Here is a 47,842-nt window from a genome sequence, read left to right as displayed (position 1 = left end):
GATCCCACGGACCCGACCGATCCCACGGACCCGACCGATCCCACGGACCCGACAGATCCGACCGAGCCCACGCATCCGACGCCCACCGTCGATGAGCGCGATCCGGCGACGCTGACCACCAATACCGAAGCCTCGGCGACGGTGTCGGGCACCGGCGAAACCGGCTCGACCGTGGTGGTGACGCTGGGCGGCGAGACCATGACGGCCACCGTCGGCGCCAGCGGCACCTGGTCGGTGACCTTCACCGGCTCGACCTTCCCGGCGGATGGCGATTATTCCTCGAGCGTGGTCGTGACCGCGCCCGGCGGCGCCGTCTACAATCTCGACGGTCCCGATTACCTGATCGACATGACCCGTCCGCCGGTGGCGATCACCGAAGGCGCGCGCTCGACCGGCGATATCGAAAACGCCGGCGAACATGCCGATGGCGTCACCATCCGCGGCACCAGCGAGCCCGGCGCGACGATCCGCGTCGTCGTCGACGGCCATGAGCAGACCACCACCGTCGGCGGCGACGGCAACTGGAACGTGACCTTCCCGACCTCCGACCTGCCGGAGGGCACCTATACCAAGGGCATGCTGGTCACCGCGACCGACATCCACGGCAATGTCACCACGCTGACCGACACGCTGGCCGTCGACACCGAGACCAGCGTCCGCTTCGATGCCAATCTGGCGGGCGGGGACGATCTGGTGAACCAGGCCGAACGCGCCGCGGGGGATCTGGTGCTGACCGGCACGGCCGAGGCCGGCGCCTCGGTGCTGGTGCAGTTCGGCACCGGCTCGCGCAGCGTGACCGCCGATGCGAATGGCCGCTGGAGCGCCGCCTTCAGCGCGGGCGAATATGCTGCGGGCAGCTATACCGGCACGGCCACGGTCACCGCGACCGACCTTGCGGGCAATACCGCGACGCAGACGCATCTGATCGATGTCGACACCGAGGTCTCGCCGCTGTCGCACTGGACCGACACCCCCGGCACCGACGGCATGGTGAATGGCGCCGAGGCCGCGGGCGGGCTGCGGATCGAGGGCACCGTCGAGGCCGGATCGGTCGTCACCGTGCAGCTGGCCTCGGGCCGGATCGTCGTCGCCTCGGTGAATTCGGACGGCACCTGGTCGGCGCAGATCCCGGCCTCGGACCTGCCGACGACCGAGACGAACAACCTGCAGCTGACGGTGAACGCCACCGATCCCTATGGCAACACCGCGACCCAGACCAGTCTGATCGACGTCGATCCGCTGGTGCGCAACTTCCATGCCTTCAGCACGGTGACGAGCGACAACGTGGTGAACCGGGCCGAGGCGCAGACGGGCTTTGCGATCTCGGGCACGGTCGAACCCGGGGCCACGGTCGCGGTGACGCTGGAAAACGGCGCCATCCGCACCGTCACCGCCCAGGGCGACGGGACCTGGACCGCGGTCTTCACCGCGGCCGATCTGCCGGGCGGCTCGGGCGCGATGCGCTACACCGCCGTGGCCACCGATGCGGCGCAGAACACCGCGACGACCTCGGGCAGCTTCAGCTATGATCTGGTGGCCCCGGATGCGCCGGTGATCGGCGACGTGACCAACAACGGCAACGGCACCCGCGGCCTTTACGCCGATGTCAGCGAGGCCGATCATTACGTGATCGAGACCGTCGCGGCGGATGGCACCGTCACCCTGATGCGCGACAGCGCGCCGATGAGCACGCCCAGCGAGGACGAATACTATTCGTTCAACCGGGTGCCGGATGGTCAGTTCCTCGTCGTCACCGACAGCGACACCGCCGGAAACGAGATGTCGACCCTGCTGGTCGTCAGCCCGAACGGCAGCCTGACGATGGATCTGGACAACAGCGGGCTGAGCCGGTTCGACTTCGGGTCGATCGACCTGCATCACGCCTCGGTCGATCTGACGATCACCGCCGCGCAGCTGCAGTCGCTGACCGGCGGCGACAACGACCTGATCGTGCGCGGCGATGCCAATGACCGCGTCACCGCGCTGGGCGCCACCGACACCGGCGCGACGGCCTCGCTCGACGGGCACAGCTACAGCATCTACACGCTGGGAGACGAGGGACACCGCATCCTGATCGACGACTCGATCACCAACGTCACGATCTGACGGTGCCCCGATGACCCGGAACGGCAGCTTCGCGCCGCTTTTCCGGGCCCTCCCCGTGGCCCGGATGTCGGCGGCGGCACTGATTGCGATGCTGGCGAGCGGCTGCATGGAGGGGACCCCCTTCCCCACCGGCCGCTCGGCCTTCTCTCCTGCGACGGCCACGCTGGTCGCAAGCAAGCCCGGCACCACCGCCGAGACCTCGGCGATCATCGCCGAGCTGGCGGGCCGGGTTTCGGTGCTGCCCGGGTCGGGCCCCTATGCGCAGGTGGCCGGGGCGGTGCTGCGCGACGCCAAGGGCTCTGCCAAGGCGGAGCTGCGGGTGGCGCGGCTGACGGCGCAGGCGACCTCGAAGAACTGGCTGCCGCGGATCGGGCCCAGCCTCAGCCTGATGCGGCTGGGCGATCTGGCGGCCGAGCTGCTGATCAACCAGACCTTGTGGGACAATGGCGCGAAACGGGCCGAACGCGAGGCGGCGGCGGCCGATGTCGAAGTGGCGGCGGTATCGCTTTCGGCCGAGATGAACGACACCGTGGCCGAGGGGCTGAAGGCCTATGTCAACGCGCTGAAGGCCCGCGAACAGGCGGCGGTGGCCGATCTCTCGGTTGCGAAACTGGGCGATTTCAACGAGATCATGCAGATCCGCGTCGAAGGCGGGCTGTCGGATGGCACCGAGGCCCGGGTGCTGGCGCAAAAGCTCTCCGAGATGCGGGCGACGGCGCAGGCCGATCGCGACACCGCCACGGCGGCGATGGCGCAGTTGCGCGCGATGACCTCGGCGCCGCTCGACGGGCTTGCAGGGATGAACGATCTGGCCCTGCCCGAGCCCCTGCCCGGGGCGCTTTCGGTGACGAAATCGCGCGCCGAGGCGGAACGGGCCGAGGCCGAGGCGCGGATCAGCCGCGCCGGGCATCTGCCGAAGCTGGGCGCCGAGGCCCGCACCGGCAGCGGCGACAGCGACATCGGCCTGAAGCTGGGCATCGACCAGATGCTGGGCTTCGGCACGAAAGCGCAGCTGGAAGCGGTCGAGGCCACGCGCGAGGCCGCCGCGGCCCGGGTGGCGCGAACCGAACAGACCGAGGTGCAGGAGGTGGCGTCGCTGCGCGCCAAGATTGCCGCACTTGAGGCGCGGGAGGCCCGCGACGGCACGGTGGTGGCGGAAACCGCCGCCGGGCTGGAGATGTTCACCGAGCAATACAAGATGGGGCGGCGGTCGCTGATGGATCTGGTAAGCATGTATGAAAGCCATGCGCAGATGGCCCATGCGCAGGCCGGGCTGAAGTATGACATCGCGCTGATAGAGCTGGAAATCGCGCGTAAACACGGAATATTGGTGGACGGCAGCAATATCTGAAACGGTGCGGAAGCTTGGCAGACCGGGTGATAGCCTTCGATCTGAATGCGGCCCGTGTCAGCGGGGCGTCCGATGGCGCTTTGCCGAAAGCCGTCCCCGCCCAGCCAAGCCCGCCCAAGGCCCCCGGACGGGCGCGGGCGCGGGCGGAACTGGCCTCGGCCTATGCTGCGCTGCTGGGCGCGCAGGTGCCCGCCGCCGATATTCTGGAACAGATGCTTCTGGCCGTGGGCGAGGCCACCGCCGCCGTCACCGGCGCCGAGGCGGATGAGGTCCAGCCCGAACATATCGCCGCGGTGCTGCGGGTGGCGGGGATGACCGCCGCGGTCGAGCAGATCGCCCGGCTCTCGCCCGGACAATGGCCGGCGCTGGCGCAGATGACCTCGGGGCAGCTGGTGCTGGTGATCAAGCAGGAAGCCGATCTGCTTTTTGTTTACGACAAGAGCTGTCCCGATCAACGCGCCGAAGTCGCGCTGGCCGAATTCGCGCCGTTCTTTTCGGGCAAGATCATCCGCGCCCGCACCTCGCTGCGTCAGCTTGAAAGCCGCCATGCCCCCGAGACCGCGCCCGAGCACTGGTTCTGGGGCGCGTTCAAGGCGCAGCGCCGCGCCTTTGTCGAAGTGGCGCTGGGCTCGCTTTTCGCCAATATCCTGGCCGTCGCGGTCTCGATGTTCTCGATGCAGGTCTATGACCGCGTCATTCCGCACAAATCCGAGGCGACGCTCTGGGTGCTGGCGCTGGGCGCGCTGCTGGCGCTGGTTCTTGAAATGGCGCTGAAGCTCGCCCGCTCGGGGCTGATGGATCTGGCCGGTCGCAAGATCGAGCTGACGGTGCAGGGCCTGCTGATGGACCGGCTTCTGGGGATGAAGGCGGCGCCCGGGCGGCGTTCGCCCAGCCAGCTGTTTTCCGCGATGCGGGAATTTTCCTCGGTGCGGGAGTTCTTCACCGCCTCGACGATCGGCACGATCGCCGACATTCCCTTCATCTTCATCTTCCTCGCCCTTGTCGCCTCGATCGGCGGCAATCTGGTCTGGGTGCTGCTGGCGGGGGCCATCCTGATGGTGGTGCCCGGCTTCCTCATGCAGGGCAGGATGATGAAGATCACGCAATCGACGCAGGGTGCCTCCGCCCGGGCGGCGAAGCTTCTGCACGAGGCGATCTATGAACATGAAACGGTGGCCACCCAGCGCGGCGCCGACCGGTTCAAGCGGGTCTGGGAGGAACTGACGACGCTTTCGGCGGTGAAATCCTCGGAAAGCCGCAAGCTCGCCTCGGCGCTGACCTATTGGGCGCAGATGGTGCAGCAGGCGACCTATGTGACCGCGGTGATGGTCGGCGCCTACATGGTCTTCGAGGGCGAATTCACCGTGGGCGCGATCATCGCCATCGGGCTTCTGACCTCGCGCACGCTGGCGCCGCTGACGCAGCTGGCGGGGACGATGGCGCGCTGGGCCAATGTGAAGGCGGCGCTGCAGGGTCTTGAGGAAATCGCAAGCGCCGATCAGGTGCAGGCCGCCAGCCGCAGCTATCTGCGCGCCGAGCGGATCGAGGGCGAATACGAGCTGCGCGGGCTGGAATTCAAATACGACCCCGAGGGATCGGCGACGGTGGACATTGCCGCGCTGCGCATTCCGCCGGGGCAGAGGGTCGCCATTCTGGGCGCGAACGGCTCTGGCAAATCGACGCTTTTGAAGCTGCTGGCCGGGGTCTACGAACCGACGGCGGGGCGGATCCTGCTGGATGGCGTCGATCTGGGCCAGCTGCATCCGCGCGATCTGCGCCGGGCGGTGGGGTATCTGAGCCAGGACGTGCGGCTGTTTTCCGGCACCTTGCGCGACAACCTGAACCTGACGCAGCTGGAACGCGACGAGGAGCGGCTTTACCGCGCGCTCGATTTTGCCGGGCTCGGGCCGTTCCTGCGCGGTCATCCGAAAGGCCTTGATCTGCCGATCCGCGACGGCGGCGAGGGGCTTTCGGTCGGGCAGCGCCAGTCGATCGGCTGGGCGCGGCTCTGGCTGCAGGATCCGACGGTGGTGATCCTTGATGAACCCACCGCGGCGCTGGACACCACGCTGGAAACGACGCTGGTGAGCCGGCTGGAGACCTGGCTGGACGGGCGCACGGCGATCATCGCGACGCATCGGGTGCCGATCCTGGCGCTGACCGCGCGCACGCTGATCTTGCAGAACGGCCGGATGGCGGTCGATGGCCCGCGCGATGCGGTGCTGGCGCATCTGACCAAGGCGAAGGCCGGGGGGCCGAAATGAGCACCGTCGATCCTGCGGCGGTGACCACGGCGGCGCGGCGGATGAGCTGGACGATCTGGCTGATCGGCCTGTCGATCCTGGCCTTTCTGGTCTGGTCCGCCTATGCCCGCATTGACCAGATCGTGCGCGGCCCCGGAGAGATCGTCTCGTCCTCGAAGCCGCAGATCATCCAGAACCTGGAAGGCGGGATTCTGGCGGAGCTGAATGTCTCCGAGGGCGACGAGGTGTCCCCAGGCACGGTGCTGGGGCGGCTGCACGAGACCTCGTATCGGACCCAGGTCGATGATCTGCAGGCGCAGATCGCGGCGCTGGAAATCCGGCAGCTGCGGCTTGAGGCCGAGATGAACGGGCTGGATGAATTCGTGCCGAGCGAGGAGCAGGACCGGCTTGTCCCCGAGATCGTGAAGTCGGAAAGCGCGTTGCTGCTGGCGCGGCTGAGCGATTATGCCTCGCGCAGGAAGGGGGCGGCGGCGATCCTGAAACAGGCCAAGGCCGAGCGCGACATGCTGGAAAAGATGTTCGAACGCGACGTCGCGCCGCTGATCGAGGTGACCAAGGCGCGCAAGGCCTTTTCCGATGCCGAGGCGCAGCTGAACGACATCACCACCAAGGCGGAGCTGGACCGCGCCTCGGACTATTCCGAGACGCTGGAAAAGCTGGGCACCTTGCGCCAGCAGCTGAAACTGTCGCAAGATCAGCTGACGCGGACCACGCTGACCTCGCCGATGCACGGGATCGTCAACAAGCTTTCCGTGACGACGATCGGCGGCGTCGTGCGGCCGGGCGAGGAGATCCTGGAGATCATCCCGCTGGATGAAGAACTGTTCATCGACGCCCGGATCGCGCCGAAGGACATTGCCAACGTGAAGCTGGGGCAGGCGGCGACGATCAAGCTCTCGGCTTATGATTACACGATTTACGGCAGCCTGCAGGGCGCGGTGCATTTCGTCTCGGCCGACACGTTCAAGGACGAACAGAAGCCCGATGCCGAACCCTATTACAAGGTGACCTTGCGGGTCGATCTGGCGCGGCTGACCGAACGCCAGCGCCGTCTTGAAATCCGGCCCGGGATGCAGGCGACGGTGGAACTGCACACCGGCGAAAAGACCGTGCTGCAGTATCTGCTCAAGCCGCTTTACAAATCGCGCGAGGCGCTGCGCGAGCCTTAACCGACGTTTTCCTTGGCGCCGTAGAATTCAAAGAGCACCGCCGACACATCGTCGGCCAGGTTGTCCGAGGTCATGCGCTGCAATTCCCAGTAAAGCGCATCCAGAAAAGCCGGGCCGCGCAGCAGGTTCAGCCGTTTGAGCAGCATGGCGAGCCCCTCCTCGCCGATCTGCGGACGGCGCGGCGGTTCCGCCTCGGTGATGCCGTCGGAACCCAGGAACAGCCGGTCCCCGGGCGCAAGCCGGGTGGTGACGGTTTCGTAGCTCGCCCCCTCGATCAGCCCGACGGGCAGGCCGCCATCGCCCAGAAATTCGACCGAGCCATCGGCGCGCAGCACCGCCGGATGCGGATGCCCCGCCTGCACCAGCGCGACCTTGCCGGAAATCAGGTCCACATCGGCATAGATCAGGGTGAAATAGCTGTCGGTCTGCATTTCCTCGAGCACGAGGGTGTTCAGATAGGCGGCCAGATCGGCCGGGTCGCGGCCGTCGTAAAAGCCGAATTCGGTCTGGATCAGGGCGATGTTCTGTTCGGGCGAGGTGCCCGACAGATAGCCCGCCAGCCGCGCCGTCATCAGCGCCGAGGTGATGCCATGCCCCGAGACGTCGATGCCGTAAAGCCCGACGCGGCGGATGTTGATCGGGAAAAAGCCGACCAGATCGCCGCCGACATGGCCCGAGGGCCGCAGCGTCAGCGACACCTGCGCATTGCCGAAGCTGCGGTGGCGTTCCTTGACCAGAGATTGCTGCAGCTTGCAGGCCTCGACCAGATCGCGGTTGATCGAATCGTAAAGCGACTGCAACTCGCCCAGCGCCGAGGAGAGCTGCCGGTTCTTCTCCTTCATCGCATGTTCCATGGTCAGGATGCGTTCGCCCGCCATCAGCCGGGCCCGCAGCTCGTCGCCATTCACCGGCTTGGCCAGAAAATCATCGGCGCCGCTTTGCAGCCCCTCGGCCACGTCATGCTTGTCCGTCTTCGAGGTCAGAAGGATGAAATAACCATAGCCCTCGCGCGGCATGGCGCGGAACTGCTGGCAGAATTCGATCCCCGACATGCCGGGCATCATCCAGTCGGACAGCACGAAATCGGGCTCGATCCGGTCGCAGATGTCCAGCGCCTCTTCCGCCGAGCCCGCCTCCAGCACCTCATAGCCCGACCGCGAGAGCAGTGCGGACAGGATGCGACGCTGCATCTTGCTGTCGTCCACGACCAGAACCCGGCGCGGCACGGGGGCGGGCTCGGAAGCTGAGGTCGGATCTGGACGGTCTGAAATCGGATCTGTCACGGGCTCACCGGCACTATGCATGGCGCACCTTGCGCGATCGGCCTTAAGAACAGGTGAATCGCCGTAATCCTGATCGGGGGTTAAAGCTTCCGCAAGGAATGGCCCGTAGCCTTTCGCTGTGGTGAGAAAAGGGCTCTGTGGAGGGTACTATGATCGATTGGGAACGGGTCGCCGAGTTGCGATCCGAAATCGGCGCCGAAGGGTTTGCCGAAGTGCTCGAGCTGTTTCTCGACGAGGTCGAGAGCGTGGTGATGAATCTGGGCCGCAAGCCGGACAAGCTGGGCGACGAGCTGCATTTCCTCAAGGGCTCGGCCTGGAATCTGGGCTTTCGCGACTTCGGGGCGATCTGCCAGGACGGCGAACGCCGCTGCGCCGCGGGCAATGCCGCGACGGTGGACATTGCCGCCGTGCTCGACTGTTACGGCCGCTCGAAGGACATCTTCATGGGCCGGGTCGACGAATTCCTGTCCGCCGCCTGAGGCTCAGATCAGGAATTCGGCGATCGCGGAATCATCGGTGATGTCGCGGTAATCAAAACCCGCGGCATCCAGCTTTTGCGTCAGCGCATCGAAGGCGCCCGCCTGCTTCGTCTCGATGCCGATCAGCACCGAGCCGAAGTTGCGGGCGGATTTCTTCAGATATTCGAACCGCGCGATGTCGTCTTCCGGCCCCAGCATCGACAGGAATTCGCGCAACGCCCCCGGCCGTTGCGGCATCCGCAAGATGAAGTATTTCTTCAGCCCGGAATAGCGCTGCGCCCGTTCCTTGACCTCGGGCAACCGCTCGAAATCGAAATTCCCCCCCGAAGTCACGCAGACGACAGTCTTGCCGCGGATTTCCCCCGCCAGTTCCGGCAGCACGTTCAGCGACAGCGCCCCGGCCGGTTCCAGCACGATCCCCTCGTGGTTCAGCATCTCGAGCATGGTCAGGCAGATGCGATCTTCCGGCGCCAGCAGGATCTCCTCGGGGGCCACCCAGTCGAGCGCCGCAAGCGGCAAGGCCCCGATCCGCGCCACCGCCGCGCCATCGACGAAGCTGTTGACATGCTTGAGCGTCACCGGTTCCCCCGCCGCCACCGCCGCGGTCAGGCTGGCGCCGCCCTGCGGCTCGACGAAACGATAGCCGGTCTGCGGTGCCGTCGCGCGCAGATAGCCCGTGACGCCTGCCGCCAGACCGCCGCCGCCCACCGGCAGGATGACCAGATCGGGCGCGCGGCCCAGCTGATCGAGGATCTCGACCCCCACCGAGGCCTGACCCTCGATCACGTTCTCGTCGTCGAAGGGCGAGAGGAAATGCGCCCCCGCCTCGGCACAGAATTTCTGCGAGGCCGCCAGCGTCTGGTCGAAATAATCGCCGGTCAGTACGATCTCGACCGCATCGCCGCCAAAGGTGCGGGTCTTGTCGATCTTTTGCTGCGGCGTCGTCACCGGCATGAAGATCGTTCCGCGCACGCCGAAATGACGGCAGGCAAAGGCCACGCCCTGCGCGTGATTGCCCGCGCTGGCACAGACGAACTGCCGCGCCTCGGGGGTGATCTCCAGCAGCTTGCGCATCGCGGTGAAGGCGCCGCGCAGCTTGTAGCTGCGCACTGGCGTCAGGTCTTCGCGCTTGAGCCAGATCTCGGCCTCGTAACGTTTGGACAGGAAATCATTGCGCTGCAGCGGCGTCGGCTCGAAGAGCGTGCGCAGGGCGCGGGTGGCGGCAAGGGCGGCAAGGGCAAATTGGGTCATGGTTCGATTAGACCCGTCCTTCGGGCTTTGGCAAGCGCCGAGCGACAGGATCGCGCCGCGACCGACCAAGGTTGGCGCCGAAACGGACCGTTTCCAGATTGGCGATTTGCGCAAAATTGTGTCCAAGAGTCATGATTTCGCCGCGATTGCGACACGGCCGGGACGACGCGAGGGCGGAGCCTGCCCCTGCTCATCTTGGGGGGTGTGCGATGCGGATTGCTTTCACCAGACGGGTCGAGTCGGGGCTCTCCCTGCTCGACACCAATATCGAACGGCTCGAAATCGTCACGACGGCTTCGGGCAGCTTCCTTTACAGCGTGACCGGCAGCAATGGCGGCATCCTGGCCTGGCAGATCGGGGCGCAGGCCGTGCCAACGGTCGCCGACAGTTTCTACTTCCCCGGCAGCCTGACCGGGATGGCGGTTCTGGATCTGTCCTGGGCGACCTTCAACGGCTACACCCGGATTCTTTTCGGCGTGACCCAGGGCGGCGATCTGCTCAGTTCCAACAGCGCCGCCCCCGGCGATCTGGGGCGGCAGACGACGGTCCGGCTGGACGATGCCCGCAGCCCCTGGCTGCAAAACGGCCTTCTGACGGCGGAAATCGCCAGTGGCGCCGACATGATCTATGTCGCCGACGCGATCAGCGGCGCGTTGAACGGCTATGCGATCGACGCCAGCGGCATCCCGCGCTGGGTCTCGGGCACCGCCAGCCCCTCGGGCGGCGCGGTCGGCGGGCAGGTGCTGCTCGAGATGGTGGCGGTGGCCGGGCAGGAGTTCCTGCTGCGCGCCGACGCCGGTTTCGACGGCGTCGCCAGCTATCGCGTCGGCGCCAATGGCGCGCTGGTGCAGGTCGGCACATTGGGCGCGTCGAACGGGCTGGGCTTGAACGACCCCACCGTGATGACCACCGTCACCGCTTTCGGCAAGACCTTCGTGGTTTTGGGCGCGGGCGGCAGCGGCACGATTTCGGTGATGGAACTGACCGCGACCGGCAGCCTGCGCCCGACCGATCACCTGATGGACACGCTCGACAGCCGCTTTGGCATGATCACCGCGCTGGAGGCCGTCGTCGTGCGGGGCCGGGTCTTCGTGGTGGCGGGCGGCGGCGATGACGGGCTGACCCTGTTCACGCTTCTGCCCGACGGGCGGCTGGTGCAGCTGCAAACCCTGGAGCAGGGCACCGGGCTTGGCCTGCAGGACATCACCGCGCTGACGATGACGGTGGTCGGCACCGAGCTGCGGATCTTCGTCGCCTCGGGCGCCCAACCCGGGCTGAGCCTGTTGCGCATCGATCTGGCGGCGCTGGGCGTGACGGTGACGGGCGCGACAAGCGGCAACCTGCGCCGCGACGGCTCGGCGCTTGATGATCTGCTGGTGGCCAACACCACCGGCCGCGACACGCTGATGGGGTTGGCGGGCGAAGACGTGCTGGTCTCGGGCCCGGGCAGCACGACCATGTTCGGCGGCGCGGGCAACGACACTTTCGTGATCCGCAGTTCCGACAATCGGCAATATGTGATGGATTACAGCCCCGGCGACCGCATCGACCTGAGCGGCCTGCCGATGCTGCGCTCGACCGCGCAGCTGATCGCGACGCCCACCGACCGCGGCCTGCTGCTGTCCTTTGGCGGCACCGAGATCGAGATCGTCTCGGCGACCGGGCGGCCGCTGGCGCTGCGCGACATCTGGTCCGGGCTGAGCTTCGGCCTGCCTGACCGGCTGCTGATGCTGGGCGAGGTGCAGGGCGAGCGGATCGTGGCGGGCACCGGCGGCGGTGCGCTGTCGGGCACGATCGGCCGCGACACGCTGATCGGCAGCAGCCGGGCCGACACGATCAATGGCCTTGAGTCAAGCGACATGATCCAGGGCGGTGGCGGCAATGACGTGATCTTCGGCGATCGCGGCAATGACACGATCAGCGGCGATGACGGCGACGATTCCCTGATCGGCGGCGAGGGCGCGAACAGGATGAACGGCGGCAACGGCAATGACACGCTGATCGGCGACGAGGATGTCGACGTGCTCAACGGTGCCTCCGGCGCCGATTCCCTCGTCGGCAATGGCGGCGACGACAGGCTGCTGGGGGATGTCGGCCGGGACACGCTGCTGGGCGGGGCGGGCAATGACAACCTGAACGGCGGCAACGACGACGATCGGCTCTCGGGCGGCGAGGGCAACGACGTCCTGAGCGGCGGCGCGGGCAATGACACGCTTTTCGGCGATGCGGGGAATGACACGCTGCGGGGCGACGCGGGCAACGACCGGATCGACGGCGGCGCCGGGGTCAATCTGCTCAGCGGCGGCGCAGGCGCCGACACGCTTTTGGGCGGATCGGGCAATGACAGCCTTTACGGCGGGATGGAAACCGGCACGCCCGAAGATCTGGCCGACAGCCTGTCGGGCGGCGGCGGCAATGACGTGCTTTGGGGCGGCGCGGGGAACGACACCCTGCGCGGCGGCAGCCACAATGACACCTTGCGCGGCGGCAGCGGCGCAGACCTGCTCGACGGCGGCGACGGCGACGACTGGCTTTTCGGCGAGAGCGGCAACGACCTGCTGACCGGCGGGCTGGGCAGGGACACTTTCCTGCATGACGGCGCGGCCGGTGCGGGCACCGACTGGATCTCCGATTACGGCGCCGAAGACCGGCTTGTTTTCACCCGCGCCGGGGCGCGGATCGGCGATTTCGGGCTGCGATGGGGCGATCTGGGCGGTGATGCCGCGGTGCGGGACGTGCAGCTCATCCATCGCCCGACCGGCGCCGCGGTCTGGACGGTGGTGGATGCCGAAAGCCTGCAGCGGCTGACGCTTCAGATCGGCGGCGAGACGCATTACCTGCTGGTCTGACGACGGGGCTTGCGACAGGCCGGGTGACTTTGGCGCAGGCAATTGTTAAGGAGACGCGGAACCCATCTTGCAACGAGGACCGCGATGCTCGTCGAAGACACGCCGCTTGTCGGCGTCAAACTGATCACCCCCCGCCGCTTCGGCGACCACCGGGGCTTCTTCTCCGAAAGCTACTCGGCCAAGGCGCTGGCCGAGCACGGGATCGACACCGTCTTCGTGCAGGACAACCATTCGCTGTCGATGACCCCGGGCACGATCCGCGGCCTGCATTTCCAGACCCCCCCGCATGCGCAGGACAAGCTGGTGCGCTGCGGCAAGGGCTGTCTTTTCGATGTCGCGGTCGACATCCGCAAGGGCTCGCCCACCTACGGGCAGTGGTTCGGCGCCGAGCTGAGCTTTGAAAACGGCCGTCAGCTGCTGGTGCCCAAGGGCTTCGCGCATGGCTTCGTCACCCGCGCGCCGGAAACCGAGATCATCTACAAATGCTCGGACTATTATCACCCGGAAACCGAGGGCGCGCTGATCTGGAACGACCCCGATATCGGCATCGACTGGGGCATGGGCGATCTGGAACCGGTGCTCTCGGCCAAGGATGCGGTCGCGGGGCGGATCGCCGGTTTCGACAGCGCCTTCACCTGGCAGGGCTGAGACCACACCGTCAGGATTGCAAAGGTCGGTTGTCCTTTGCAATCTGCGCAAGTAAGCCTGTTCAAACCAGAAGAAATGGAATTTGCCATGAAGATTCTCGTGACCGGGGGGGCAGGGTTCATCGGCTCCGCGGTGGTGCGTCTGGCGATCGCGCGCGGTCATGCCGTGGTCAATGTCGATGCCCTGACCTATGCCGCCTGTCTTGACAACGTGGCCTCGGTCGCCAGCGCGCCGCTTTATGCGTTTGAGCAGGCCGACATCCGCGACGGCGCCGCGATCGCCGCCATTCTGGACCGCCACCAGCCCGATGCGGTGATGCATCTGGCGGCGGAAAGCCATGTCGACCGCTCGATCGACGGGCCGGGCGTCTTCATCGAGACGAATGTGATGGGCACCTATCAGATGCTGCAGGCTGCCCGGCAGTATTGGGAAAACCGCGGCCGTCCCGAGAGTTTCCGCTTCCATCACATCTCCACCGACGAGGTCTTCGGGTCCTTGCCGCATGACCCGTCCGTGAAATTCACCGAAGACACGCCCTATGATCCGCGCAGCCCCTATTCGGCCTCGAAGGCGGGCTCGGATCATCTGGTCCGCGCCTGGCACGAGACCTATGGCCTGCCGGTGCTGCTTACCAATTGCTCGAACAATTACGGGCCGTTCCATTTCCCGGAAAAGCTGATCCCGGTGATCATCCTGAACGCGCTGGCGGGCAAGGCGCTGCCGATCTATGGCGACGGCTCGAACATCCGCGACTGGCTTTATGTCGAGGATCACGCCGACGCGCTTTTGACCGTGGTCGAAAAGGGCGCGGTCGGGCGGAGCTACAACATCGGCGGCGAGAACGAGCGCACAAACCTCGAACTGGTCCGCACGCTCTGCGAGATCCTCGACCGCAAGCGCCCGAAGGCCGCGGGCAGCTATGCCGATCAGATCACCTTCGTCACCGACCGCCCCGGCCATGACGCCCGTTACGCGATCGACCCGACGCGGATCCGCACCGAACTGGGCTGGCGGCCTTCGGTCACGGTCGAAGAGGGGCTGGAACGCACCGTCGACTGGTATCTGGCCAATGAGAGCTGGTGGCGGGCGCTGCAGGACCGCGATGGCGTCGGCCAGCGACTGGGGGTCAAGGGGTGAACCACGCGGGAACGGGCACGCTCTGGCTGCATGTCGGCACCCACAAGACCGGGACGACCTCGATCCAGCGGGCGTTGCAGCTTTCCGCCGCCCGGCTGCGGGCAGCGGGGGTCGCGGTTCATCCCGAAGCGATTGCCTGGGCCCTTGCCAACACCTTCCTGCGCCCCGAGATCCGCTCGACGCCGCGGGGGAACTATGGCGAGCCGCTGCCCGATCTGGCCCGGCTCGCCGCAGTTCCCGCGAAGATCGCCGCCGCGCGCGGGACCGCCCCGGAGATGGTCATCAGCAGCGAAGAATTCTGTCTGCTGCATACGCCGCTTGAAGCCTTTGCGCTGAAATCCGCGCTGGCCCCGGCCTTTGCGCGGATCAACTGCGCAAGACCGGTTCCTGGGAGGCCCAGAAGGCGCTGCCCGACGATCAAAGCGCCGATGGCGCCTGGTATTACGACACCGCGGCGATCCTGGCCTTCTGGCAGGGGATCGGCACGCCGGTGGTGCTGGATTACGACCGGATCTGCGCCGAAGAGGGCGACATCCTGCCCGCCTTCGCGCGGGCGATCGGTCAGCCGGGTCTGTTCGACGGGCTCGACATGCGTCTCAACACTCGGGTCAGGGGCTTGAAATGAAGGTTCTCGTGTTTGGTCGGACAGGTCAGGTCGCGACAGAGCTGCAACGCCAGCTGCCGCAGGCCGTGTTTCTGGGACGCGAGCAGGCCGATCTTGCCGATCCGGCGGCCTGCGCGGCCGCGATCCGCGACAGCGACGCCGCGGCGGTGATCAATGCCGCCGCCTGGACCGCGGTGGACAAGGCCGAGGCCGAGGAAGCCGCGGCGACGGTGGTGAATGGCGAGGCCCCCGCGGCGATGGCCCGGGCGGCGGCGCAAAAGCGCATCCCCTTCCTGCATGTCTCGACCGATTACGTCTTTTCCGGCGCGGGCAGCGCGCCCTGGGTCGAGACCGATCCGGTGGCGCCGCAAAATGCCTATGGCCGCAGCAAGCTGGCCGGGGAACAGGGCGTCCGCGCGGCGGGGGGCGCTGCGGCGATCCTGCGCACCTCCTGGGTGTTTTCCGCACATGGGGCGAATTTCGTGAAAACCATGCTGCGGCTGAGCGAAAGCCGCGATGCGCTGAACGTGGTCGAGGACCAGATCGGCGGTCCGACCCCCGCGGCCGACATCGCGGCGGCGCTGGTCGTCATGGCGCGGAAGATGGTCGCCGGACAGCCCGGCGGCACCTATCATTTCGGCGGCAGCCCCTGGGTCAGCTGGGCCGATTTCGCCCGCGAGATCTTTGCGCTTTCGGGCCGCAAGGTGGTAGTGACGGGGATTCCGACCGCGGCCTATCCGACGCCTGCGCTGCGCCCGCTCAACAGCCGGATGGACTGCGCGGCGCTGACGCGCGATTTCGGCATCGCCCCGCCCGACTGGCAGGCGGGTCTTTCCAAGGTTTTGAAAGAACTGGAGATTTGAGATGACGACACGCAAGGGCATCATTCTGGCCGGGGGCTCGGGCACGCGGCTTTACCCGATCACCATCGGCGTCTCGAAGCAGCTTCTGCCGATCTATGACAAGCCGATGGTCTATTATCCGCTCTCGGTGCTGATGCTGGCGGGGATCCGCGAGATCGCGATCATCACCACGCCGATCGATCAGGAGCAGTTCAAGCGCACGCTGGGCGACGGGTCGCAATGGGGTCTCCGCCTGACCTATATCGCGCAGCCCTCGCCCGACGGTCTGGCCCAAGCCTATATCCTGGCCGAGGAGTTCCTCGATGGCGCCCCCTCGGCGATGGTGCTGGGCGACAACATCTTTTTCGGCCACGGGCTGTCGGCGCTGCTGGCCGAGGCCGATGCCCATGCGGCGGGCGGCACCGTCTTCGGCTATCGCGTCGCCGATCCGGAGCGCTATGGCGTGGTGGATTTCGACACCGAGGGCAAGGTCCGCGCGATCATCGAAAAACCGCCGGTGCCGCCGTCGAACTTTGCCGTGACCGGGCTTTACTTCCTCGATGGCAGCGCCCCCGAACGCGCCCGCAAGGTCACGCCCTCGGCGCGGGGCGAGCTGGAAATCGTCACGCTTCTGGAAATGTATCTGGCCGAGGGCAGCCTGCGCGTCTGTCCGATGGGCCGCGGCTATGCCTGGCTGGACACCGGCACGCATGGCAGCCTGCTGGATGCGGGCAATTTCGTCCGCACGCTGGAAAAACGGCAGGGCCTGCAGACCGGCAGCCCGGACGAGATCGCCTTTGAACGCGGCTGGATCGATGCCGAGGGCCTGCGCGCCCGGGCGAAGCTGTTCGGCAAGAACGATTACGGCGATTATCTGCGCAAGCTGCTGGAAGGGTGAGGGGCGGTGGCCTCGGTCACGATCCTGATGGCGACCTGGAACGGCGCAACCCGGCTGGGGCCGCAGCTCGACAGTTTCGCGGCGCAAAGCCTTGTGCCCGCAAGGCTGATCGTCAGCGACGACGGCTCGACCGATGCGACGGTGCAGGTGCTGACGGGCTGGGCCGCCGCCCATCCCGAGATCGCCGTGACGCTGCGGGCCGGGCCGCGGGCCGGGGCGGCGCAGAATTTCCTGTCGCTGTTGCGCCTGCCGATCGAAACCGATCTGCGGGCGATTTCCGATCAGGATGATGTCTGGCTGCCGGAAAAGCTGCGGGTCGCGGCGGCGGCGCTGGCGCCTTTGTCCGACGGACAACCGGCGCTTTACTGCGGCCGCTCCTTCGAGGTGAACGAGGACCTGACCGGGCACCGGCTGTCGCGCGGCGCCCCCCGGCCCGCCTCTTTTGCCCATGCTTTGGTGCAGAACATCGCGGGCGGCAATACGATGGTGCTCAACCGCGCCGGGGCCGAGGCGATCCGTGCCGCCGCGCTGCGCACCACCGATACGGTGATCCATGACTGGTGGATCTATCAGGTGATCACCGGCATCGGCGGCCGGGTGATCTTCGACAACACGCCGCATCTGCTTTACCGTCAGCACGAGGGCAATGTGATCGGCGCGAACCGCGGCGCGCTGGCGACGCTGGTTCGGGCGCATATGCTGGTGACGGGGCGGTTTTCCGACTGGTGCAAACGCAACATCGCCGCGCTGCGGACGATCGAGGATCTGCTGACGCCGGAAAACCGCGCCCTGCTGGCAGCCTTTGAACGCGCCCGCGCCCTGCCGCCGCTGCAAAGCCTGGCCGCGATCCGCCGCGCGGGCTTTTACCGGCAAGGCCTGCGCGGGCAGCTGTCGCTTTATGCCGGGGCGCTGCTGCGGCGGCTTTAGACCCAGCGGCCGATGGCGATCAGATCGGCCTTGAAGACATCGGCATTGGCGGCGCTGCCCAGCCGCACGACATGGATGCCCGTCGCCGCCGTGGCGTCCAGATCGCCGACGCAGCCCGTGCAAAGACGCCGGTCCTGGGTCAGGCCGGTCGGCGCCACGCCGCGGCAGGTCACCACCGGCGCGGCGACGAAGACCTTGGGATAGGTCCAGCCGAAATCGGCGGTCCGGTAGGGCGCGGCAAAAGACCCCGCGCCCTGCGCGATGATTGAGCCGAGCGTGCGCTGCGCGAAACAGATCTGCGTGCCATCGGCGAAACGGATGTACTCGCCGTTCGTGGTCGTGCCGCGCTCCAGCACCGCCCCCGTCGGCACGCCCGCGCTTTGCGCCACCGTGCCCAGCAGATTGCCCGGCCCGTAGCCCCAATCCGCCCGCATCAGCCGCCCCGCCGTGACATCGGTCCGCGACTGCTGCACCGCCAGGCCCGACACCAGCCCCGTCGCCCCGGCAAAGCTGAACGCGGTCTTCCAGGCCGTGCCGTCGGCGCTGACCTTGATCGCGAAACTGTCGCTGCCCGCCGTGCCCATCTCGGCCCGGCCCGACCAGGAGGTCTGGAACAGCAGGCTTGCGGTATCGGTGGGCAGGGCCTTGTTGATCTTCAGCTGATGCCCCGCGCCCGCGTGGCTGAGCAGCGTCGCCGCGGCCTGGACCGCCAGCCGGTTCGTGGCGTCATGGCTGGTGTTGATGCCCAGCCCGGGCAGGTTGTCGGTCTCGACCGGGGCCAGATCCCAGCTGCTGCCGTCGAACAGAAGCAGGGCCCCGTCCGACAGATCCCGCGCCGTCCAGCCCGGCTGCGGGCGCGCGAACAGCCAGCCGCTGCCGGTCCAGAGCGCCACCGCCCCGTCCTGCCCGGTCCAGGCCGCCGCCCCGCCCGCGGCGACGATGTGGCGGTCGCCGGTCTGCGGCGAGGCGGGCGGCACCGTCAGCGTCCGGTCCAGCACGGCCAGCTGCACGATCGCATCGAGCAGGCTCAGCGCCTCGTTGTGGGTGACGTGCTTTTGCGCCTGCGAGGGCAGGATGAGGGGCAGCCCCAGAAGCGGGGTTTGATCGGCCATGGTGATCTCCGCGGGTGATGAAAGGCCCCAGCTTTCCCGCGGGAAGGTAAAGATGCCCGCAGACCGGCGCACGCCCGGGACCGCGGATCGGCAACGGATCTCAGACGCCGCCGGGCGTCCGGGCGCCATTGCGCTGCATCGCCTTCTGGTAATGCTCGATCGCCTGGCCGACCTCGGGGTAGTAGTAAAGCTGCCCGCCCTCCAGATAGACCCCCGAGACGCAGAGCCGCTTGAGTTCCCCAAACTGGTGCGAGACGATGATCGCGCTCGAGGTCTTCAGCCGCTCCTGCATGAAGGATTGGCACTTCGTCCTGAACGAGGTGTCGCCGACCGACATCACCTCGTCGATCAGATAGGTGTCGAAGGGCACGGCCATCGACATGGCAAAGGCCAGCCGGGACCGCATCCCCGAGGAATAGGTCCGCGTCGGCAGGTGGAAATGCTGCCCCAGATCGGCAAAATCGCGGCAGAAGCGGATCGCCTCGTCGGTGTCGATCCCATAGACGCGGGCGATGAAGCGCACGTTCTGCGCCCCGGTCAGATCGCCGTGAAAGCTGCCCGCAAAGCCGATCGGCCAGGACACCGACCCGTCCGAGAGCACCTCGCCGCTGTCCGGCTCGACCGTGCCCGCGATCATGCTGAGCATGGTGGATTTGCCCGCGCCGTTGCCGCCCAGAAGCGCCACCGCCTCGCCCGTCGGAAAGACGAAGTTGATGTCGCGCGCCACTGTCTTCGACACCCCGTTCAGCCGGAAGGTCTTGTTCAGGTTCCGCAGCTCGATCATCGGCTCAGCGCCTGTCGCGCAGACTGTAAAAGATCAGCACGCAGATCGACCAGGCCAGCGTCAGGAACACCGCCGTCAGCCCGGCAATCAGACCGCGCTGCGGATAGGTCGCGGCCTCGGCCATCGAGGGGGTCGTGTAGCTGGCCAGATAGCGGCTTTGCCGCTGCGCCTCGGCCTTGGCAGAATCGAGCGAGGCCATCGCCGCCAGATAGGCCGAATTCGCATATTCGACATCGACGCTTAACCGCTCGTATTCGGCCATCAGCGTCGGGTAATCCTCGCGCGATTCCACATCGGGGTTTTCCGTGTCCCCCATGCCGAACTTGCTTTTTTCCTGTTCGATCAGGGTCTGGATCACGTCGATACGGCGGCGCGACTGCGACACCCGCGGATCGTCGCCCGAGGAGGTTTCCAGCGTCAGGTTCAGATCGATATAGGCCTGCGCCAGCTGCTGCTCGAGCGAGGTCATCAGCCCCATCTGCCCCTGCACATCCGCCGCCGGATCGATCAATCGGGTCTTCGAGCGGAACCGGGTGCGTTCCTCGCGGGCCTGTTTCAGCCGCTCGATCGCCACGGCCAGTTCCTCGCGGGCGTAGCGGGTGGCATCCTCGCGGGCGATCGCCGACATCTCGTTGATCACCGCGGTCGATTCCGCGACGATCTCGCGGGCGATCGCCAGCGCATCCTCGCGGGTGAAGGCGCGGCTCTCGACTTCGATCAGGCCGCTGTTCGAGGCATAGGAAATCCGCACCATCCGCTGCCAGTAGTCGACCAGATCCTCGATCGTGCCGTCGGTGTCATAGGTGAAGACCGGATCGAAAGCGGGACGCGAAAACACCTGCGCCAGATCGATCTTGCGGTTGATCCGCTCGACCAGGGTGCGGCTCTGGATGAATTCGTAGATCACCTCGGCATCCGAGGAGCTGCTTTGCGTCAGCATCGACAGCCCGCCCAGCAGCGCGCCGGCGGAACTCATGTCTTCGGAATGGACGGTGAAGCCTACTTTCGAGGCATATTGATCGGCGGCGATCAGATACAGATAGACGACGGCCAGAACGGTCGGGGCGACGACACCCAGGACAAAGCTGGACAACAGAACCTTGTGCCGGAACCGCGGCCTTGCCGCAGCCGGATTTGGGATCGGCTTCGGTGCGCGTTTCACCGCGGCATCGGCCGCTTCCGACAGCTGCTTGTTAATCGCCCTTACTCCCGTCGCGCCATCGAGGTGACGCAACTCATGGTTATTTGTCCCTCGCATTGCAAGCGAAAAAGCACTAGGGAATTCTCGCTGAATCCCCCCTCGGAGGCCCGTTTCCATGGCAAAAGCCGCAGTTTCCGTCCGGACCAACCGGGGCAGGCTGATCGGCGCCCGCGCCGTCTTCGCGCTGATCCTGCGCGAGATGACGACGACCTACGGCAAGTCCATCGGCGGCTATTTCTGGACCGTCGCGGAACCTGTGGCGGCGATCGCGCTGCTCTCGGTGGTGTTCTCGATGATCGTGCACCAGCCGCCGCTGGGGCAGAGCTTCATCCTGTTCTACGCCAGCGGGTATCTGACGCTGACCGGCTATAACGCGATCTCGATCAACGTCGCGATGTCGATCCGCTTTTCCAAGGCGCTGCTGGCCTATCCGAGCGTGACCTATGTCGACGCCATCGCGGCGCGGCTGATCCTGACCACGCTGACACAGCTGCAGGTCTTCGCCATCGTCATCGCCGTCGCCATCGCGACGCAGCACAGCCAGATCAACCTGAATTTCCCGGCACTTGGCCGCGCCTGGGGCATGCTGATCGCGCTTGGCACCGCGGTCGGGCTGCTGAACTGCTATCTGATGAGCACCTTTCCGGCCTGGCAGATGGTCTGGGCGGTGCTGAACCGGCCGATGTTCCTCGTGGCGGGGGTGCTGTTCCTGATCGACAACATGCCCGAGCCGGTGCGGACCATCAGCCTGCTGGTGCCGCCGACCCATGTCGTCATGATGATGCGCAAGGGGATTTATGACACCTATGACGCCGTTTACGTGTCCGAGATCTACGTTTACGGGGTGTCGTTGCTGATCGGCGCGCTGGGGATGATCCTGCTGCATCGCCACCACCGCAAAATCCTTTCGGAACGCTGAAACTCAGGGCAAAGCAGCGCGGAACGGCGCTGCGATGACGCAAACAGGCTTGACGGCGTGCCCGGTCCCGTTACACCCGATTTCAAGCCGGATACAGTTGCCGCACGCCCGAAAATCGGAATTACAGCAAAGGCAAAGCATGAAAAACCTTGGGCCAAAGAATGTCGGAAACGCTGCAATTCCGGTAAAATCCACTGCCTCGCGTCGGCCGGTTCAGGCCGCCAACTCTTCGACCGGACGCAGGCGCAAGACCCAAAGCACGACCCCGATCTGCCTTCTTGTCCTTGGCATGCACCGCTCCGGCACCAGCATGCTGACCCGGCTGCTGAACATCGCGGGCTATGCCCTGCCCGGCAATCTGCTGGGCGCGAACGAGGGCAACAAGACCGGGCATTGGGAACCGCAGTTCCTGATCGATCTCAACCAGTCCTTCCTGAACCGGATCGGCAGCGACTGGTCCGACTGGTCCGAAATCGACTTCGACGCCATCCCGAAGGACACGCTGTCGGGCTATCAGACCGCGCTGCAATCCTGGGCCCGGACGGAACTCGGCGGCCGCTCCAGCCTCGTGCTGAAGGAGCCGCGCTCCTGCCGTCTGGCGCCGCCGATGCTTGCGGCGCTGGCCGACGAGGGCTTCGAGACCCGGATCCTGGTTCCCTATCGCAATCCGCTGGAAGTGGCGCAGTCGCTCGAGGCGCGGGACGGCATCGCGCTGCGCCGCGGCGTGCTGATGTGGATCCGCCATGTGCTGGACGCGGAACGCTTCAGCCGCGGCCTGCCGCGCAGCTTCGTCGATTATTCCGATCTGATGGCCGACTGGGCGGCGGAACTGCTGCGGATCAGCCGCGATGTCCGGCTGGACCGGCTGAGCCGGATCGACGAGATCGCCGAAGAGGCGGATTCCTTCATCTCGGACGAACACCGCCACCATGCGGGCGACACCGGCACGCTGGCAGCGATCGATTATACCGCCGGGATGGCGCTGACGATCTATCGCGCGCTGGCCGATCTTTGCGCCGATCCGAACAAGGCCGAGGTGATGGCCGCCTTTGACGGGCTGCGCGCGCAGCTTGACGAGATGGAACGCCTGACGCTGCCGACCCAGCGCGACGCCGACCGGATGCTGGCGCAGGTGCAGACGACGCTGCGGACGCTGGAACACGAGCATCTCGACCTGCAGGTCCGTTACGAGGACATGACCCGCAATGTCGGCGGCATCTGGGAGCTGCACAGCACGGTTGCCGAGCTGAACCGCAAGAACGAATCCTTCATCTCGGATCTGAGCGCGCGTCTGGCGGAACGCGAGAATGCGGTGCGGATGCGCACCGACGAGCTGATGCAGGCGCAAAGCCTTCTGAGCGAAAAAGTCAAGGAGATCAATGCGCTGAATGCGCGGCTGGCGGAAGCTGGCAGCACCGGCCAGATGCTGCAGCAACGCCTTGACGATGCGGCGAAGCGGCTTGAGGAAAGCTCTGCCGAGCATGGCCTGCGCGACGAGGCGACACAGGCCCGCATCGCCCAGCTCGAGGAGCAGCTGACGGAGGCCCGGGCGAAGCTGGAAGCCGGTCTGGCGGAACGCAGCCGCCTCGAGACCGAACGGTGGCAGCTGGAACAGGATCTGATGCTGCGTCTGGCCGATCTCGAGGCGAAGCTGGCGGCCAGCCAGACCCAGATCGAGCATCTGCAGGCCGAGCGCGACGAGCTGGTCGCCCGGCTGGCCACGGCCGAGCAGGCGCTGACCGAAACCCGCGGGCGGCTGACCGAAACCCGCGAACAGCTGTCCGAGGCCCAGGGCCGGCTGATCGAAACCCGTGACGCGCTGACCGAAACCCGCGTCAAGCTTTCGGACACCTCCGCGCAGCTTTCGGAAACCCGGGAGGAGCTGAACCAGACCCGCACGAAGCTTTCCGACACCTTCGATCAGCTCGCCGAGACCCACGACCAGCTGACCGAGAGCAACGGCGCGCTGACGCAGACCCGGGACCGGCTGACGGACACGCTCGGCCAGCTGACCGAGACCCGCGGCCAGCTGGCGCAAACGCGCGACCATCTGGCCGAGGCGCATGGACAACTGACCGAGACCCGCAGTCAGCTGACCGAGCGGAGCCTGCGGCTGGACCAGACCCTGGCCGACCGCACCGACATCCTGCAGCAATTGCAGGCCCGCGCCGGAGAGCTGGCGCATGTGCAGGCGCTGCTGCATGAACGCGACACGCAGCTGATCGGCGAGCGCGAGCAGAACCATGTGCAGATGCAGGCGCTTTATCACCACATCGCGCATCTGGACCGGGTGATCGCCCAGCACGAGACGACGATCGCGATGCTGCGCTCCAGCACCTCGTGGCGGATCACCGCGCCGATGCGGGTGGTGGTGACCGGCGCGCGCTGGATCAACCGCCACAGCCGACGCACGGTCTCGGCGACGGCACGGTTCGTCTGGCATTACCTGCCGGTGCCGATGGCGCGCAAGCTGCGCTTCAAGGACAGGGTGCTGAGCAAGACCGGCTTCCTTCTGGGCAGCACGCAGTTCTATCAGGCCTGGCAAGAGGCGAAACGCGAACGCGAGGCCGTCGCGGCGCAGCTGCAGGCGATCCAGCGGCAACAGGCGCAGTTCCAGCCGGTGCCCCAGCCCGTGGCCCCCGCCCCGGTCGCGTTGCCCGTCACGGCACCCGTCGCCGCCCCGGAACCCGCCCCCGTCACCGAACAGCCGCAGCCTGTCGCAGCGGTCGCCCCGGAACCGGCGGCGCCGGTCCTGATCTCCGAGACGAACACCTTCGTTCCGCGCCGTCAGATCACCGATCTGAGCCATCCGAAGGCGCGGCTGATCGCCTTCTACCTGCCGCAGTTCCACGCCATTGCGGAAAATGACGCCTGGTGGGGCAAAGGCTTCACCGAATGGACGAATGTCGGCCCGGCGCAACCGCAATTCCCCGGCCATCACCAGCCGCACGAGCCGGTGCCGGAACTGGGCCAATACAACCTTCTGGATACCGATGTGCAGCGCAAGCAGATCGAGCTGGCGCAGCTTTACGGCATCGGCGGCTTCTGCTTCTACTGGTACTGGTTCGGCGGCAAGCGTCTTCTGGAAAAGCCGGTGCGGAACTGGCTGGACAATCCCGATCTCGATTTCCCCTTCTGCATCTGCTGGGCGAACGAGAACTGGTCGCGGCGCTGGGACGGGCTGGATCAGGAACTGCTGATCTCGCAAAACCACAGCCCGCAAGACGATCTCGACTTCATCACCGAGCTGGCGCCCTATTTGCGCGATCCGCGCTACATCCGCATCGACGGCAAGCCGCTGATCCTGCTTTATCGCCCGAGCCTGATGCCGAACGTCGCCGAGACCTCGGCACGCTGGCGCGACTGGTGCCGCAAGAACGGCGTCGGCGAGATCTATCTGGCCTATCCGCAAAGCTTCGAAACCGTCGATCCGGCGGACTACGGCTTTGATGCGGCGGTGGAATTCCCGCCCAACAACTATGCGCCCGACAATCTGACCGACCGCGTGCCGGGGCTCTCGCCCGAGTTTGAGGGCATCATCTATGACTGGCGGTCCTATGTCGAACGCTCGCGCAATTATCCGATGCCCGACTACAAGCTTTTCCGTTCGGTCTGCCCGTCCTGGGACAACACCGCCCGGCGCAAGAACAAGGGCGCGATCTTTGCCAATTCGAACCCGGCCGAATACCGGATCTGGCTGGAAAACGCCGTCACCCGGACGCTGGCCGATGCCCGCACCCCGGACGAGCGGGTGATCTTCGTCAATGCCTGGAACGAATGGGCCGAGGGCGCGCATCTCGAGCCCGACACGAAATATGGCTATGCCTATCTGGAGGCCTCGCGGGCGGCGCTGAACCCGGTCGAAGTGCCGCGCATGGTGACGCTGGTCGGCCATGACGCGCATCCGCACGGGGCGCAGATCCTGTTGTTGAACCTGGCGCGCAACTACGCGCAAAACGGCTTCAAGGTGACGATCGTCCTGCTGCAGGGCGGGCAGATGGTGACGCAATATGCGCAATATGCGCAGGTCGTCGTGCTCGACGATCCGGCGCTGGCGGGCGAGAACAGCATCCGCCTGCTGCGGCGGCTGCGCACCGAAGACGCGCAGGTGGCGATCGTCAACACCACCGTCAGCGCCGAGATCTTGCCGATGCTGCGCGAGGCGGGTTATCGCACCGTGGCGCTGATCCACGAGATGGCCTCGGTCTATGATCAGATGAACCTGCGGCACCAGATGACGCTGGCCGCCGATCATGCCGATCAGATCGTCTTTCCGGCGCCGCTGGTGCAGGCGCAGTTCGAGACCTATCTGGGCCGGTCGCTGCCGCGGGCGCAGGTGCGGCCGCAGGGGCTTTACCTGCACGAGCTCGCCTCCTCGGACGCGCTGGCGCAGCATCGCGCCCGGCTGCGCGCCGAGCTGGGCATCGACGCGGACACGACGCTGCTTCTGGGTGTGGGCTATGTCGATCACCGCAAGGGCGGCGATCTTTTCGTGCGCACGCTGGCGCGTCTGCGCGAGCTCGGCCGCAAGGTCGAGGCGATCTGGATCGGTCACGCCGACATCCATTTCCTGCCGCAGATCGAGGCGCTGGCCCGCGATCTGGGCGTGGCCGACCACATGCGCTTCCTGGGTCGGCAACAGGATCCGGTCCCCTTCTATGCCGCCTCGGACGTGTTCCTGCTGTCCTCGCGCGAGGATCCCTTCCCCTCGGTCGTGCTGGAGGCGATGGCGGCCCGGCTGCCCTGCGTGATGTTCGCGGGCACCACCGGCTGCGAAGTGCTGGCCGAGCGCGGTCTGGCGCTGGCCGTCGGCGGTCAGGATCCGGCCGGGATGGCGCAGGCGGTGGAAAGCCTGATCGACCACCCCGAGCGGCGCGGCCAGATGGTCGCCGCCGCGCGCGACTACATCGAGGCCGAGGCCGATTTCACCAAATACACGCTGGATCTGCTGCGCCTGTCGGGTCGGCATGTGCCGCGGGTCACGGTGGTCGTGCCGAATTACAACTATGGCCGTTACATCGAGGACCGGCTGCAGTCGGTTCTGGCGCAGGATTTCCCGATCTACGAAATCATCGTGCTTGACGACCGCTCCACCGATGACAGCCTGGAGCGCATCCGCGCCTTTGCCGCGCGCTGCGAACGGCCGATCCGCATCGTCCCGAACGCGGTCAACTCGGGCAACGTGTTCCGGCAATGGATCAAGGGGCTGGATCTGGCGCAGGGCGATTACGTCTGGATCGCCGAGGCCGACGATCTGGCCGAGCCCGATTTCCTCTCCACCGCGATGCGCGGCTTCGAGAAGCCGGGGACGGTGCTCTCCTATACCGACTCGGCGCAGATCGACGAGAACGGCACGCCGCTGGCGGCGAATTACCGCTACTACACCGACAAGATCAGCCCGACGCATTGGGCGCAGAACTATTGCCGCGACGGCGCCGAGGAAATCTCCGAGGTGCTCTATCTGAAGAACACGATCCCGAATGCCTCGGGGGTGGTGATGGCGGCCGGGGCGCTCAAATCGGTTCTGACCGAGCATCGCGCCGAGCTGGAATCGGTGCGCTTCGTCGGTGACTGGCTGGTCTATCTGTGGCTGCTGGAACGCGGCGGGATCGCCTTCAACACCGCTTCGAAGAACATCCACCGGCGGCATCAGAACAGCGTCACGATCTCGAATTTTGACGCGAGGCAACTGGCCGAGATCGAGGCCGTGCAACGCGACATCCTGGCCCGGCACGGGCTTGGCGCCGCGCAACAGCAAAAGGCCGCGGACTATATCGCGGAGCTTGCCGTGCAATTCGGCCTGACCGGATCGGGGAAAGCATGACCCCTCTCGCGGCTTGTCCGCAATCGACCGGCGCAGATCCGTCTGCGCCCCATCTCCTCCAGCACGGCATCCGGACCGCCGGGGGGCTGACCCGCCCCCTCGCCCTCCGCGTCGCAGCGGCAGATCAAGGCAAACCAGCATGACTCAGACCATCAACCGCCCCGACATCTTCATCATCGGCACGATGAAGGGCGGGACCACCGCCTTGCACCGCATCCTGACCGAACATCCGCAGATCCATTCGGGCACGCAGAAGGAAATCCACTATTTCTCACTGAACTATGCGGAAGGCGACGACTGGTATCACCGCCATTTCGAGGGCCTGCCCGCCGGGCAGCATTATGTCGATGCCAGCCCGACCTATTTCGACGCCTGCAACACGCCGCTGATGCCGCGGCTGATCGACCGGTACAACCCGCAGGGCAGGCTGATCCTGATCACCCGCAACCCGATCGAGCGGGCGATCTCGCATTTCCGGCATCTGCAGGTGGTCAACAAGATCCCCGCGCTGATGGACATGTCGCCAGACATGTTCTTCGGCCGCGACCTTGCAAAGATGATGCCGGGCATCGGCGCCATTCAAAGCAACTACATGCATATCATCGGCTTCAGCCTCTACATGGCGAAGGCGCAAAGATTCGCGGGCATCTTCGGCGAGCGGCTGCTGGTGATCGACAACACGCAACTGCGCAACGATCCGAAAACGACGGTGCGGCGGATGTTCGAACATGTCGGCGTCGATCCGATCTGGGACGACAGCTTCGTCGAGATCAAGCACAGCAACAAGTCGACGCTGAAGGACATCTCGCAGGCGACCTATGACCGGCTGTTTCACATCATGCAGCCGGATTACGAGCGCTTCTGCACCGCTTTCGGGATCGACTGCGTCTGGCCGGACCTGGGCAAGTAAGCGCCGCCGTCGCGCAACCGGATCCTCCGGTTGCGGCCACCACATCAGAGCGGGTGCCGCCCCTGCGGCTCCGGCATTGTGCGACTGCGCGATCTGGCGACGCGATTCCGGGACACGATTCGGCTCGGGGGTGCGTTTCAGCGAGTCGAGCCGGGCGTTTGCGGCCGGTCGATCGGGGGGCACAGCCAGCCCGCACCCAGGGTCCGAAAAGGTCTTTTCGCAGGCGGCAAAGCCGGTCGCAACCAACCCTGGAAATGCAGGCTGAAAGGCGCCCGGCTCTCGCGGGGGGGGGGGGCGCTGCGCGAAGCGGGGGGCGGAAAAAACAGAAAGCCGTGCATCTCATTGAGATTGCACGGCTTGCCGTTGGAATGGTGCCCAGAAGAGGACTCGAACCTCCACGCCTTGCGGCACTGGTACCTGAAACCAGCGCGTCTACCAATTCCGCCATCTGGGCGTCTTCGTGAGCCGGGGTTTAGCCGGGCCCGCAGGGAGTGTCAACAGGGGTCGGCAAGAAAAATTTGACCGACCTGTCAGACGTCCTACCCTCTGGCCACGCGGGGCTTGTTTGACAGGGGCCCTGCGGCTAAATCTGTGCACGGCGGTATGCAATGGGGGCGGAAACGATGTCGAAACTTGTCACCATCTATGGCGGGTCGGGATTCGTGGGGCGTTACATTGCCCGACGCATGGCGAAGGAAGGCTGGCGCGTCCGCGTCGCCGTGCGCCGCCCGAACGAGGCGTTGTTCGTCAAACCCTATGGCGCCGTGGGTCAGGTCGAACCGGTCTTCTGCAACATCCGCGACGACGCCTCGGTACGGCAGGCGATGCAGGGCGCGGATGCGGTGGTGAACTGCGTCGGCATCCTGGTGAACGAGGGCCGCAACACCTTCATGGACGTGCAGGCCGATGGCGCCGGGCGGATCGCCCGTATCGCCGCCGAACAGGGCGTCGCGAAGCTGGTTCACATTTCCGCGATCGGCGCCGACAACGAATCGGACAGCGCCTATTCCCGCACCAAGGGCTGGGGCGAGCTGGCGGTGCTGAAATCCTTCCCCAAGGCGGTGATCCTGCGTCCCTCGGTGATCTTCGGGACCGAGGACGGGTTCTTCAACCGCTTCGCCGCGATGGCGAAATTCGGCCCGTTCCTGCCGATCACCGCGCCTTTGACGAAATTCCAGCCGGTCTATGTCGATGACGTCGCCGCCGCCGCCGTGCAGGGCATCCTGAGCGGGGCGGAGGGGGTCTATGAACTCGGCGGCCCCGATGTCGAGACTTTCGAAGACATCATGAAGCTGATGCTGGGCGTGATCGGGCGCAAGAACATCGTCATCGGCCTGCCGCAGGTCGTCGCCCGCACCACCGCGGCGATCGGCGACACCGTGCAATGGCTGACCGGCGGGCTGATCACCAACCGCATCCTGACCACCGACCAGCTGAAGAACCTCGGCCGTCACAATGTCGTGGGCAAGTGCGCGAAGACCTTTGCCGATCTGGGGCTGACGCCGACGCCGATGGCGGCGGTGCTGCCCGATTACCTCTGGCGTTTCCGCCCGCATGGGCAATATGAGGCGATCCAGGCTTCGGCCAAGAACGTGAAAAAGGTGTAAGTCTTGTCTTATCTGGCCGATGTCGTCCTGGGGGTGATCGAAGGGATCACGGAATTCCTGCCGATCTCCTCCACAGGGCATCTGCTTCTGGCCGAGGCCTGGCTCGGGGCAAGGTCGGACACCTACAACATCGCGATTCAGGCGGGCGCCATCCTGGCGGTGACGCTGATCTACTGGCGCCGGATCACCGGGCTGTTCCTCGGCCTTGGCCAGGCGGAAAACCGCGATTACCTGATCAAGCTTGCCGTGGCCTTCGGGATCACCGCGGTGCTGGGGCTGGTGGTGAAGAAGCTCGGCTTCGAGCTGCCTGAAACCGTGATGCCAATCGCCTGGGCGCTGGTGCTGGGCGGGATCTGGATGATCGTGGCCGAATGGCTGGCGGGCAAGAAGCCCGATTGCGCCACGATCACCCTGCGCGTCGCCATCGCCGTCGGGGTGGCGCAAATCATCGCCGGGGTGTTTCCGGGCACCTCGCGCTCGGGCGCGACGATCTTTGTCGCCATGCTGATGGGCACGACGAACCGCGCCGCCGCCACCGAATTCGCCTTCCTCGTCGGCATTCCGACGATGTATGCCGCCACCGGCTACGAGCTGCTGAAGACCTTCAAGGGCGACGGCCCGGCCGAGGACTGGACCGCGCTCGGCATCGGCTTTGCCGTCTCCACCGTGACCGCCTTCGTCGCGGTGAAATGGCTGCTGACCTACATCCAGTCGCATCGCTTCACCTTCTTCGCGATCTACCGCATCGTCTTTGGCGGCGTGCTGCTGGCCCTGGGCGCGGCGGGCGTTCTGGTCTGAGTTTCCAAAAGAACCGAATCACCGCCTTTTTGAACAAGATCCTTATCGGTTTTACGCTTTAGGTAAGCGATGCTGCCGTAATATTTCCCCTACAGCCCCCATCAAGGGGCGGTTGCGACGATAAATCCTCATTTAAGGTCACAACTGCTGACTTTTATTTTGATCGGACCGGGTGTAACAAGGCCTCCCGAATTGACCCCAGTGGGAGGCGCAGCCATGGCTCAGCAACGCATGCTCAAATTCGTCACGACGGCGAAAGAGACGCCGGAAAAACGCGATGCCACCGCGCGCACCCATGACTTCGACGAGATCTACGCCGAATTCGCCGATGCGAAGGCGGCGGAACAGGCGGGGCGGTGCAGCCAATGCGGCGTGCCCTACTGCCACAGCCATTGCCCGCTGCACAACAACATCCCCGACTGGCTGCGGCTGACCGCCGAGGGCCGTCTGGAAGAGGCCTATCAGGTCAGCCAGACCACCAACACCTTCCCGGAAATCTGCGGCCGGATCTGCCCGCAGGACCGTCTGTGCGAAGGCAATTGCGTGATCGAAAACTCGGGCCATGGCACCGTGACCATCGGCGCGATCGAGAAATACATCACCGACACGGCCTGGGAACGCGGCTGGGTGAAGCCGATCGCGCCTGCGATCGAACGCCCGGAATCGGTCGGCATCATCGGCGCGGGCCCCGGCGGTCTGGCGGCGGCCGACGTGCTGCGCCGGGCGGGGGTGCAGGTGACGGTCTATGACCGCAACGACCGCGCGGGCGGGCTGCTGACCTATGGCATCCCCGGCTTCAAGCTGGAAAAGGATGTGGTGATGAACCGCGTCCGCCAGCTCGAACTGGGCGGCGTCGAATTCGTGCTGAGCTGCAATGTCGGCACCGACATTTCCTTTGATGCGATCCGCGGCAAGCATGATGCGGTGTTGATCGCCACCGGCGTCTACAAGACCCGCGCGCTCACCGACCCCGGCGCCGATGCCAAGGGGATCGTCCGCGCCATCGACTATCTGACCGCCTCGAACAAGAAGAGCTTCGGCGATGACGTGGCCGAATTCGACGATGGCACGCTGAATGCCACCGGCAAGCGCGTGCTGGTGATCGGCGGCGGCGACACTGCGATGGACTGCGTGCGCACGGCGATTCGTCAGGGCGCGACCTCGGTCAAATGCCTCTATCGCCGCGACCGGGCGAACATGCCGGGCAGCCAGCGCGAAGTGACGAATGCCGAGGAAGAAGGCGCGGAATTCGTCTGGCTTGCGGCGCCGAAGGCGTTTTCCGGCAATCCGGTCGACAGCGTCACCGTGCAGCGGATGCGGCTGGGCGCCCCCGACGCCTCGGGCCGTCAAAGCCCCGAACCGATCGAGGGCGGCATCCATGAAGAACCCGCCGATCTGGTGATCACCGCGCTCGGCTTCGAACCCGAAGACCTGCCCGCCTTGTGGAATGTCTCGGCGCTGGAAACGACGCGCTGGGGCACGGTCAAGGCCAGCTTCGGCACCCATGCGACCTCGCTGCCCGGCGTCTATGCCGTGGGCGACATCGTGCGCGGGGCCTCGCTTGTGGTCTGGGCGATCCGCGATGGCCGCGAGGCCGGGGCAGAGATGGTGAAATACCTCGACGGCGCCGGTCGCGTCGCCGCCGAGTGATCCGCAATCCGCGAAAGGACAAAGCCATGCTTCGGCATCGGGCAGGTCTTGGGGGCATTCTGGCCGCGATCGGGGGGCTTTTCGCCGCCCTTCCCGCGGCGGCAGAGCCCAAATTCACCCCGCCGCCGGGCTGCACCCTGACGACCACGGTGCAGATGCATGCCTGTCAGGTGGCGAATTACTACACCTGCGCGGGCGATGCCCCGGGCGATCAATGGGTCTCCGTCGCCGATGGCGCGGGCGCGTTCTTCGTCAGCCATACCGATGCGGAAACCCGCTGGCTGGAATCGGTCAACCTGAAGGACGGCACGGTGGAAAAGCTGGATGCGGCAGCATCCGCGGACAATGCCTCGTTCAGCACGCTTCTGGCGACGGGCCGCGACGATTACGACTTCATCACCCGGACCAGCACCGGGCTGGTGCAACGCTTCAAGGGCTTCGACCAGCTGACCGGCGAAAGCACCAGCATCGACGGCGTTCCCCTTGAACGCTGCGCCTTCGAGATGGAGATCGAGGACGAGGCCGGCAACGTGGTCGCCACCCGCAAGGGGATGCAGGTGATCAGCCGACAGATGCGCGTCTTCTTTGCCCAGACCGAGACTTACGAAAACGGCTTCGGCGACAGGGTCACCACCACCGAAGGGCCGGTGACCTTCGCCTTTCCCGGCGACGCCGATTTTGCCGCCGCCACACCGCAATATGACTGCGACATGATGATGACCGATCTGTCGCTTGACCATCCCTCGAAGGAGGCCTTGAGATGACGAACTACGACGAAGCCTGGGTTGCCGCCGAGGAAGCCAAGCGCAAGTGGATGGACGAAAACGCCCTTTACAAGGCCGAGGATGAACATTCGTCCTGCGGCGTCGGGCTTGTGGTGGCGCTGGATGGCAAGGCCAGCCGCAAGGTCGTGGCCTCGGGCATCGACGCGCTGAAGGCGATCTGGCACCGCGGCGCGGTCGATGCCGATGGCAAGACCGGCGACGGCGCGGGCATCCATGTGCAGATCCCGGTGCCGTTCTTTTACGACCAGATCCGCCGCACCGGGCATGAGCCCGACATGGAAAAACGCATCGCCGTCGGGCAGATCTTCCTGCCGCGGACCGATTTCGGCGCGCAGGAACGCTGCCGCACGATCGTCGAGTCCGAAGTGCTGCGGATGGGGCACTACATCTACGGCTGGCGCCATGTCCCGGTGAACACCGGCGTTCTGGGCGAGAAAGCCAATGCGACCCGCCCCGAGATCGAACAGATCCTGATCCGCTGCGAAAAGGACATCGACGACGAGACTTTTGAGCGCGAGCTTTACGTGATCCGCCGCCGGATCGAGAAAGCCGCGATCGCCGCGCAGATCGCCGGGCTTTACATCTGCTCGCTGTCCTGCCGCTCGATCATCTACAAGGGCATGATGCTGGCCGAACAGGTGGCCGAATTCTACCCGGACCTGAAGGACGACCGCTTTGAATCGGCCTTCGCGATCTATCACCAGCGCTATTCCACCAACACCTTCCCGCAATGGTGGCTGGCGCAGCCCTTCCGCATGCTCGCCCATAACGGCGAGATCAACACGATCAAGGGCAACATCAACTGGATGAAAAGCCACGAGATCCGCATGGCCTCGACGGCGTTCGGCGATGCGGCCGAGGACATCAAGCCGATCATCCCGGCGGGCGTGTCGGATTCGGGGGCGCTGGATGCGGTCTTCGAGGTGATGGTGCGCTCGGGCCGCTCGGCGCCGATGACGAAAACCATGCTGGTGCCGGAAGCCTGGTCGAAAGCCACGACCGACATGCCGAAGGCCTGGCAGCACATGTATGCCTATTGCAACTCGGTGATGGAGCCCTGGGACGGTCCGGCGGCGCTTGCGATGACCGATGGCCGCTGGGTCTGCGGCGGGCTGGACCGCAACGGCCTGCGTCCGATGCGCTATGTGGTGACCGGCGACGGCATGTTGATTGCCGGGTCGGAAGCCGGAATGGTGCCGGTGGACGAAATGAACGTGCGCGAAAAAGGCGCGCTCGGGCCGGGGCAGATGATCGCCGTCGACATGCGCGAGGGCAAGCTCTACCACGACAAGGACATCAAGAACCGCTTGGCGAACAGCCAGCCCTTTGGCGATTGGGTCGAGAAGGTCATCGATCTGAACGCGATCCTGCGCGACGTGCCGGAACAGGCGGTCTACACCGGCGCCGAGCTGCGCAAGCGCCAGATCGCGGCGGGCTATTCGGTCGAGGAGCTGGAAAACATCCTCGCGCCGATGGCCGAGGACGGCAAGGAAGCCGTGGCCTCGATGGGCGACGACACCCCGCCCGCGGTGCTCTCGAAGCAATACCGGCCGCTGAGCCATTTCTTCCGGCAGAACTTCAGCCAGGTGACGAACCCGCCGATCGACAGCTTGCGCGAAAGCCGGGTGATGTCGCTGAAGACGCGCTTTGGCAACCTGAAGAACGTGCTCGATGAGGACGGCTCGCAGACCGACATCTGGATCCTCGAAAGCCCCTTCGTCGCCAACACCGAATTTGCGGCGATGATGAAGACCTTCGGCGCGAAAGTGGCGCAGATCGACTGCACCTTCCCGGCGGGCGCCGATCAGGAAGCCCTGCGCGAGGGGCTGGAGCGCATCCGTGCCGAGGCCGAGGATGCCGTGCGCTCGGGCGCGTCGCATCTTGTGCTGACGGATGAACATCAAAGCCCGTCCAAGGTGGCGATGCCGATGATCCTGGCCACCTCGGCGGTGCATTCCTGGCTGACCCGCAAGGGGCTGCGGACCTTCACCTCGATCAACGTGCGCGCGGCCGAATGCATCGACAGCCATTACTTCGCCGTGCTGATCGGCTCGGGCGCGACGACGGTGAACCCCTATCTGGCGCAGGACAGCATTGCCGACCGGATCGACCGCGGGTTGCTGGACGGCACGCTGGAAGACGCGCTGCGCCGCTATCGCGATGCGATCGACGCCGGGCTTTTGAAGATCATGTCGAAGATGGGGATCTCGATCATCTCGTCTTATCGCGGCGGTCTGAACTTCGAAGCCGTGGGGCTGAGCCGCGCCATGGTCGCCGAATATTTCCCCGGCATGCAAAGCCGGATCTCGGGGATCGGCCTGCACGGCATCCAGCGCAAGCTGGAACAGGTGCATGGCAAGGGCTGGCTGGGCGGTCAGGACGTGCTGCCGATCGGCGGCTTCTACAAGGCGCGGAAAACCGGCGAGAAACACGCCTGGGAAGCGCAGACCATGCACATGCTGCAAGCGGCCTGTGACCGGTCGAGCTTCGATCTGTGGAAGCAATATTCCGCGATGATGCGGGCCAATCCGCCGATCCACATTCGCGATCTGCTCGACATCAAGCCCTTGGGCCGTCCGGTGCCGATCGAGGAGGTGGAAAGCATCACCGCGATCCGCAAGCGCTTCGTGACGCCGGGGATGTCGCTGGGCGCGCTCTCGCCCGAGGCGCACAAGCTCTTGAACGTCGCGATGAACCGCATCGGCGCCAAGTCCGACTCGGGTGAGGGCGGCGAGGATCCGGCGCATTTCGTGCCCGAACCGAACGGCGACAACCCGTCGGCGAAGATCAAGCAGGTGGCTTCGGGGCGCTTTGGCGTCACCGCCGAATATCTGAACGCCTGCGAAGAGCTGGAAATCAAGGTGGCCCAGGGCGCCAAACCCGGCGAGGGCGGCCAGCTTCCGGGCATGAAGGTGACCGAACTGATCGCGCGGCTGCGGCACTCGACCAAGGGCGTGACGCTGATCTCGCCGCCGCCGCACCATGACATCTACTCGATCGAAGATCTGGCGCAGCTGATCTATGACCTCAAGCAGATCAACCCGCGCGCCAAGGTGACGGTGAAGCTGGTGGCGTCTTCCGGCGTCGGCACGATCGCGGCCGGTGTCGCCAAGGCGAAAGCCGACATCATCCTGATCTCGGGCCACAACGGCGGCACCGGGGCGAGCCCCGCGACCTCGATCAAATACGCCGGTCTGCCCTGGGAGATGGGCCTGACCGAGGCGCATCAGGTGCTCGCCATGAACAACCTGCGCGAGCGGGTGACGCTGCGCACCGATGGCGGTCTGCGCACCGGGCGCGACATCGTGATGGCGGCGATGATGGGGGCCGAGGAATACGGCATCGGCACCGCCGCGCTGATCGCGATGGGCTGCATCATGGTGCGTCAGTGCCAGTCGAACACCTGCCCGGTGGGCGTCTGCACGCAAGACCCGAAACTGCGCGCCAAATTCACCGGCACGGCGGACAAGGTGGTGAACCTGATCACCTTCTATGCGCAGGAAGTGCGGGAACTGCTGGCCTCGATCGGCGCGCGCTCGATGGATGAAATCATCGGCCGGGCGGATCTTCTGACGCAGGTGAACCGCGGTTCGGCCCACCTGGACGACCTTGACCTGAACCCGCTTCTGATCACCGTCGATGGCTGGGACAAGATCGTCTATGACCGGTCGAAACCGCGCAACTTCGTGCCCGACACGCTCGATGCCGAGATCATCAAGGATGGTCACCGCTTCTTCGAGGACGGCGAGAAGATGCAGCTCTCCTATGCCGTGCGCAACACCCTGCGCACGATCGGGACGCGGGCCTCGAGCCACATCGTCAAGAATTTCGGGATGCGCAACGCGCTGCAACCCGATCATCTGACGGTGAAGCTGACCGGCTCTTGCGGCCAGTCGCTGGGCGCTTTCGCGGCGCAGGGGCTGAAGCTGGAGGTTTCGGGCGATGCCAACGACTATGTCGGCAAGGGGCTCTCGGGCGGCATCATCGTCGTGCGCCCGCCGATGTCCTCGCCGCTGGTCGCCGCCGAAAACACGATCATCGGCAATACCGTGCTTTACGGCGCGACCGATGGCTATCTCTTCGCGGCGGGCCGGGCGGGCGAACGCTTTGCCGTGCGCAACTCGGGCGCCAAGGTGGTGGTCGAGGGCTGCGGCTCGAACGGCTGCGAATACATGACCGGCGGCGTTGCGGTGATCCTTGGCCGGATCGGCGCCAACTTCGGCGCGGGCATGACCGGCGGCATGGCCTATCTGTATGACCCGGAGAACCTGGCCGAGGATTACATGAACCTTGAGAGCCTGGTGACCTGCGGTCTGGGTCATCCGCATTGGGAAGCGCAGCTGAAGGGCCTGATCGAACGGCACGCCGTCGAGACCGGCTCGGCCAAGGCCAAGGCGATCCTTGCGAACTGGGAGGCCGAGCGGAAGAACTTCCTGCAGGTCTGCCCGAAAGAGATGCTGGTGCATCTGCCGCATCCGCTGAGCGATGAACCCAGGGCGGTTCCGGCCGAGTGATCGGGCGCACATGACAGGGGGGCGGGGTCCGGCGACCCCGCCCTTTCGCATTCGGGCGCGGCTTGACCGGCTCCCCCGGGGCATGACAGATGGCGCAATGGCGGCACGCAGGAAACAACCGATCAAAGCGACGATTCCCCCGGGGCGTGCCCGCTCGGTCGGGGCCATGCTGCGCGCGCCCTTGCGCTTTGCCGGGGCCTGGACGGCGCGGATCAGCCTCGGCATTCTGGCCGCCTATCTGGCGCTGATCGTGCTTTATGACGTGCTGGACCCGCCGACGACCTTCACGATGTGGAGCGAGAAGCAGCGGCTGGGCAAGCTCGATCAGGAATGGACCGATTTCGAGGATATCGCCCCGGTGATGGCCCGCTCGGTCGTGGCGGCCGAGGATGCGAATTTCTGCACCCATTGGGGCTTTGACATGGGGGCGATCCGGCAGGCGATCGACAAGGGCGCCAATCGCGGCGCCTCCACGCTGTCGCAACAGGTGACGAAGAACGTCTTCCTGTGGCAGGGCCGCAGCTGGCTGCGCAAGGCGCTCGAAGCGCTTCTGACGCCCGCGGTCGAGGCGGTCTGGACCAAGCGGCGCATTCTGGAAGTCTATCTGAACGTTGCGGAATTCGGCGAGGGCGTGTTCGGCGTCAATGCCGCCGCCTTCCATTATTTCCGCACCACCCCGGCGAAACTGACCCCGCGACAGGCGGCGCTGCTGGCCGCGGTGCTGCCCGATCCGAAAGATCGCAACGCCGCCCGGCCCTCGCGTTATGTCTCGAAACGGGCCAATCAGATCGCCGATGGCGCCGCCACGATCAAGGCCGATGGCCGCGCGGAATGCTTCAGCCGCTGACCCGTCAACAGGATAGACAGGTGCCCCTGCGGCAGCTAGGCTGATGCCATGCTGGTGGTGACGCAATTGGGTGGTGGCGCAATTGATCGCATTCGGGAGGGTTCTGGTGATGATGGGCGCAGGTCTTGCCCCCGTCCAGGTCAATGCTGACCCGGGCCTTGCCCTGAGCTGCCTGCCGCAGACCGCCGAGGTGGCGGATCTGTGCGGGTTGCTGCAGGAGGTGATCGCGACCAGCCTGCCGGACCGCAAGGTCGAGTTGGTCGGGGCCGAAACGCCTCTGGACATGACAACCGCTGTTCGGCTGCATGTCGAGCGGCTGAAGAAAAACGGGATTGCCGCGCATCTGGAATGGCGGCACCCCGGCGAGGACTGGAAAACGGGCGAGACCAGAGCGCTCAGCGTGATGGATCGCGATTTGAACGCACGCATGATCAGCGGGTTCTTTCAAAGCCTTTGGGACGCAAGCCCGATTGCCCGATAGGCCTGCCTGAAGAATTGGGGAAGGGAATACACCGATGACACGACAGATCAGCGAATTTTTGCGCGCTGCGGCAGCAGACCCCGTTCATGCGGCGGTGAACGAGGGCGCAGATGCCGGTGCCGGCACCAGCACGGGCTACACGATGGGCTTGGGCGACACGTTCAACGGGACGATCTCGACCTCGGGCGACCGGGACGGCGTGCGGATCAACCTCGTGGCGGGGCAAACCTATCAGTTCACCCTGAACGGCGTCACGCTGACCGACCCCTCTCTGCGACTTTATGATGCTGCGGGCAACGAGATTGCCTACAATGACGATTATTCCAACAGCCCCAATTCGCAGATCACCTTCACCGCGACCGCGTCGGGGACGTATTTCCTCGAGGCGGCGGGATATAGCTCCTATATTGGCAGCTATGCGCTGACGGCGGCCCAGGTGGTCCCGGCGTCGCTTGACACTCTGGCCGATTATCTGGTGAACGGCTTCTGGGAGAGCAATGGCGAGCAGGCGCGCCGCTTCGACACCACGTCGGACAATGTCATCACCGTCGATCTGCACAACCTGACGGCGGACGGCCAACAGCTGGCGCGCTGGGCGCTGCAGGCCTGGTCCGCCACGGCCAATCTCGTCTTCGTCGAGACGACCGGCACCGCCGACATCGAATTCGACGATTCCGATGATGGCGCCTATTCGACCTCGAACACCACCGGCACGCGGATCAACAGTTCCTTCGTGAACATCGACACCGCCTGGATCGCCAATTACGGCACCACGATGGACGGTTACAGCCTGCAGACCTACATCCACGAGATCGGGCACGCGCTGGGTCTGGGCCATCAGGGCGCCTACAACGGGTCGGCGACCTATCCCGACGATGCGACTTTCGTCAATGACAGCTGGCACCTGTCGATCATGTCCTATTTCGACCAGAACGACAACACGACGACGGGCGTGTCCTTTGCCTGGGTCATGTCGGCGATGATGTCCGACATCATCGCGATCCAGTCGATGTATGGCGCCTCGACCACCACCACGGGCAGCACGGTCTATGGCCGGAATTCGAACGTCGGCGGCTATCTGGAAACGCTGTTCGACAGTCTCGTGGCGGGCACTTCCGCGACCTATGGCGGCGATCCGGTGACGATGACGATCTATGATGCCGGTGGCCGCGACACCATCGATTTCAGCTTCTCGAACGTCAACCAGACCCTCAATCTGGCGCCCGGCAGCTTCTCGAACCTGGCCGGTCTGGTGGGCAATCTCGGCATCGCCCGCGGCACGGTGATCGAGATCGGCGCCACCGGCAACGGCAATGACCTGATCATGGGCAACAACGCGAACAACACGCTGATGTCGCGCGGCGGCAATGACACTTTGCGCGGCGGTGCCGGCAATGACAAGCTGGACGGCGGCGCCGGCAACGACTTCATCGACGGCAGCACCGGGCAGGACACGCTGATCGGCGGCGCCGGTCAGGACACGTTCCTGTTCAACGTCGCGGTCACCGCGGCCAATGCCGACATCATCACCGATTTCCGGGTCGTCGATGACACGATCCGGCTCGACCGGTCGTTCTTCACCGGCATCGCGGCCACCGGCACGCTGACCGCCAATGCCTTCACCAAGAACACCTCGGGTCAGGCGACCGATGCGCTCGACAGGATCATCTACGAAACCGACACCGGCGCGCTCTGGTATGACGCCGACGGCACCGGCGGCACGGCCCGGGTGCTTGTGGCGACGCTTGGCACCGGCCTTGCGATGACCAACGCCGATTTCTTCGTGGTCGCCTGAGGGCGCAGCGCGGCTTGCAGCTTGACGGCAGACGGGCATCCCCCGTCTGCCGTTTTTCGTCAGCCTTGTCTGCCTGCGGTGGAAATGACATTGTGACGACAGTGGGCGGAGACCCCGAAAGAGCAAGTCATGTGGCCAGATCGTGAAACCAGTCGCAGCATCGGCGCGGCCGTGCCGTCGGCGCGGGGGTTTGCGGCGCTGTTCGGAAAGCGCCGCCCTGTCACGATCCGCTGGCTGGCCGCCCTGCGCGCCAGCACCGGGGGCTTTCGCGCCCCGATCGGCCGGACCGCAGCCAAAGTCGCAAGAGGAATCCTGCATATGAGTATCGAACCCTTTCCGCCCGGCGGAAGCGGCCCCGACAGCCTGTCCGTCGAAAACGGCATCCTGCGCGGCCGCGATGGCTGGTTGTTCCTGTGGGACGGCTCCAACGACGTGAGCCGCTACTACACTGACCCGGGATATTTCGGGGCCCCGGAACTTGCGGGCTGGGTGACGCTGCTGCGCGCCCGCGCGGCCCGGTGCGCGCAGATCGGGGCGCAGTATCGTCACCTTGTCGTCCCCGACAAGATCTCGGTCTATCCGCAGCACCTGACCGCGCCGCTGCGCTATTTCGATCAGCACCCGGGGGCGCGCTTCGCCCGGGCCTTTCCCGATGACACGCTTTGCGTCGACATCCTGCCCGACCTGCGCGGCACGCGCGGCGACTGGGCGGCCCGGGTCGAGCCCGGCGGCGGCGAGGCCGAGGGCTCGGACAAGTTCTTCTTCAAGACCGACAGCCACTGGACCTTCGAGGGCTGTCAGGTCGCCTATCTGCGGCTGTGCGAAAGCCTGGGCGTCACGCCTTGCGACCTGAGCAAGGCCCGCCCCGGCCCGGGCAAGGAGATGGTGCTGGATCTGGGCGCGAAACTGTCGCCGCCGGTGCTGGAACATGCGCGTTTCGGCCGGGTGCTGCGGCAGGCGAAGCGGCAGGCCGACAACGAGATGGTGCGCTACAACGAAAGCGAGGGCCTGGCCAAGGGCACGCCGCGCTTCGTCGGCTGCATGGTGCACAACCACAACGACCAGCCGCAGGCGATCGCCAAAAGGGTTGTTCTGTTTGGCGATTCCTTTTGCGAATTCCGCCCGCATCTGCTGACGGCGATGCTGTCGGAAACCTTCCGCGACGTGCATTTCGTCTGGTCGACCAGTCTGGACTGGGATTTCATCGCGGCGCTGAAGCCCGATATCGTGATCACCGAAATCGCCGAGCGTTTCGTGAACCGGCTGCCGAAGGATGATTTCCGCGTCAGCCTCGATTGACCGCGCCGCCCGGCGCCGTCTGCGACCTGCGGCCCCCCGGGGCAGGCCGCGCAACGCGCCGGGGCATCCGTCAGGACGCCCCGGCCCTTGTCCTCAGTTCCCGCCTTCGCCGCCCGGGGCGAAATAGTCGCGCGTCAGCTTGACGATGATCGGCGACAGCAGCAGCAGCGAAATCAGGTTCGGGATCGCCATCAGCGCATTGAGCGTATCCGCCACCAGCCAGGCGAAATCGAGGCTCAGCGTCGCGCCGAAGAAGACCGCGACAGTCCACAGCACCCGGAACGGAATTTCGCTGATCGTGCCCAGCAGGAATTCCCAGCATTTCTCGGCATAATAGGCCCAGCCAAGGATGGTGGTGAAGGCAAAGAGCGCCAGACAGATCGTCAGCACATATTTGCCATAGCCCGGCATCGCCGCCTCGAAGGCCGAGGAGGAGAGCATCGCCCCGGTCTCGCCGCTGGTCCAGACGCCGGTGACCATGATCGCAAGGCCGGTCAGCGTGCAGATGATGATCGTGTCGATGAAGGTCCCCATCATGCCGATCACGCCCGAGAACACCGGGTTCGAGGTCGAGCCCGAGGCCTGGGCGATCCCGGCGGTACCAAGGCCCGCCTCGTTCGAAAAGATGCCGCGGGCCACGCCCTTCTGGATCGCCATGATGATCGTCGCGCCAAGGAAGCCGCCCGCCGCGGCGGTGCCGGTGAAGGCATCGGTGACGATGGTGGCAAAGGCCGCGGGGATGTTTTCGGCGAAGATCACCAGCACGAAGGTGACGGCGACCAGATAGACGACGGCCATGAAGGGCACGATCCGTTCCGCGACCGCACCAATGCGCCGGATCCCGCCCAGCACGACCAGACCGGTGACGATCGTCAGCACCGCCCCGGTGATCCAGGTCTCGATGCCGAAGGAATTCTGGATCGCGCCCGCAATGCCGTTGGCCTGCACCATGTTGCCGATGCCGAAGCCCGCAAGGCCGCCAAAGAAGGCGAAGGCAGTGGCCAGCCAGCCCCAGTTCTTGCCCAGCCCGTTCTTGATCGCGAACATCGGGCCGCCGACATGTTCCCCCTTGTCGTCGACTTCGCGATATTTCACCGCGACGACCACTTCGGCATATTTCGTCGCCATGCCGACAAAGGCGGTGACCCACATCCAGAACAGCGCGCCGGGGCCGCCGACCGCGATGGCGGTGGCGACGCCGGCGATGTTGCCGGTGCCGATGGTCGCCGAAAGCGCGGTCATCAGCGCCGCGTAGGGGGTGATTTCCCCCTCCGAATCTGCGCCGGGCGTACGGCTTTTCCAGATCATCCGGAAGCCGTAGGCCAGCTTGCGCAGCGGCATGAAGCCCAGACGCAGCTGAAGGAAAAGGCCGGTGCCGAGGATCAGCATGATCATCGGCACGCCCCAGACGATCCCGTTCAGCCAGTTGAAGAAGTTATGAATCAGTTCCAAACGCCAGTCTCCTCTCTGCCCCTCGCACCGCCGTCTTCACCGGGAACACGGGCAGGTGTGCGACGCGCGTCGCATCGCCGGGATCTTGTGCTGTTGTTCGCGGCCCTCTCCTACGGTCGCAGCGGACCGAAGATCAACCCGGCGTTTCGACGCTGCGCCGCCGCCGACGCCCGCGCGGGCCGGATCTGATGCGGCGAAGGGCCCCGCCCACGCCCTCTCGCCTGCCCCGAGGGGCCATCGGGCCGCCGCGGCAGCTTGCCTCTTGACAAAATTACTCGGAATTCCTTTCTATCGCGCAGGCCCCGGGTCGGGGTCGCTTTGCCCAGCATGTCGCCAGGTCACTCCCGCAAGGTGAAAGGTTCGACATGCCCGCGTTTCCCCTCTCTCCTGCCCGGTGCCCGGCATGACCGCGGCGCTGGCGCGTCTGGCGGCCCCGCCCGCGGTCGAAAGCTTTTTCGCCACGATCGGCGCCGATCCGCTGTCTTGCGCCTTTCCGCGCAAGGGCGGCGCGCATCCGGGCGGGCCGATGGCGCCGGTGCCCGCGGCGCAGCTGGCCACCGAATGGGACCGGCTGATGGCCACCCCGCGCAGCCGCCGCGCGGTGGCCTATGTCCATATCCCGTTTTGCGAAAACCATTGCCTGTTTTGCGGCTTTTATCAGAACCCCTGGCGGGCGGATCTGGGCACGGCCTATGTCGATGCGCTGATCGCGCAGCTGACGGGTTTTGCCCGGCACCCGGCGCAAGAGGGCCCGCCGCTGCAGGCGGTCTATCTGGGCGGCGGCACGCCCACGGCGCTCTCTGCCCCCGACATCGCCCGGCTGGTCCGCGCCATCCGGCGCCATCTGCCGCTGGCACCCGATTGCGAAATCACGCTCGAAGGCCGCATCCATTCCTTTGGCACGGACAAGGCCCGCGCGGCCTTTGACGCCGGGGTGACGCGGGTCTCGCTGGGGGTGCAAAGCTTCTCGGATGCGATCCGCCGCCCGCTCGGCCGCAAGGCCAGCCGCGCCGAGATCTTGCAAGCCTTGCAAGAGCTTGTGGCGCTCGATCAGGGCGCGGTGATCGTCGATCTGATTTATGGCCTGCCCGGCCAGAGCCCCGAGGATGTCGCCGCCGACGTGCGGATCTGCGCCGATCTGGGGCTCGACGGGCTGGACCTTTACGCGCTGAACCTGATCCCCGGCACACCGCTTCTGACCGCGATCGAGAAGGGCAAGAAACAGGTGGCCGCCCCCGACCAACTGGGCCATTTCTTCGCCGCGGGCGAGGCCGCGGCCGAGGAAATGGGCTGGCGGCCGATTTCCACCTCGCATTGGCAGGGCAGCCTGCGCGAACGTTCGGCCTACAATCTGGCGGTGAAGAGCGGGGCCGATTGCCTGGCCTTCGGCGCCGGTGCAGGCGGCTTTCTGGGCGATCTGAGCTTCCGGCTGACCCCCGATCTGGGCCATTACGCCGGGCAGGCGGCGGCGGGCACCGGGCTGGTGGCCGGGATGATGCGGCAGGCGGCCAGCGCCCCCGTCGCCCAGGCGATCAAGGCGGGGATGGAGCGCGGCCTGCTCGATCTTGCCCGCGCCGAGGCCGCGCTGCGCATGCTGGTTCCCGGGCCCACCCAAAGCCTGACCGATCATTTCGCGCCGCTTCTGGCGCAGTGGCAGGCGGCCGGGCTCTGGGCGCCGCAGCACCGTTTTTACCGGCTGAGCCGCGCCGGACGGTTCTGGCAGGTACCGATGACCACCCGCCTGCTGGGCTGGCTGGCCCACCACCCCGACCTTTCCCGAAACTGACGGAGACACAGATGACCCGGACGATTGCCGAAGCCCTGGCCGCCACGCCCCATGCCGCGCTGGAAGACATTGCCCGCGCGGCCAATGCCACGCCGCTGGCGGTGCTTGCCGCGCTGCCCGCGGGCGAGGTGACCGCCCTGCCCGGCGCGCTGATGGTCGAGGTGCTCGATGCGATGGCGGGCTGGGGCGAGATCACGCTTGTCGTCAACACCGGCCCGGTGATCCTCGAGGCGAAAGCACCGCTGCAGGGCGGCACGGTGGCGCAGGGGATGTACAATTTCAAGGGCAAGCCGATCGGCGGCCATCTGCGGATCGAGGCCTGCGCCTGCGTCGCCTTCGTGCGGCGCAAGCTTTTCGGCAGCGAAACCCGCTCGGTGCAGTTTTACGACACGACGGGCGACTGCATGTTCAAGGTCTATCTGGGCCGCGATGCGTCGCGCCAGATGCTCCCGGCGCAGATCGAGGCCTTCGACGCGTTGGAAAGCCGCCTGTGCGAGGGGGTCGCATGAGCAAGCCTTTGGCCGGGCGGCATCTTCGCTGTTCGGTGCAGGCCTTTGGCTGCGCGCATCGACCTTGAGCAGCAATCACCATCAATGCTTCTCGATGTGAAGTCACAAGACCCAACTGCAATCATGAACGTTCCCTTCTGGGCTTGGAAAGACAAGCAAAAGAAGGTGATGGAAATCCTCCATGCTCATCGGCATGGGGAAGAACTCAAATGGCCCTGGCCGCTTATGCGGGACGTCTTGCCATTTTGCCAAGCAGCTTTTGGAGGCGGTATTGTTGAGATCGCGCCGCGCTTCATTCCAATTGACAACATACCAGCCTTCACTGAGGCCGAACGTCGAATCTACATGACGGCCACACTGGCTGACGACGGTACCGGCTCTGTTATGTGGTTTGACAAGCAGTATGATAAATCGTGCTCAGCCGTTCCGATAATGGTCCATAAGATGACCAAGCCAGAGAATGCTGCGACACTTCACCCTGATACTAGGATCATCACAGAGGAGAAACTTGATCTCCTGATCGCCCGGCTGAAGTCATACTCGGTTGCTGTAGGTGATAAGGGCGGGTTCACGGAACCGGCGACGATTGCAAAGCAGCTGGATCATTTCGGCCTCACAGCTGCAAAGTTCGTTGGCCAGTTTACAGTCAAAGGTAGCTAACTAGACCGGTAAGTTGGCATGTTTAGCCGCCATGAGGCCCTGCTGGGGCTGATCGAGGACGAGGCTGAGGGGCTTGAGGCGGCCGATTAGGCCGCCTTTCCTGTCAAACGCGTTCGTTTGCGGTTTGCGCGCGGTCTGCGTGCTGCGGGGCTACTATTCCGCTGTTTTCGCACGCGGTTTTCGTCCGTTTGTTGACCTATTGTTGACCCGCGGTTTCGACAGCAAAAAGCCCCGCTGGATGGCGGGGCGCATGTAGTTGATCTAGCTAGTAGATTTTGGTTGCGGGGGCAGGCAACCGCCGTCAATTGCCCGCGCTCGCGTGCAAAGTCTAAAGACTACGACCAAGAGCTAAATCCGACGTAAGGCATTGATTTAAAATTTTATTCTCAGGGCGCCCAAATGCTGACTGAACGAAAGGGTTATCGCTTGGATGAGCATCTTGTCACTCTTCTCCGTCAAATCTTCGGCTTCAACAAGACGAAACATCGATCCGTCCGGTGCTTCTACCAGCCACGCCGGGCGAAGAGGCTCTGTCGGATTGCAGCATTGTGCGAAAGCGGCCACTCGCGTCTCGTTCTGCGGAGCGACGGTATGTGCAGGAAACGGACCCATTATTCATGACGGCGCTTCGCGCATGATCGACCTACCCGGCCCATTAGCTACCGCCCGAGCCGCGCGGATGCTGCGCTGCGGCATTCCCTGAAGCGGTCCTTCGATGCTTGCTGCAGAAATTTTGCCTTCGAAGCGGCAACGATGCGGACTGACCTGCCCCCCCGGTCGTCCCTCGTTCATAACGAGAGTCCTTGGGTTTGATAGTGGTCGGTTTCGGATTGCTCAAGCGCTCGGCGCGCTTCTGCCGGGGTCTGATTGCCCAGCGAGGAATGCGGCCTGACGTGGTTGTAGTCGTAGCGCCACAAGGCCAAGGTGCGCCGGGCATCGGCGAGGCTGTCGAAGATCTCCTCGTTGAGGCATTCGTCGCGTAGACTGCCGTTGAAGCTCTCGATAAAGCCGTTTTGCTGCGGCTTGCCGGGGTCGATGTAGTGCCACTCCACCTTGTTGACGTTCGCCCATTTCAAAATCGCCTTGCTTGTGAACTCGGTT

General features: G+C 65.5%; 34 protein-coding genes and 1 tRNA gene. 27 read left to right on the top strand and 8 right to left on the bottom strand.

From position 1 onward, the window contains the following. The 4 genes from LY44_RS13425 to LY44_RS13410 form a co-directional block, all read left to right on the top strand. The coding region (locus LY44_RS13425; RefSeq protein WP_111396032.1) for an Ig-like domain-containing protein at positions 1-2,106 on the top strand (2,106 nt) is incomplete at its 5' end. A gap of 10 nt (positions 2,107-2,116) precedes the next feature. Next, on the top strand, positions 2,117-3,457 hold the full coding sequence (locus LY44_RS13420; RefSeq protein WP_055211178.1) for a TolC family protein: 1,341 nt from the start codon (positions 2,117-2,119) through the stop codon (positions 3,455-3,457). A gap of 26 nt (positions 3,458-3,483) precedes the next feature. Then, a complete protein-coding gene (locus tag LY44_RS13415; RefSeq protein WP_223230718.1) occupies positions 3,484-5,721 on the top strand; it encodes an ATP-binding cassette domain-containing protein in 2,238 nt (745 codons plus the stop codon). Beyond that, positions 5,718-6,890, top strand: a complete 1,173-nt coding sequence (locus LY44_RS13410; protein WP_055211182.1) for an HlyD family type I secretion periplasmic adaptor subunit — start codon at positions 5,718-5,720, stop codon at positions 6,888-6,890. Before LY44_RS13415 ends, LY44_RS13410 begins: the two co-directional genes overlap by 4 nt. On the opposite strand, the gene LY44_RS13405 is transcribed toward LY44_RS13410, so the two are convergent. Further along, entirely contained in the window at positions 6,887-8,116 is a 1,230-nt protein-coding gene (locus LY44_RS13405) for a PP2C family protein-serine/threonine phosphatase (RefSeq protein ID WP_055211184.1), read from the bottom strand. The genes LY44_RS13410 and LY44_RS13405 overlap by 4 nt on opposite strands. Before the next feature lie 206 nt (positions 8,117-8,322). Here LY44_RS13405 and LY44_RS13400 point away from each other — a divergent pair, with 206 nt between their 5' ends. Further along, positions 8,323-8,652 (top strand): Hpt domain-containing protein, encoded by a 330-nt coding sequence (locus LY44_RS13400; RefSeq protein ID WP_055211186.1) that lies wholly within the window; start codon positions 8,323-8,325, stop codon positions 8,650-8,652. A 3-nt stretch (positions 8,653-8,655) separates the two neighbouring features. Here the strand turns inward: LY44_RS13400 and ilvA are convergent, their stop codons facing one another. Continuing rightward, positions 8,656-9,903 (bottom strand): threonine ammonia-lyase IlvA, encoded by a 1,248-nt coding sequence (ilvA, locus tag LY44_RS13395; RefSeq protein ID WP_055211188.1) that lies wholly within the window; start codon positions 9,901-9,903, stop codon positions 8,656-8,658. A 209-nt stretch (positions 9,904-10,112) separates the two neighbouring features. Between ilvA and LY44_RS13390 the strand changes: the two genes are divergently transcribed. The 7 genes from LY44_RS13390 (at position 10,113) to LY44_RS13365 (ending at position 17,808) form a co-directional block, all read left to right on the top strand. Continuing rightward, positions 10,113-12,752: a calcium-binding protein gene (locus LY44_RS13390; protein WP_055211190.1), complete on the top strand. Its 2,640-nt coding sequence runs from the start codon at positions 10,113-10,115 to the stop codon at positions 12,750-12,752. An 84-nt stretch (positions 12,753-12,836) separates the two neighbouring features. Beyond that, entirely contained in the window at positions 12,837-13,400 is a 564-nt protein-coding gene (rfbC, locus tag LY44_RS13385) for a dTDP-4-dehydrorhamnose 3,5-epimerase (protein ID WP_055211192.1), read from the top strand. An 87-nt stretch (positions 13,401-13,487) separates the two neighbouring features. Next, on the top strand, positions 13,488-14,537 hold the full coding sequence (gene rfbB / locus LY44_RS13380; protein ID WP_055211231.1) for a dTDP-glucose 4,6-dehydratase: 1,050 nt from the start codon (positions 13,488-13,490) through the stop codon (positions 14,535-14,537). Positions 14,538-15,027: 490 nt separating this feature from the next. Further along, positions 15,028-15,162 (top strand): hypothetical protein, encoded by a 135-nt coding sequence (locus LY44_RS18465; protein WP_269082705.1) that lies wholly within the window; start codon positions 15,028-15,030, stop codon positions 15,160-15,162. Further along, positions 15,159-16,004, top strand: coding sequence for a dTDP-4-dehydrorhamnose reductase (rfbD, locus tag LY44_RS13375; RefSeq protein ID WP_055211194.1), 846 nt, complete (start codon positions 15,159-15,161; stop codon positions 16,002-16,004). The genes LY44_RS18465 and rfbD overlap by 4 nt, the downstream gene beginning before the upstream one ends. Before the next feature lies 1 nt (position 16,005). Beyond that, the gene (gene rfbA / locus LY44_RS13370) at positions 16,006-16,881 is read left to right on the top strand and encodes a glucose-1-phosphate thymidylyltransferase RfbA (RefSeq protein WP_055211196.1); all 876 of its coding nucleotides are present in this window, start codon (positions 16,006-16,008) and stop codon (positions 16,879-16,881) included. Between the two features lie 6 nt (positions 16,882-16,887). Continuing rightward, the gene (locus LY44_RS13365) at positions 16,888-17,808 is read left to right on the top strand and encodes a glycosyltransferase (protein WP_223230717.1); all 921 of its coding nucleotides are present in this window, start codon (positions 16,888-16,890) and stop codon (positions 17,806-17,808) included. On the opposite strand, the gene LY44_RS13360 is transcribed toward LY44_RS13365, so the two are convergent. The 3 genes from LY44_RS13360 to LY44_RS13350 form a co-directional block, all read right to left on the bottom strand. Further along, entirely contained in the window at positions 17,805-18,920 is a 1,116-nt protein-coding gene (locus tag LY44_RS13360; protein WP_055211198.1) for a DUF2793 domain-containing protein, read from the bottom strand. The two genes, LY44_RS13365 and LY44_RS13360, sit on opposite strands and share 4 nt — an antisense overlap. 100 nt (positions 18,921-19,020) lie before the next feature. Then, complete coding sequence (locus LY44_RS13355; protein WP_055211200.1) at positions 19,021-19,704, bottom strand: ABC transporter ATP-binding protein; 684 nt, start codon at positions 19,702-19,704, stop codon at positions 19,021-19,023. Between the two features lie 4 nt (positions 19,705-19,708). Next, on the bottom strand, positions 19,709-20,797 hold the full coding sequence (locus LY44_RS13350; protein ID WP_223230716.1) for a sugar transporter: 1,089 nt from the start codon (positions 20,795-20,797) through the stop codon (positions 19,709-19,711). A 223-nt stretch (positions 20,798-21,020) separates the two neighbouring features. On the opposite strand from LY44_RS13350, the gene LY44_RS13345 reads away from it, so the two are divergent. From LY44_RS13345 to LY44_RS13335, 3 genes are all read left to right on the top strand, one after another. Beyond that, positions 21,021-21,824, top strand: a complete 804-nt coding sequence (locus tag LY44_RS13345) for an ABC transporter permease (protein WP_055211202.1) — start codon at positions 21,021-21,023, stop codon at positions 21,822-21,824. Positions 21,825-22,134: 310 nt separating this feature from the next. Further along, the gene (locus LY44_RS13340; RefSeq protein ID WP_055256496.1) at positions 22,135-27,648 is read left to right on the top strand and encodes a glycoside hydrolase family 99-like domain-containing protein; all 5,514 of its coding nucleotides are present in this window, start codon (positions 22,135-22,137) and stop codon (positions 27,646-27,648) included. Positions 27,649-27,787: 139 nt separating this feature from the next. Beyond that, positions 27,788-28,558, top strand: coding sequence for a sulfotransferase family protein (locus LY44_RS13335; protein ID WP_055211206.1), 771 nt, complete (start codon positions 27,788-27,790; stop codon positions 28,556-28,558). 369 nt (positions 28,559-28,927) lie between these two features. Here LY44_RS13335 and LY44_RS13330 read toward each other — a convergent pair. Then, positions 28,928-29,012 (bottom strand) — tRNA-Leu (locus tag LY44_RS13330). Between the two features lie 169 nt (positions 29,013-29,181). Here LY44_RS13330 and LY44_RS13325 point away from each other — a divergent pair. The 9 genes from LY44_RS13325 (at position 29,182) to LY44_RS13285 (ending at position 42,334) form a co-directional block, all read left to right on the top strand. Beyond that, a complete protein-coding gene (locus LY44_RS13325; protein WP_055211238.1) occupies positions 29,182-30,165 on the top strand; it encodes a complex I NDUFA9 subunit family protein in 984 nt (327 codons plus the stop codon). 3 nt (positions 30,166-30,168) lie between these two features. Further along, the gene (locus tag LY44_RS13320) at positions 30,169-30,963 is read left to right on the top strand and encodes an undecaprenyl-diphosphate phosphatase (RefSeq protein ID WP_055211208.1); all 795 of its coding nucleotides are present in this window, start codon (positions 30,169-30,171) and stop codon (positions 30,961-30,963) included. Between the two features lie 216 nt (positions 30,964-31,179). Further along, positions 31,180-32,613 carry an NAD(P)-dependent oxidoreductase gene (locus tag LY44_RS13315; protein WP_055211210.1) on the top strand — a complete coding sequence of 478 codons (1,434 nt, stop codon included), beginning with the start codon at positions 31,180-31,182 and terminating at the stop codon, positions 32,611-32,613. Between the two features lie 26 nt (positions 32,614-32,639). Next, the gene (locus LY44_RS13310) at positions 32,640-33,377 is read left to right on the top strand and encodes a hypothetical protein (protein ID WP_055211212.1); all 738 of its coding nucleotides are present in this window, start codon (positions 32,640-32,642) and stop codon (positions 33,375-33,377) included. Further along, positions 33,374-37,912: a glutamate synthase large subunit gene (gene gltB, locus LY44_RS13305; RefSeq protein ID WP_055211213.1), complete on the top strand. Its 4,539-nt coding sequence runs from the start codon at positions 33,374-33,376 to the stop codon at positions 37,910-37,912. The genes LY44_RS13310 and gltB overlap by 4 nt, the downstream gene beginning before the upstream one ends. Positions 37,913-38,009: 97 nt before the next feature. Next, complete coding sequence (gene mtgA / locus LY44_RS13300; protein ID WP_055211241.1) at positions 38,010-38,759, top strand: monofunctional biosynthetic peptidoglycan transglycosylase; 750 nt, start codon at positions 38,010-38,012, stop codon at positions 38,757-38,759. 82 nt (positions 38,760-38,841) lie between these two features. Further along, the gene (locus LY44_RS13295) at positions 38,842-39,240 is read left to right on the top strand and encodes a hypothetical protein (RefSeq protein ID WP_146707246.1); all 399 of its coding nucleotides are present in this window, start codon (positions 38,842-38,844) and stop codon (positions 39,238-39,240) included. Between the two features lie 34 nt (positions 39,241-39,274). Then, positions 39,275-41,035, top strand: coding sequence for a M10 family metallopeptidase C-terminal domain-containing protein (locus tag LY44_RS13290; RefSeq protein WP_055211217.1), 1,761 nt, complete (start codon positions 39,275-39,277; stop codon positions 41,033-41,035). Between the two features lie 318 nt (positions 41,036-41,353). After that, positions 41,354-42,334: an alginate O-acetyltransferase AlgX-related protein gene (locus LY44_RS13285; protein ID WP_160320064.1), complete on the top strand. Its 981-nt coding sequence runs from the start codon at positions 41,354-41,356 to the stop codon at positions 42,332-42,334. 93 nt (positions 42,335-42,427) lie between these two features. Here LY44_RS13285 and LY44_RS13280 read toward each other — a convergent pair whose 3' ends face one another. Then, complete coding sequence (locus LY44_RS13280; RefSeq protein ID WP_055211221.1) at positions 42,428-43,786, bottom strand: alanine/glycine:cation symporter family protein; 1,359 nt, start codon at positions 43,784-43,786, stop codon at positions 42,428-42,430. 403 nt (positions 43,787-44,189) lie between these two features. Here LY44_RS13280 and hutW point away from each other — a divergent pair, with 403 nt between their 5' ends. From hutW to LY44_RS18155, 3 genes are read left to right on the top strand one after another with little or no spacing between them, the layout of a single operon-like run. Continuing rightward, positions 44,190-45,572 carry a heme anaerobic degradation radical SAM methyltransferase ChuW/HutW gene (gene hutW / locus LY44_RS13275; protein ID WP_055211223.1) on the top strand — a complete coding sequence of 461 codons (1,383 nt, stop codon included), beginning with the start codon at positions 44,190-44,192 and terminating at the stop codon, positions 45,570-45,572. Positions 45,573-45,583: 11 nt separating this feature from the next. After that, positions 45,584-46,081, top strand: coding sequence for a heme utilization cystosolic carrier protein HutX (gene hutX, locus LY44_RS13270; protein WP_055211225.1), 498 nt, complete (start codon positions 45,584-45,586; stop codon positions 46,079-46,081). Between the two features lie 45 nt (positions 46,082-46,126). Further along, positions 46,127-46,741 (top strand): hypothetical protein, encoded by a 615-nt coding sequence (locus LY44_RS18155; RefSeq protein ID WP_188323870.1) that lies wholly within the window; start codon positions 46,127-46,129, stop codon positions 46,739-46,741. Between the two features lie 788 nt (positions 46,742-47,529). Here the strand turns inward: LY44_RS18155 and LY44_RS13260 are convergent. Then, the coding region (locus LY44_RS13260; RefSeq protein ID WP_146707245.1) for an integrase core domain-containing protein at positions 47,530-47,842 on the bottom strand (313 nt) is incomplete at its 5' end.

The organism is Rhodobacter capsulatus (assembly GCF_003254295.1).
Taxonomy (GTDB): domain Bacteria; phylum Pseudomonadota; class Alphaproteobacteria; order Rhodobacterales; family Rhodobacteraceae; genus Rhodobacter; species Rhodobacter capsulatus.
Note: the sequence above shows the minus strand (reverse complement) of the source record. Positions and strands in the feature narration are given on the sequence as shown.

What these genes read in the sequence shown, in the direction of transcription:
- hutW (WP_055211223.1), top strand. Translation starts at nt 44,190, where the DNA reads ATGACCGCGGCGCTGGCGCGTCTGGCGGCCCCGCCCGCGGTCGAAAGC.
- LY44_RS13290 (WP_055211217.1), top strand. Translation starts at nt 39,275, where the DNA reads ATGACACGACAGATCAGCGAATTTTTGCGCGCTGCGGCAGCAGACCCC.
- LY44_RS13410 (WP_055211182.1), top strand. Translation starts at nt 5,718, where the DNA reads ATGAGCACCGTCGATCCTGCGGCGGTGACCACGGCGGCGCGGCGGATG.
- LY44_RS13310 (WP_055211212.1), top strand. Translation starts at nt 32,640, where the DNA reads ATGCTTCGGCATCGGGCAGGTCTTGGGGGCATTCTGGCCGCGATCGGG.
- rfbD (WP_055211194.1), top strand. Translation starts at nt 15,159, where the DNA reads ATGAAGGTTCTCGTGTTTGGTCGGACAGGTCAGGTCGCGACAGAGCTG.
- rfbA (WP_055211196.1), top strand. Translation starts at nt 16,006, where the DNA reads ATGACGACACGCAAGGGCATCATTCTGGCCGGGGGCTCGGGCACGCGG.
- LY44_RS13325 (WP_055211238.1), top strand. Translation starts at nt 29,182, where the DNA reads ATGTCGAAACTTGTCACCATCTATGGCGGGTCGGGATTCGTGGGGCGT.
- gltB (WP_055211213.1), top strand. Translation starts at nt 33,374, where the DNA reads ATGACGAACTACGACGAAGCCTGGGTTGCCGCCGAGGAAGCCAAGCGC.
- rfbC (WP_055211192.1), top strand. Translation starts at nt 12,837, where the DNA reads ATGCTCGTCGAAGACACGCCGCTTGTCGGCGTCAAACTGATCACCCCC.
- LY44_RS13390 (WP_055211190.1), top strand. Translation starts at nt 10,113, where the DNA reads ATGCGGATTGCTTTCACCAGACGGGTCGAGTCGGGGCTCTCCCTGCTC.
- hutX (WP_055211225.1), top strand. Translation starts at nt 45,584, where the DNA reads ATGACCCGGACGATTGCCGAAGCCCTGGCCGCCACGCCCCATGCCGCG.
- LY44_RS13345 (WP_055211202.1), top strand. Translation starts at nt 21,021, where the DNA reads ATGGCAAAAGCCGCAGTTTCCGTCCGGACCAACCGGGGCAGGCTGATC.
- ilvA (WP_055211188.1), bottom strand. Translation starts at nt 9,903, where the DNA reads ATGACCCAATTTGCCCTTGCCGCCCTTGCCGCCACCCGCGCCCTGCGC.
- LY44_RS13340 (WP_055256496.1), top strand. Translation starts at nt 22,135, where the DNA reads ATGCTGACCCGGCTGCTGAACATCGCGGGCTATGCCCTGCCCGGCAAT.
- rfbB (WP_055211231.1), top strand. Translation starts at nt 13,488, where the DNA reads ATGAAGATTCTCGTGACCGGGGGGGCAGGGTTCATCGGCTCCGCGGTG.
- LY44_RS13400 (WP_055211186.1), top strand. Translation starts at nt 8,323, where the DNA reads ATGATCGATTGGGAACGGGTCGCCGAGTTGCGATCCGAAATCGGCGCC.
- mtgA (WP_055211241.1), top strand. Translation starts at nt 38,010, where the DNA reads ATGGCGGCACGCAGGAAACAACCGATCAAAGCGACGATTCCCCCGGGG.
- LY44_RS13420 (WP_055211178.1), top strand. Translation starts at nt 2,117, where the DNA reads ATGACCCGGAACGGCAGCTTCGCGCCGCTTTTCCGGGCCCTCCCCGTG.
- LY44_RS13315 (WP_055211210.1), top strand. Translation starts at nt 31,180, where the DNA reads ATGGCTCAGCAACGCATGCTCAAATTCGTCACGACGGCGAAAGAGACG.
- LY44_RS13335 (WP_055211206.1), top strand. Translation starts at nt 27,788, where the DNA reads ATGACTCAGACCATCAACCGCCCCGACATCTTCATCATCGGCACGATG.
- LY44_RS13355 (WP_055211200.1), bottom strand. Translation starts at nt 19,704, where the DNA reads ATGATCGAGCTGCGGAACCTGAACAAGACCTTCCGGCTGAACGGGGTG.
- LY44_RS13285 (WP_160320064.1), top strand. Translation starts at nt 41,354, where the DNA reads ATGAGTATCGAACCCTTTCCGCCCGGCGGAAGCGGCCCCGACAGCCTG.
- LY44_RS13360 (WP_055211198.1), bottom strand. Translation starts at nt 18,920, where the DNA reads ATGGCCGATCAAACCCCGCTTCTGGGGCTGCCCCTCATCCTGCCCTCG.